Origin of the sequence: Alkalinema pantanalense CENA528, from assembly GCF_050753345.1 — a bacterium.
Lineage (GTDB): Bacteria > Cyanobacteriota > Cyanobacteriia > Leptolyngbyales > Leptolyngbyaceae > Alkalinema > Alkalinema pantanalense.
In genome coordinates, this window is record NZ_JBLZFX010000005.1 from 1 (window position 1) to 56457 (window position 56457).

General features: G+C 48.9%; 55 protein-coding genes and 2 tRNA genes. 22 read left to right on the top strand and 35 right to left on the bottom strand.

Going from position 1 to position 56457, the window contains the following annotated elements:
* Positions 1-155 precede the first annotated feature (155 nt).
* The 7 genes from ACN4EG_RS02720 to ffh form a co-directional block, all read right to left on the bottom strand.
* The gene (locus tag ACN4EG_RS02720) at positions 156-2024 is read right to left on the bottom strand and encodes an AAA family ATPase (protein ID WP_431627626.1); all 1869 of its coding nucleotides are present in this window, start codon (positions 2022-2024) and stop codon (positions 156-158) included.
* A gap of 138 nt (positions 2025-2162) precedes the next feature.
* Positions 2163-3332, bottom strand: a complete 1170-nt coding sequence (locus ACN4EG_RS02725) for a class I SAM-dependent methyltransferase (RefSeq protein WP_431627627.1) — start codon at positions 3330-3332, stop codon at positions 2163-2165.
* A gap of 131 nt (positions 3333-3463) precedes the next feature.
* Positions 3464-4420 (bottom strand): PhoH family protein, encoded by a 957-nt coding sequence (locus ACN4EG_RS02730; RefSeq protein ID WP_431627628.1) that lies wholly within the window; start codon positions 4418-4420, stop codon positions 3464-3466.
* Positions 4421-4662: 242 nt separating this feature from the next.
* Entirely contained in the window at positions 4663-4836 is a 174-nt protein-coding gene (gene rpsU / locus ACN4EG_RS02735) for a 30S ribosomal protein S21 (RefSeq protein WP_190574872.1), read from the bottom strand.
* Between the two features lie 198 nt (positions 4837-5034).
* A complete protein-coding gene (locus tag ACN4EG_RS02740) occupies positions 5035-5388 on the bottom strand; it encodes a KH domain-containing protein (protein ID WP_431627629.1) in 354 nt (117 codons plus the stop codon).
* 43 nt (positions 5389-5431) lie between these two features.
* Positions 5432-5671, bottom strand: coding sequence for a 30S ribosomal protein S16 (gene rpsP / locus ACN4EG_RS02745; protein ID WP_431627630.1), 240 nt, complete (start codon positions 5669-5671; stop codon positions 5432-5434).
* Between the two features lie 289 nt (positions 5672-5960).
* Complete coding sequence (ffh, locus tag ACN4EG_RS02750) at positions 5961-7424, bottom strand: signal recognition particle protein (RefSeq protein ID WP_431627631.1); 1464 nt, start codon at positions 7422-7424, stop codon at positions 5961-5963.
* A gap of 101 nt (positions 7425-7525) precedes the next feature.
* On the opposite strand from ffh, the gene ACN4EG_RS02755 reads away from it, so the two are divergent.
* Both ACN4EG_RS02755 and ACN4EG_RS02760 read left to right on the top strand, forming a co-directional pair.
* Entirely contained in the window at positions 7526-8884 is a 1359-nt protein-coding gene (locus ACN4EG_RS02755) for a DUF2252 domain-containing protein (protein WP_431627632.1), read from the top strand.
* 81 nt (positions 8885-8965) lie between these two features.
* Positions 8966-9565 carry a hypothetical protein gene (locus ACN4EG_RS02760; RefSeq protein ID WP_431627633.1) on the top strand — a complete coding sequence of 200 codons (600 nt, stop codon included), beginning with the start codon at positions 8966-8968 and terminating at the stop codon, positions 9563-9565.
* A 154-nt stretch (positions 9566-9719) separates the two neighbouring features.
* Here ACN4EG_RS02760 and apcB (ACN4EG_RS02765) read toward each other — a convergent pair whose 3' ends face one another.
* Positions 9720-10229 (bottom strand): allophycocyanin subunit beta, encoded by a 510-nt coding sequence (apcB, locus tag ACN4EG_RS02765; protein WP_431627634.1) that lies wholly within the window; start codon positions 10227-10229, stop codon positions 9720-9722.
* Between the two features lie 974 nt (positions 10230-11203).
* Between apcB (ACN4EG_RS02765) and glnA the strand changes: the two genes are divergently transcribed.
* Together glnA and ACN4EG_RS02775 are read left to right on the top strand one after the other, a co-directional pair.
* On the top strand, positions 11204-12622 hold the full coding sequence (gene glnA, locus ACN4EG_RS02770; RefSeq protein WP_431627635.1) for a type I glutamate--ammonia ligase: 1419 nt from the start codon (positions 11204-11206) through the stop codon (positions 12620-12622).
* Between the two features lie 211 nt (positions 12623-12833).
* On the top strand, positions 12834-14441 hold the full coding sequence (locus ACN4EG_RS02775; protein ID WP_431627636.1) for a B12-binding domain-containing radical SAM protein: 1608 nt from the start codon (positions 12834-12836) through the stop codon (positions 14439-14441).
* 79 nt (positions 14442-14520) lie between these two features.
* Here the strand turns inward: ACN4EG_RS02775 and ACN4EG_RS02780 are convergent, their stop codons facing one another.
* Entirely contained in the window at positions 14521-14739 is a 219-nt protein-coding gene (locus tag ACN4EG_RS02780) for a hypothetical protein (protein ID WP_431627637.1), read from the bottom strand.
* Positions 14740-15395: 656 nt separating this feature from the next.
* Between ACN4EG_RS02780 and ACN4EG_RS02785 the strand changes: the two genes are divergently transcribed.
* From ACN4EG_RS02785 to ACN4EG_RS02805, 5 genes are all read left to right on the top strand, one after another.
* The gene (locus ACN4EG_RS02785) at positions 15396-19832 is read left to right on the top strand and encodes an NACHT domain-containing protein (RefSeq protein ID WP_431627638.1); all 4437 of its coding nucleotides are present in this window, start codon (positions 15396-15398) and stop codon (positions 19830-19832) included.
* A 180-nt stretch (positions 19833-20012) separates the two neighbouring features.
* Positions 20013-20264, top strand: a complete 252-nt coding sequence (locus ACN4EG_RS02790) for a hypothetical protein (RefSeq protein WP_431627639.1) — start codon at positions 20013-20015, stop codon at positions 20262-20264.
* Complete coding sequence (locus ACN4EG_RS02795; RefSeq protein ID WP_431627640.1) at positions 20255-20602, top strand: type II toxin-antitoxin system PemK/MazF family toxin; 348 nt, start codon at positions 20255-20257, stop codon at positions 20600-20602. The genes ACN4EG_RS02790 and ACN4EG_RS02795 overlap by 10 nt, the downstream gene beginning before the upstream one ends.
* Before the next feature lie 219 nt (positions 20603-20821).
* Positions 20822-21115 (top strand): DUF433 domain-containing protein, encoded by a 294-nt coding sequence (locus ACN4EG_RS02800; protein ID WP_431627641.1) that lies wholly within the window; start codon positions 20822-20824, stop codon positions 21113-21115.
* Between the two features lie 59 nt (positions 21116-21174).
* Complete coding sequence (locus ACN4EG_RS02805; protein ID WP_431627642.1) at positions 21175-21405, top strand: DUF433 domain-containing protein; 231 nt, start codon at positions 21175-21177, stop codon at positions 21403-21405.
* Positions 21406-21440: 35 nt separating this feature from the next.
* Here ACN4EG_RS02805 and ACN4EG_RS02810 read toward each other — a convergent pair whose 3' ends face one another.
* From ACN4EG_RS02810 to ileS, 3 genes are read right to left on the bottom strand one after another with little or no spacing between them, the layout of a single operon-like run.
* The gene (locus ACN4EG_RS02810; protein ID WP_431627643.1) at positions 21441-21932 is read right to left on the bottom strand and encodes a gluconokinase; all 492 of its coding nucleotides are present in this window, start codon (positions 21930-21932) and stop codon (positions 21441-21443) included.
* A 9-nt stretch (positions 21933-21941) separates the two neighbouring features.
* Positions 21942-22082 carry a hypothetical protein gene (locus ACN4EG_RS02815; protein WP_431627644.1) on the bottom strand — a complete coding sequence of 47 codons (141 nt, stop codon included), beginning with the start codon at positions 22080-22082 and terminating at the stop codon, positions 21942-21944.
* Between the two features lie 57 nt (positions 22083-22139).
* A complete protein-coding gene (gene ileS / locus ACN4EG_RS02820; RefSeq protein ID WP_431627645.1) occupies positions 22140-25034 on the bottom strand; it encodes an isoleucine--tRNA ligase in 2895 nt (964 codons plus the stop codon).
* 630 nt (positions 25035-25664) lie between these two features.
* Between ileS and apcA the strand changes: the two genes are divergently transcribed.
* The 3 genes from apcA to ACN4EG_RS02835 all read left to right on the top strand — a co-directional run bounded on the left by apcA (position 25665) and on the right by ACN4EG_RS02835 (position 27327).
* Positions 25665-26150: an allophycocyanin subunit alpha gene (gene apcA / locus ACN4EG_RS02825; RefSeq protein ID WP_431627646.1), complete on the top strand. Its 486-nt coding sequence runs from the start codon at positions 25665-25667 to the stop codon at positions 26148-26150.
* A gap of 118 nt (positions 26151-26268) precedes the next feature.
* Positions 26269-26757 carry an allophycocyanin subunit beta gene (gene apcB, locus ACN4EG_RS02830; RefSeq protein WP_431627647.1) on the top strand — a complete coding sequence of 163 codons (489 nt, stop codon included), beginning with the start codon at positions 26269-26271 and terminating at the stop codon, positions 26755-26757.
* A 366-nt stretch (positions 26758-27123) separates the two neighbouring features.
* Complete coding sequence (locus tag ACN4EG_RS02835; RefSeq protein WP_190575717.1) at positions 27124-27327, top strand: phycobilisome linker polypeptide; 204 nt, start codon at positions 27124-27126, stop codon at positions 27325-27327.
* Positions 27328-28074: 747 nt separating this feature from the next.
* Here the strand turns inward: ACN4EG_RS02835 and ACN4EG_RS02840 are convergent.
* The 3 genes from ACN4EG_RS02840 to murA form a co-directional block, all read right to left on the bottom strand.
* Positions 28075-28157 (bottom strand) — tRNA-Leu (locus tag ACN4EG_RS02840).
* A 90-nt stretch (positions 28158-28247) separates the two neighbouring features.
* Positions 28248-29129, bottom strand: coding sequence for a M48 family metallopeptidase (locus tag ACN4EG_RS02845; RefSeq protein WP_431627648.1), 882 nt, complete (start codon positions 29127-29129; stop codon positions 28248-28250).
* Positions 29130-29650: 521 nt separating this feature from the next.
* On the bottom strand, positions 29651-31036 hold the full coding sequence (murA, locus tag ACN4EG_RS02850) for a UDP-N-acetylglucosamine 1-carboxyvinyltransferase (protein WP_431627649.1): 1386 nt from the start codon (positions 31034-31036) through the stop codon (positions 29651-29653).
* Positions 31037-31242: 206 nt separating this feature from the next.
* Here murA and ACN4EG_RS02855 point away from each other — a divergent pair.
* Positions 31243-31326 (top strand) — tRNA-Leu (locus ACN4EG_RS02855).
* 364 nt (positions 31327-31690) lie between these two features.
* Complete coding sequence (locus ACN4EG_RS02860; protein WP_431627650.1) at positions 31691-32473, top strand: TrmH family RNA methyltransferase; 783 nt, start codon at positions 31691-31693, stop codon at positions 32471-32473.
* Between the two features lie 38 nt (positions 32474-32511).
* On the opposite strand, the gene ACN4EG_RS02865 is transcribed toward ACN4EG_RS02860, so the two are convergent.
* A complete protein-coding gene (locus ACN4EG_RS02865) occupies positions 32512-32775 on the bottom strand; it encodes a hypothetical protein (RefSeq protein ID WP_431627651.1) in 264 nt (87 codons plus the stop codon).
* A gap of 414 nt (positions 32776-33189) precedes the next feature.
* On the opposite strand from ACN4EG_RS02865, the gene lpdA reads away from it, so the two are divergent.
* The 4 genes from lpdA (at position 33190) to ACN4EG_RS02885 (ending at position 37350) form a co-directional block, all read left to right on the top strand.
* Positions 33190-34659, top strand: a complete 1470-nt coding sequence (gene lpdA / locus ACN4EG_RS02870; protein WP_431627652.1) for a dihydrolipoyl dehydrogenase — start codon at positions 33190-33192, stop codon at positions 34657-34659.
* A gap of 154 nt (positions 34660-34813) precedes the next feature.
* Positions 34814-35698, top strand: a complete 885-nt coding sequence (gene trpC, locus ACN4EG_RS02875; RefSeq protein WP_431627653.1) for an indole-3-glycerol phosphate synthase TrpC — start codon at positions 34814-34816, stop codon at positions 35696-35698.
* 272 nt (positions 35699-35970) lie between these two features.
* The gene (locus ACN4EG_RS02880) at positions 35971-36300 is read left to right on the top strand and encodes a DUF5340 family protein (RefSeq protein ID WP_431627654.1); all 330 of its coding nucleotides are present in this window, start codon (positions 35971-35973) and stop codon (positions 36298-36300) included.
* A 51-nt stretch (positions 36301-36351) separates the two neighbouring features.
* Complete coding sequence (locus tag ACN4EG_RS02885) at positions 36352-37350, top strand: coiled-coil domain-containing protein (RefSeq protein ID WP_431627655.1); 999 nt, start codon at positions 36352-36354, stop codon at positions 37348-37350.
* 118 nt (positions 37351-37468) lie between these two features.
* On the opposite strand, the gene ACN4EG_RS02890 is transcribed toward ACN4EG_RS02885, so the two are convergent.
* A complete protein-coding gene (locus ACN4EG_RS02890) occupies positions 37469-38035 on the bottom strand; it encodes a hypothetical protein (protein WP_431627656.1) in 567 nt (188 codons plus the stop codon).
* Between the two features lie 95 nt (positions 38036-38130).
* Here ACN4EG_RS02890 and ACN4EG_RS02895 point away from each other — a divergent pair, with 95 nt between their 5' ends.
* The 3 genes from ACN4EG_RS02895 to ACN4EG_RS02905 all read left to right on the top strand — a co-directional run bounded on the left by ACN4EG_RS02895 (position 38131) and on the right by ACN4EG_RS02905 (position 40594).
* The gene (locus ACN4EG_RS02895; protein WP_431627657.1) at positions 38131-39339 is read left to right on the top strand and encodes a phosphotransferase enzyme family protein; all 1209 of its coding nucleotides are present in this window, start codon (positions 38131-38133) and stop codon (positions 39337-39339) included.
* Positions 39340-39341: 2 nt separating this feature from the next.
* A complete protein-coding gene (locus ACN4EG_RS02900) occupies positions 39342-39902 on the top strand; it encodes a DOMON-like domain-containing protein (protein ID WP_431627658.1) in 561 nt (186 codons plus the stop codon).
* Positions 39903-40045: 143 nt separating this feature from the next.
* Positions 40046-40594 (top strand): GIY-YIG nuclease family protein, encoded by a 549-nt coding sequence (locus ACN4EG_RS02905; protein WP_431627659.1) that lies wholly within the window; start codon positions 40046-40048, stop codon positions 40592-40594.
* Positions 40595-40919: 325 nt separating this feature from the next.
* On the opposite strand, the gene ACN4EG_RS02910 is transcribed toward ACN4EG_RS02905, so the two are convergent.
* From ACN4EG_RS02910 to ACN4EG_RS02970, 13 genes are all read right to left on the bottom strand, one after another.
* On the bottom strand, positions 40920-41099 hold the full coding sequence (locus ACN4EG_RS02910) for a hypothetical protein (RefSeq protein ID WP_190575695.1): 180 nt from the start codon (positions 41097-41099) through the stop codon (positions 40920-40922).
* Between the two features lie 287 nt (positions 41100-41386).
* Positions 41387-42457 (bottom strand): methyltransferase, encoded by a 1071-nt coding sequence (locus tag ACN4EG_RS02915; RefSeq protein ID WP_431627660.1) that lies wholly within the window; start codon positions 42455-42457, stop codon positions 41387-41389.
* Positions 42458-42980: 523 nt separating this feature from the next.
* Positions 42981-43397, bottom strand: a complete 417-nt coding sequence (locus tag ACN4EG_RS02920) for a hypothetical protein (RefSeq protein WP_431627661.1) — start codon at positions 43395-43397, stop codon at positions 42981-42983.
* A gap of 119 nt (positions 43398-43516) precedes the next feature.
* A complete protein-coding gene (locus tag ACN4EG_RS02925) occupies positions 43517-44281 on the bottom strand; it encodes a rhomboid family intramembrane serine protease (protein WP_431627662.1) in 765 nt (254 codons plus the stop codon).
* A 188-nt stretch (positions 44282-44469) separates the two neighbouring features.
* The gene (locus ACN4EG_RS02930; RefSeq protein WP_431627663.1) at positions 44470-45111 is read right to left on the bottom strand and encodes a hypothetical protein; all 642 of its coding nucleotides are present in this window, start codon (positions 45109-45111) and stop codon (positions 44470-44472) included.
* Positions 45112-45281: 170 nt separating this feature from the next.
* The gene (gene gltX / locus ACN4EG_RS02935; RefSeq protein ID WP_431627664.1) at positions 45282-46718 is read right to left on the bottom strand and encodes a glutamate--tRNA ligase; all 1437 of its coding nucleotides are present in this window, start codon (positions 46716-46718) and stop codon (positions 45282-45284) included.
* A 106-nt stretch (positions 46719-46824) separates the two neighbouring features.
* Positions 46825-47028, bottom strand: a complete 204-nt coding sequence (locus tag ACN4EG_RS02940; RefSeq protein WP_431627665.1) for a hypothetical protein — start codon at positions 47026-47028, stop codon at positions 46825-46827.
* 40 nt (positions 47029-47068) lie between these two features.
* Complete coding sequence (locus ACN4EG_RS02945) at positions 47069-47287, bottom strand: type II toxin-antitoxin system HicB family antitoxin (protein WP_431627667.1); 219 nt, start codon at positions 47285-47287, stop codon at positions 47069-47071.
* Positions 47284-47541, bottom strand: a complete 258-nt coding sequence (locus ACN4EG_RS02950) for a type II toxin-antitoxin system HicA family toxin (protein ID WP_431627668.1) — start codon at positions 47539-47541, stop codon at positions 47284-47286. Before ACN4EG_RS02950 ends, ACN4EG_RS02945 begins: the two co-directional genes overlap by 4 nt.
* Before the next feature lie 181 nt (positions 47542-47722).
* Positions 47723-47959, bottom strand: coding sequence for a UPF0175 family protein (locus ACN4EG_RS02955; protein ID WP_431627669.1), 237 nt, complete (start codon positions 47957-47959; stop codon positions 47723-47725).
* A 282-nt stretch (positions 47960-48241) separates the two neighbouring features.
* A complete protein-coding gene (locus tag ACN4EG_RS02960) occupies positions 48242-49738 on the bottom strand; it encodes an ApeA N-terminal domain 1-containing protein (RefSeq protein WP_431627670.1) in 1497 nt (498 codons plus the stop codon).
* A 797-nt stretch (positions 49739-50535) separates the two neighbouring features.
* A complete protein-coding gene (locus ACN4EG_RS02965; protein ID WP_431627671.1) occupies positions 50536-50703 on the bottom strand; it encodes a hypothetical protein in 168 nt (55 codons plus the stop codon).
* Positions 50700-51113, bottom strand: a complete 414-nt coding sequence (locus ACN4EG_RS02970) for a Uma2 family endonuclease (protein ID WP_431627672.1) — start codon at positions 51111-51113, stop codon at positions 50700-50702. The genes ACN4EG_RS02965 and ACN4EG_RS02970 overlap by 4 nt, the downstream gene beginning before the upstream one ends.
* Between ACN4EG_RS02970 and ACN4EG_RS02975 the strand changes: the two genes are divergently transcribed.
* Positions 51112-51243, top strand: coding sequence for a hypothetical protein (locus ACN4EG_RS02975; protein WP_431627673.1), 132 nt, complete (start codon positions 51112-51114; stop codon positions 51241-51243). The two genes, ACN4EG_RS02970 and ACN4EG_RS02975, sit on opposite strands and share 2 nt — an antisense overlap.
* 33 nt (positions 51244-51276) lie before the next feature.
* On the opposite strand, the gene ACN4EG_RS02980 is transcribed toward ACN4EG_RS02975, so the two are convergent.
* The 5 genes from ACN4EG_RS02980 to ACN4EG_RS03000 all read right to left on the bottom strand — a co-directional run bounded on the left by ACN4EG_RS02980 (position 51277) and on the right by ACN4EG_RS03000 (position 55998).
* Positions 51277-51609, bottom strand: coding sequence for a DUF5615 family PIN-like protein (locus tag ACN4EG_RS02980; RefSeq protein WP_431627674.1), 333 nt, complete (start codon positions 51607-51609; stop codon positions 51277-51279).
* Positions 51606-51836, bottom strand: a complete 231-nt coding sequence (locus tag ACN4EG_RS02985; RefSeq protein ID WP_431627675.1) for a DUF433 domain-containing protein — start codon at positions 51834-51836, stop codon at positions 51606-51608. Before ACN4EG_RS02985 ends, ACN4EG_RS02980 begins: the two co-directional genes overlap by 4 nt.
* A gap of 196 nt (positions 51837-52032) precedes the next feature.
* On the bottom strand, positions 52033-52251 hold the full coding sequence (locus tag ACN4EG_RS02990; RefSeq protein WP_431627676.1) for a hypothetical protein: 219 nt from the start codon (positions 52249-52251) through the stop codon (positions 52033-52035).
* 400 nt (positions 52252-52651) lie between these two features.
* A complete protein-coding gene (locus ACN4EG_RS02995; RefSeq protein WP_431627677.1) occupies positions 52652-54262 on the bottom strand; it encodes a B12-binding domain-containing radical SAM protein in 1611 nt (536 codons plus the stop codon).
* A 683-nt stretch (positions 54263-54945) separates the two neighbouring features.
* Positions 54946-55998: a PstS family phosphate ABC transporter substrate-binding protein gene (locus tag ACN4EG_RS03000; protein ID WP_431627679.1), complete on the bottom strand. Its 1053-nt coding sequence runs from the start codon at positions 55996-55998 to the stop codon at positions 54946-54948.
* Between the last annotated feature and the right edge of the window lie 459 nt (positions 55999-56457).

Sequence of the window (56457 nt, forward strand, 5' to 3'; positions counted from 1 at the left end):
TTCAAATTTTGTTAAGCGCAATCCAGTCCGATTTGGGTAATGACTGAGCTTAGGGATTTGCAAAGAAATAATATCCCCTCTTCATCCCCCCACCCTCCTACCCTTGTACCCTCCTACCCCCTACCCAATTGGGATTTTATTTATACGCTGTTCCCTTAGTATGACTCTCCAGATTTTTGGTTGGCTAGCAGCTGATAGGCCATCTCAAAGTCCTCCGGCGTAATCCGAATGGTGCTGGGTTCGGTCTGACCTTGCGCACGATAGCGACGGATGGATTGCAGAGCTGCTTGGTTACTAAGCAGAGCTAAATCGGCCCCATTCCAGCCTTCGGTTTGCACCGCAAGATTGACTAAATCGACAGCTTCCAAGGGGCGATCGGCGTTGTGAACCTGGAGAATGGCCAAGCGACTCGTTTGATCTGGCAAATCGACCTTAATTTGCAGATCCAATCGTCCGGCTCGAAGTAAAGCCGCATCCAAGGCATCGGGACGATTGGTTGCGCCGATGAGTAGCACCGTTCCCGCATCTTGCAAGCCATCTAGCTCTGTCAATAATTGCCCCACAACTCGATCGCTGACGCCGGAATCGCCGTTAAATTTCCCACGGGCTGGAGCCAGAGTGTCAATTTCATCAATAAAGACTACGCAGGGTGCGGCTTGCCGTGCTTTTGTAAATAAATCGCGCACTTCCTGCTCGGCAGCGCCCACCCAACGGCTGAGCAATTCAGGGCCATTGACCGCAATAAAATTCGCCCGCGCTTGGGAGGCAACGGCTTTGGCTAGCAAAGTTTTACCTGTGCCCGGTGGCCCCCACAGTAGCAGCCCGCGTGGAGCCTTGGCCCCCGTTTGTTGATACAGGTCTGGATAGAGCAGAGCGCCTTCCACCGATTCCTGGAGGGTTTTCTTGATTTCCTCAAGTCCCCCGATTTGCTCCCAGGTAACGTTGGGTGCTTCCACCTCCACCGATCGCAGTACCGAGGGCTTAATCTCTTTCAACGCTTGCAGAAAATCCGTCTGCTCTAGGGTTAATACATCCGGTACAGCAGATTGCAAAGACGGCATTTGGCGACGCAGGGCCAGGTAGGCGGCTTTTTGGCAGACGGCCTTTAAATCAGCTCCCACCATGCCGACGCAGAGATCGGAGATCGCGTCTAAATCCACCGATTCCGCTAAGGGCATCGATCGGGTTTGAATGGCCAAAATTTCCAGCCTGCCTGCCCGATCGGGGACTCGGTACTGAATTTCTCGATCGAAGCGACCGGGACGCCGCAGGGCCGGATCGAGATGATCGGGACGATTGGTTGCGGCGAGGACAATGACCCCCGTGGTTGTGGCAAACCCATCCATCAGGGTCAGCAACTGCGCCACCACCCGCTTTTCCACTTCGCCTTCCACTTTGTTGCGATCGGGGGCGAGGCTGTCAATTTCATCAATAAACACAATGCAGGGCGCTGCTTTGGCCGCTTTTTCAAAGACCGTGCGCAGGCGCGTTTCCGCCTCGCCGTAGAATTTGCCCATTACCTCCGGCCCTGCGATCGCAATGTAATTGACCCCCAATGCCTCCGCCAGCAAACGAGCGGTCAGGGTTTTACCCGTCCCCGGTGGCCCCACTAGCAAAACTCCCTTGGGCGGCTCTAGACCCATTTTGGCAAGCAATTCTGGCCGTTTCAGGGGTAATTCCACCAATTCCCGCAGTTCCCGCAGGGTTTCACCCAGTCCTCCCACATCCTGGAGTGAGGGGGCGGGTTGGGAGGAACTCTCAGCAGGGCGATCGGCAGACGGGGCAGCGGGATTGCTTGGCGGCGGCGTGATGATCACCACTTCTGGATCGGAACTTGGAGTCGGTGCGTCAGTTTGCAAGCGGCTGACACCAATCCCTGCATTGGATGCAGTGCGGCGGGGAATACTGCTGAGACGGCGGGAGGAAATTTGCATATCGGTTTTAATTTCGCCGCTGTCGATTTTGTCTTCGAGTGCCTTTGCCAGTTCTAGCAATTGCTCAAAGCCCTTAAATAAATCGCTCATGCCGATCCCCCGACCCTGCTAGTAGGACTGTTGATTAGAACATTCGGTTCTAGGGTGCCCAGTTCGATTGCGGCAATCGATCGTATGACGCAAGAGTTACCCGATCGAAAAATACCAACAGTCCTACATCACATGATTCTACTCAAGGGTTTGGTGAGGCGAGGATTTTGCCTCATTAGCCAAGGCGCTGTTTGCGAGATTGTTCGTCGTTGCAGTGATAGGCTTCTTGGCGATCCAATACTTACTCATAAAGTGGACTTGTTCAGTAATGTCTACAAATCCGGCATTGCTTAAGCGATCGCTGAGATCATCCTGAATATAGTTCCGGTAGAACGGCTCATGGAAATTCTCTGCGAAATTCTCCATTACAGGAACTAATTCTGGAGAATCACTCATTTGAATGGAATCGCAAATGATAAAATGTCCACCGGGTTTAACTACTCGGAAACATTGTTCAATTACTTTCTGGCGCACTGGTGCAGGCAATTCATGGAAAAGAAATACACAGGTAACGGCATGGAAGTAATTCTCCACGTAGGGCAATTCTTCCGCATTTCCTTGCATTAGTTGCGGCAGTTCCCCTGGCAATTCTGACAGCAATTGGTTGGCCTTGCGAAGATAGGCCGGAGACAGATCGGTGCCGTGGAGGGAAGCCTGGGGTAGCATCCCCCGGATCATACGCAATGTCCGTCCTGTGCCACAGGCCACATCAAGGATATTGACTGCCTTGGGTGCAACTTCGCTGAAAGATTGCAAACTTCTGCGTAACGGTGCAAGAATCCGGCGACGCATGGCATCGGCAGAACCGTTAAACAGGAGTTCGACTTGTAGATCGTAAACATTGGCGGAAAAATCGCTGAAATAACCATCGGTTTGATGATGGAAATTGCGTACGTAGTACTGGGGATAACCGCTGGTATCAACGCTGGGTGAAAAGTCTTGAAACTGCTGTTGGTTGGCGCGATTCCAAATTTGTACCGAATCTAGACACACTATCGGGTAGAAACGCAAAAAATCACCCCAGGGATGATCGAACAGGAGCTCCTTGGGATAAATGCCCTGCTCCGCATCCTGCCAGTCGATCGCCTGCAATTGGTCAACCCGTTGCTTGATCTTGGCAAATAACGCCGGGCTGAGGGGTTTGGCGGCGGAGTCCCGACGGGGGGCAATGATTCCCATCGGCGCGATCGCGCTTAAAACTCGAGAACTGAGCGTTTTGTGGGTTAGTCCAAACACGCTTTTCGTCTGTTGCAGTGCTTGGTAAGCCAGTTTGGTTAGGGGATCAGACAGGGTTGAAGGGTCGGACATGGTTCACTAGCGCGATAGATCGCAATCAACTGTTACCTAGCGTAACGGATCTTTATAATCTATTGCAAAGGGTAGGGGGATTAAGTGCTGAAAATGTTTCCAGGTGCTAACTTTAGCCTCTCATTTAAGTGCTATTGATGCTCATAAATTTCGTAGGCTTCCACAATCCGTTGAACTAGGGGATGGCGAATCACATCGGCTTTAGAGAAATAGCAAAATTCGATGCCTTCCACCGATCGCAGAATTTTCTCCGCAATTTGCAGCCCCGATGCCTGATTCGGCGGGAGGTCGGTTTGAGTTAAATCCCCCGTAACTACCATCTTGGACTTGAAGCCTAAACGGGTCAATAGCATTTTCATTTGCGCAGGGGTTGTATTTTGCGCCTCATCCACAATCACAAAGGCATTGCTCAATGTGCGGCCCCGCATGTAAGCGATCGGCGCAATTTCGATCACCTGCCGTTCCATCAAGTTCGTAATTTTCTCAGGATCGACAAATTCGTAGAGCGCATCGTAGAGGGGACGCAGATAGGGATTGACCTTTTGCTGCAAGTCTCCGGGCAGGAAGCCCAACTTCTCTCCTGCCTCCACCGCAGGTCGCGTCAAAATCAACCGTTCATACTCATTATTCAGCAATGCCTGGATTGCCAAAACCGCCGCTAGATAGGTCTTTCCGGTACCTGCTGGCCCAATGCCAAAGGTCAAACTGTGCTTGCGCACCGCTTCCACATATTGGCGTTGCTTAAAGGTTTTGGCCCGAATCACATCTCCCCGGCGATTGCGGGCTAACCCGTCGGCTTGGATCGCTTGAAAGGTTTCTTCTTGGTGGGTATCCAGAGCATGGATGGCCGTTTTAATATCCACTTCCGAAATCGGTTGTCCTGTCTTCCAGCCGAATTCCAATGCGCTCAAAATTTTCTGAACCCGTGTAATTTGACTGGCCGTCCCAGAAATCATGACTTCCTGACCTCGTAGAACCAGGCTTGCACCCGTCTGCCGTCCAATCAGTTTGAGATTACTCTCTTGATCACCCGCCAGGGCGATCGCACTTTCGATACTGGGCAAAGGAAAAGTCAAGATTTCGGGCATAGGATCAGGGATTGATATGGTGGGAGTAGAGAACGGTGGGAGTGAAGAATGGTGGGGCAACGTTTCTGTGAGCAACGTTTCTGTGAACGCAGCTTGACCCTAGGGCGTAATCAAGCCTGTAGGTTTTAAGAAAAGGATCAAGTAAAAAACACCCGAAGTTGAATCTTCTGGGTGTCTTTTCATCTTATGCAATTTCAATCCAAGCTGGAGTTGGTAAATCACAAAGCACGCTAGAGATGACTCTAGGGACGATGCTTACGGGAGGCTTCCAACTTGCGCTTGCGACGGAGGCTAGGCTTCTCGTAGCGCTCACGGCGCTTAACCTCAGACAAAATGCCAGCTCGTTGAATTTTTTTCTTAAAGCGGCGCAGAGCAGATTCGATGGACTCGTTTTCACCTAAACGAATTTCAGCCATACTGTTTCACCTCCTTAAAGTCTTTCAAAGAAAAACCATGACTAGCTAAGCAAAACGGTTTCAGACCAATTAAAAATTCAAAATGAAAAATTGAAACTTGATCACTTTACGAGCGCATCTGTTGCAATTTTTAACATTAAGATGGAACTGAAATTTGTTTGTCAACCTAACTGACCCGCATCTCAAGGCCGGTCAGTATCATGACTTGTCCCGGTAAGGCTTTGAAGAACGTCGTTGAGGCATCGATCGCTCATTTTCCTGAGGCTGTCCGCCATAGACTTCAAACCGAATCGTTTGGTTCGCGGCTTGGGCAATGCCGTCCAATACCTTTCGAATGGCTTGCACATTGCGCCCCCCTCGACCAAATGCCCGCCCCCGATCGTCTTCATGGAAGGCAACTCGAATCCACACCCTGGCCTTGGCCGCAGACACCTCACAGTCAACCCGAAGTAAATCAGGATGATCCAAAAACGGTCTCAACAGAAACCGAGTGAGTTCTGCATAATCCGGCGTAAGGGATGGGGGTTGAGGAAGCGTAGCAGCCTGTGCCATCAAGATAATCCGGTGACTAGGTAATTCGGTGACAGCGATGGGGTTACTTACTCAAAAGATTCGCTTTAGTCAGGATGCTCCGCACGGTATCCGTGGGTTGTACCCCTTTCTTCAACCAATCGGCAATGGCTTCTTCATTTAGCCGGGTTTCGTTGGCACGGGGATCATGGAAACCCACTTCAGCAATGGGGCGGCCATCCCGTCGGGAGGTGCTGGGGGCAACAACGATACGATAGCTAGCCCCACGCTTCTTACCAAAGCGCTTTAATCGCAGTTTGAGCATGTCTAGAAAAGTTGACTCCTGTGATGGTTCATCGAAAAACAAGCAATCAGCGAAGAATCGAGCAAACCCAATCGATCGCCGGATTCAACATCAACAGCTCGTAGGGAATAGCTCATCGCCAGTCTATGATTCTAGACCATTCCCGAACATTCGTCACGGGGGGAAAGCAGTTCCGATCGGGGCGGGAGGATGAAAGCCCCTAGACAAAGGGATGTTGAATCAAGACCATCGGCTGCTTGCAGAGCTGTTATGGGGTTGTCAGCGTCACAAACGGTGCTGACGGGACAAATTACAACGTCCCAAAGCCTTTTTTCTTCTTGTCCTTTTTGGACTTCTTGGGTTGCTGGTAGCCGCCCTGGTAACCTCGGAAACCAGGTTGGGGCCGATAGGGATTCCCCGTGGGCATTCCCCCCGTCATCCCTGGCATCCCCATACCGGGAAATCCGCCCATCCCAGGCCGGCCCATTTGTTGCATCAAGGCCCGCATTTTCTGGAAGTTAGTCACCAGTTCTGAAACATCTTTTTCCGTATGGCCGGAGCCCTTGGCAATGCGTTTGCGGCGGCTGGGGTTGTTGGCAAGGAGATCGGGATCGCGCCGTTCCGCTAAGGTCATGGAGCCGATCATGGCTTCGGCCTTCTTCAGTTGCTGTTCGCCCTGGCGCAGTTGGTCTTCGTTGACCATTTTGTTCAGCCCAGGGATCAGCTTCATGACGCCCCCAAGGGAACCCATGTTTTTCAACAACCGGGTTTGCTTGAGGAAGTCGCTAAAGTCGAATTTGGCTTCGAGGATTTTTTCCTGGAGTTTTTCCGCTTCGGAGAGATCAATTTCTTCCCGTGCCTTTTCCACCAGGGTCAGGACGTCACCCATACCTAGGATCCGAGATGCCATACGATCGGGGTAGAAGGGTTGGAGGGCTTCCACCTTTTCGCCGACACCAATAAATTTGATCGGTTGGCCGGAAATCCGCCGCACGGATAGGGCTGCCCCCCCGCGCGTATCCCCATCCATTTTGGTCAGGATGGCCCCGGTGACGCCGATCTGATCATGGAAGGATTTGGTCAAACTGGCGGCTTCTTGCCCCGTCATAGCATCGACCACTAGCAGCACTTCATGGGGCTGAACCGTGGCTTTAATTTGGGCCAGTTCGCCCATGAGGGTTTCATCAATCTGTAACCGGCCCGCCGTGTCAATAATCACGGTGTCAATGCCGTCGGCCTTGGCTTTTTCCACCCCTTGGCGGGCAATTTCTACAGGGTTGGCGTCCGTCCCCAGTTCAAAGACTGGCACGCTGATTTGTTTCCCCAAGGCTTTCAACTGGTCGATCGCCGCTGGTCGGTAGATATCGGTGGCGACCAGTAGGCAACTGCGATCTTCCTTGCGCAGATGCAGGGCTAACTTGGCTGTTGCGGTGGTTTTCCCCGTTCCTTGTAGTCCCGCCATGAGGACGATCGTCGGTTTGTTCTCTGCTTCGGCTAGGGGAACATTTGCTTCGCCCATGACCGCCAGCAGCTCGTTATAGACAATTTCAATAAACTGCTGGTCAGGTCGTACTCCCGTGATGACTTCTGCACCCAGGGCTTTTTCTTCCACTTCGGCGACGAAGTCTTTGATGACTTGCAGGTTGACATCCGCTTCTAGCAGTGCCCGTCGCACTTCCCGAAGCGCGTCTTTAATGTTGGACTCGGAAATTTTGTCTTGGCCTCGGAGTTTTCTCCAAGCTTCTTCCAAGCGATCGGAAAGTGCATCAAACATAATGGTGTTTTGGATCTAGGGGTGTCTTGGATCTAGGAGTGTCTTGGATCTAGGAATGGGATCTACAAATACAAATGGGAGCCTGGTGATCGCATAGTTCGGTGGGGTGCGCTGGGACCGGTGGATGGCCCGATCGTCGAGCAAACATCGCGATCGAACACCACGAACCCGGATCGCAAACCGGAATTTCCGAAGGTATAACAACCGATCGGCTAATACTCCAGGGTACACTGGGCACGAAACGTCTTTCAATGGTTCCTATGGTGCGCGAGGTCATTGCCCGAATTCAAGCCTTCAACCAGGGACGGATTCCCGAACTCGTCCAGCGCAAGTATGCCGCGATGGCAAATGATGCCTTTGCCTTTTTACGGGGGACTTGTCATCTGTTTTACGAGGATTTAGCTACCACTACGGAACTGAACCAATCTCCCACGGTTTGGATCTGCGGGGATCTGCATCTTCAGAACTTTGGTAGTTTTAAGGGCGACGATCGTCTGGTTTACTTTGACATCAATGACTTTGATGAGGCCCTCCTGGCACCCTGTACCTGGGATTTGATTCGCTTTCTCACGAGTATTCGTGTGGGGAGTCATCTTTTAGGGCTTGATGAGACATGCATTGATCTCCTATGTCAGGAATTTCTCACAGCCTATACTGCTGCAATTGCCGGAGGGAAAGCCCGTACAATCCACCGTGAAACTGCAACGGGATTAGTGGATGACCTATTACAAAGCTTGAGAAAACGTAAGCGGGCCGATTTTCTCAAGGATCGCATCCAAAAAGGCAAAACCCTGCGGCTCATCCCTGACAAAGTAACGCCAGCTTCCCCTGAAAACTACGATCGGATCCGAGCTTTGCTTCACGCTTGGGCGGTCACCCAACCAAATCCAGAATTTTTTGACGTGCTGGATGTGGCCCATCGCATTGCAGGTAATGGCAGTTTAGGGGTGGAGCGGTACATCATTCTAGTGGCAGGGCAAGGCGAATCTAGCAGCCGCTATCTGTTAGATCTGAAAGCGGCAAGATCATCGAGCTTGCAACCCTATGTGACCCGTCTTCAGCCCCGCTGGGTCAACGAAGCGACCCGAATTGTTGAGATTCAAACCCGTTTTCAGGAATCTCCCCCGGCTCTGCTCACGGCTCTTCACGATGATGCACAATCCTATACCCTGCGAGAATTGCAACCGACTGCGGACAAGGTTGATCTGGCGGCCAGTCAAGGCAAATTTAAAAAATTGTCTAAGGTGACTGGGACGATGGCGGAAGTCACTGCTTGGGGTCAACTGCGCAGTGGGGGTCGCCAGGGCAGCGCGATCGCCGATGATTTGATTCAATTCGCCCAATCGGCGGCTGACTGGCAGCCCCTAGTGTTGAACTATGCTGCGCAGTACGCTAACCAAGTTGAGCAGGATTACGTAGTTTTTCGCGACGGTTATGCCTCTGGATGCTTAGCAAGATAGGCAAATCTACGGTTCTGTCCCCCTACCAGGGTTCGGACAATGGAGACAAGGTAAAGAAACTTAACATTAATTTCATCTGCCATGTCTCTTCAGATGCGCCCCCCCATGGACTCTTCTCCCGTCATCCATTCCAGTCAACCGAAGTGCTACCTGCTCCATAATCGTCAGCAATATCGCAATTGCTACATTACGCTGGCTGATGAAGTGAAACCGATCGCCGCGATCGAGTACCAGGATGCTTACTTTAGCTTCTTTAAAACCGTTGCCGATCGTTCACGGGCCGATCAATTAGCGGCAAAACTCCTGAACAAGGGAAATTCGTTGGTGATGGTAGAAATTCCCCGTGGGGTGTCACTGTGGATCTACGAGCCAGATGCCCAACCTGTGTTGCGGAATCCCAAGCAGGGCTCCCATCGCGTTTCTTCTGCCCCCATCCCCGTCCTAGGTGCCAATGGTAACTACCAGCCCTGTCAAATCCAAGTACCGGACTTGGATAAACCTTTAACAGGAATGGTCTACGACAATCAGTACTACAGCCTTTTGCGGATGGTACGAGATATGGCCCAAGCGCAATCCTTGGCTCAACGGCTGGTTACACGAGGCAACCAAGCCCTAATTACTGAAAGTTCCTATGGCTATTCCGTTTGGGTCTGGGAACCGGATGCTATGGAGATCGATTAGGCTCAACGATCGATTAGGCTCCGTCCCGATGCCCCTTCCTCTTGCCTAGGGCCAAGATATCCCAAGCAAAAAGCTGGATCCAAAACAGATCCAGCTTTTTTGTGGAATTTTTAGGCGATCGCCCCGCAGGGCTTGGCCATTGGATTCTCTTTACCTAGACATTCTTTTCAGCTAAGGAACGCGCCATATGCTCAAACGGCTCGTCAACAATGCTGGCAGGGCTAATCCCAGCCGCAGCAACTTGTTCCCGCACAATGTCTTTCATAATTTGGATGCCGCGCACCGTAGGGCCGACGGGCACATCTAGGGAATTGTAGGTTTCCCGCAGCCCTTCTAGAACCCGTTCATCGAGGACATCGCTATCTCCTGCTACCAGGGCATAGCTGGCATAGCGCAGATAATAGTCCATATCCCGCAGACAAGCCGCATAGCGACGGGTGGTGTAGGCATTTCCGCTGGGGCGAATCAGTTCAGGCACTTCTTCAAATAGTTGAGACGCCGCCTGCTTGACGATCGCCGATGGATTGGAGTTGATGACGGCAGCAGCCTGAACCCGTGCCATACCCGTATCGAAATAAGCCTTGAGGCTGTCGATCGCGGTTCGATCGAAATATCGCCCTGTAACATCGTAGTTTCTAATCAGGCTTGTTACTGCGTCCCGCATGAAACTCTTCTCCCGAATGATCCCGAATACAGATTTATCGATTGCAACCTTTCGTTAAGGTGGTTGACGACCTCCAGCCCAACCCACAGCAAGAAGATGAGCTACTAAATAATCAGCAAGCAATTTAAGAATCAGCAAGCAATTAAGCGTCAGTTTACCACGCGAGGTTGGAGGTAAGGGGAGCCCCCTCCTAATACTGTTTACTAAACGTTACGATCGTCACTTTTCTCTCCTGTAGACCTTAAGGAGAAGGGCAAGTAGCAGGAGTTAGAAGGATTAACGACTCTTCCGACAATTTGTTAAGTCAAGTTAACTTGTTAAGTCAAGTGAACAGCAAAGCAATGGCTTTTCCAGAAACTCTGTGATGAACGTGGTCAGGACAGCAAAATTTGTCAAGCTTCATTCGTCAAACTTTACTCAACCATTCCCGAAGAGGCTGGGCTCTGGGACAAGTCTGTGGGCCAGCCGCAGAACGCGAAGACAGTAGAGGTGCACTCGCTAGGCTCAGTAACGGCGGCAGGCGGATAAGAAGGTGCTATATTCGCCCCACTAATCCCAAAGCAGGTCTTAAATTTGACTAGAATCTCACGTTTTGTATAGATCGCTACAAAATACAAGAAGTCAAGTCCATAGGATGATGCAGGTGATTAAAAGCGTCTATCTTCAGGAAGAGCCTCAACTGCAAATTTTTCTTCCTTTAGAGATTCAGGTTGCAGTAGTTTTAAAGGTAAGGGTTCGCAAAGTTCCTTGGGAGCCTGGGATTTAAACTTCGCAAGGTTTTAGTCACTGTGTCCGACTGGGGCAATCAATTCTACCCAAGTTCCCCAAGCATAGTTATTCACTCGCTGCGATCGTGGAAAGGGTGATAGCTAGCTGGGCCGAATTTGCCTGTGCGTTCCAGAGGTCGATGCATTTCGAGAACGCACATCGATCGCTAAATTGAGCAAGATACGAACGATTTCAAGGAGTATTTCATGGCCACCCCGCAGGAGATCCTGGCGCAACTGGGCGAAGGGAAAATCGAATTAGTCGATCTGAAATTTATCGACACCCCAGGGATTTGGCAGCACCTTACCCTGCACTACGACCAAATTGATGAGAGCAGCTTTACCCTGGGTGTGCCCTTCGATGGTTCTAGTATCCGGGGTTGGAAGTCCATCAACGAATCTGACATGATGATGGTGCCCGATCCCAGCACTGCCTGGGTCGATCCATTTATGGAAGTTCCCACCCTCAGCCTGATCTGCTCGATTAAAGAGCCCCGGACAGGTCAAGCCTATAGCCGTGACCCCCGATCGATCGCGCAAAAGGCTGTAGATTACGTGCAAGCAGCTGGTTTCGGCGATACGATTTTCTTCGGGCCAGAAGCTGAGTTCTTCATCTTTGATGATGTCCGTTACGACCAGAACCAGCACGAAGGTTACTATCACGTCGATAGTTCTGAAGGGATTTGGAACTCTGGCCGTCAGGAACCCGGCGGTAACTTGGCTTACAAGCCTCGGAACAAAGAGGGCTACTTCCCCGTTGCGCCCACCGACACCTCTCAAGACATGCGGTCTGAGATGCTGTTGCTGATGAAGAAACTGGGTGTACCAATCGAAAAACACCACCACGAAGTAGCAACGGGTGGCCAGTGCGAATTGGGCTTCCGGTTCGGTACTCTGATCGAGGCGGCTGACTGGTTGATGACCTACAAGTATGTCATCAAGAACGTGGCTCGCAAGTATGGCAAAACCGTGACCTTCATGCCCAAGCCGGTCTTTGGCGACAACGGTTCCGGGATGCACTGCCACCAGTCCATCTGGAAAGACGGCCAAAACACCTTTGCGGGTGACCAGTATGCAGGGCTGAGCCAAAACGCGCTGTGGTACATCGGTGGGATCCTGAAGCATGCGCCTTCCTTGCTGGCCTTCACCAACCCCACGACCAACTCCTACAAGCGCTTGGTGCCTGGGTTTGAAGCTCCGGTGAACCTGGCTTATTCCCAAGGGAACCGTTCCGCTTCCGTGCGGATTCCGCTCTCGGGTGACAATCCGAAGGCGAAGCGCTTGGAATTCCGTTGCCCCGATGCAACCTCTAACCCCTACCTGGCGTTTGCTGCCATGGTTTGCGCAGGCATTGATGGGATCAAGAACCAAATCGATCCGGGCGAGCCGTTGGATGTGGACATCTACGAATTGTCTCCGGAAGAACTGGCGAAGGTTCCTTCTACCCCTGGTTCCTTGGCGGAAGCGCTGAAGAATCTGGAAACCGACCACGAGTACCTGACGGCTGGTGGCGTGTTTACGGAAGACTTCATTCAATCCTGGATCAGCTATAAGCTCGATCGGGAAGTGATTCCGGTTCAAATCCGGCCTCACCCCTACGAGTTCATGCTCTACTATGATTGCTAATCAGTGATTGCTAATCAGTAGATTGCAATTTAACGATCGCGGTTATTCAGCGATCGGTATTGATTAATGAAGCAAGGGCAGGTGGGTCTAGGATCTACCTGCCCTTGTTGCATAGATATTTGCGCGATTTGTTATGGGTTGTTAGGGTAAAGCGCGTTGTCTTAGACCAGAAGTGCTACGCTGGATAAGCCGTTTTTTCCGCCGTTGTCCTGTGGTGTCTCCTTTCGCCGCTGAGCGTTTATTGTTTACGCCTGCCACTTCCAATGCTGATGCTGTTCCGTTAATTTTTGCGTTTCCCAATGAATACACGATTGGGATTACGAGCTTGGGCTACCAGGTGGTATGGGCGACGCTGGCGGCGCGATCGGACTTAGCGGTGAGTCGGCTATTTACTGATATCCATGAAACGCTCCCCACCCAGCCGGAGATTTTGGGATTTTCGGTGTCCTGGGAATTGGACTATGTCAATATTCTGGCCATGCTGGAGCAGTTGGATATTCCCATTTGGAGCCGCGATCGCAACGATGATCATCCGATCGTTTTTGGGGGTGGCCCGGTTCTGACGGCCAATCCGGAACCCTTTGCGGACTTTTTTGATGTCGTGTTGCTGGGCGATGGTGAGATTCTGTTGGATGCGTTTATTAACGCTTACCAGGAAGTGCGCCATGCCGATCGATCTACGCAATTGAAGCATTTAGCGCAGGTACCGGGGATTTATGTGCCGAGTTTGTACGAAGTGACCTACGACGGTGCGGGTGGTGCAGTTTTAGGGATTGAACCGATCGAGGCGATCGTGCCAGCGCAGGTGCAAAAGCAGACCTATCGGGGCAATACGTTATCGGTATCCAGTGTTGTGACGGAAAAGGCGGCTTGGGAAAATATTTTCATGGTGGAAGTGGTACGCAGTTGTCCAGAAATGTGCCGCTTCTGCCTTGCCAGTTATCTGACGCTTCCATTTCGGCCTGCAAGTTTAGAAGAGTCCTTGATTCCAGCGATTCAAAAGGGATTGGCGGTTACGAATCGCTTAGGATTACTCGGTGCTTCGGTAACGCAACATCCAGAGTTTGATTTGCTGTTGGATTATATTAATCAATCCCAGTACGACGATGTTCGTCTTAGTATTGCTTCGGTTAGAACCAATACGGTTACTGAAAAGTTAGCAGAAACGCTAGTTAAGCATGATACCCGATCGATTACGATCGCGGTGGAAAGTGGGAGCGATCGTATTCGTAATGTGGTGAATAAGAAGCTGACGAATGACGAAATCATCAATGCTGGGATCAATGCAAAAGCGGGCGGATTGAGCAACATTAAGCTCTATGGAATGGTGGGAATTCCCAGTGAAGAGTTGGAAGATGTGGAACAAACGGTGGCCATGCTGAAGGCGTTGAAAAAAGCGGCACCGGGATTGCGGTTAACCTGGGGCTGTAGCACGTTTGTTCCCAAGGCGCATACGCCGTTTCAGTGGTACGGGGTGAATAAGCAGGCGGAAAAGCGTTTACAGTTTTTGCAGAAGCAATTGCGACCCCAGGGCATTGAGTTTCGGCCTGAGAGTTTCAATTGGTCAGTGATTCAAACGTTGTTGTCCCGAGGCGATCGACGGTTGTCGCAGCTATTGGCGCTGGTGCGGCACTATGGGGATACGTTAGGCAGTTATCGGCGGGCCTTTAAGGAGTTAAAAGGGCAATTACCGGATTTAGATTTTTATGTTTATGACCATTGGCCGATCGATCGGGTGTTGCCTTGGAGCCATTTGCAGGGGCCATTACCGATCGGGACGTTGCAGAAGCATTTAGAAATGGCGCGATCGTATTTTTAAGACCCATCCCCCAAAATCAGGTTTTTCGCAATTCCCCAAAAACCGGGTTTTTCTAAAAAACCCGGTTTTTAGATCGGACTTACTCCGCAACGCGATCGCGCTCCATCATGCTGACGTACTGCCAATCTGAACCGGGCACAGGCATGGGTGGACTCCAGCGCACTCTGTCGGAGAATCGCAAAACATGCAGTTGGTTAATTGCTGCTTGTACTTCTTTGCGAGTGCCGAATAAATAAAATCGAAACGGTTTATATTCCGGATCGCTAACACGATCGGAATCACCAAAACCAATAAACATGGGATTTCTCCTACTGGTAGAGATGGGAAGAAACCCCAAAAACTAAGGCCACCCTTTTGCATAGGACAAGTAGGGTGGCCCGATCGAATGTTAAAATCCGTCACAGACCGCCTCGCTGGTCACCTCAGCTTGGGGGTTTAGCTGCCCATGGTTGTTGGTAGCAACCATGGGTAGCGCCTTAATTTTTGGGAACTGAGCTGATGCAACGGGGAATTTAAAGGTGTTGGCATGCAGCTATGAAAAACCAGCCTAGGGGGAAATCCGATCGCTGTCAATCCGTATTTCAAAAAATTATCGATGTATTATTGAGCACCCGCAAACGCATAGGTCATGTTCGTGACTTTGGTGCGATCGGTTTTTGATGATTCAGCGATCTGTCAGAATTCAGCAGGGCGCAAAGGGCTTTTTGTAAATTTGCTAGACTGGCAGGTAATACCCAATCAATTTGTGATTGCACCCCATCACGATCCCCCTACATCTCCTTATCTCCTTCGGAGCGGCTACGCCAAGAAAAAGGGGGACTTTGAGAGCATTTGGCTAAATTCCCCCCTTTTTAAGGGGGGTTAGGGGGGATCGGATCTGTAGCAGTGACAAATTAATTTGGTACAACTGCTTGATAGCCCAATTTTTGTCGCCCAATTCTGGACTGTTGCCCTATGGTTTTCGATCCGCTGACGAAGGCTCTAGATTTGCTGATGGGTAGCCAACTGGTCAAGGATAAGTTGCAACGCAACGAGCATGTTATCCGGTTCCTGAAGCAGCTTGGGCTTTCCCCTGAGCAGCCTCCGGCGGATTTTGAAGGGGTGTATGCCTACGCGCTGGTGGAATATGGGGTAGGCAAACCGAAGCCCTGTTTAGAGATTTTTCGGCAGTCGGAAATTCGCAAAATTTTTAGAACTGCCTTTGGCGATAATAATGCACGACGTTGGTTAAGGTCGGGGGAACAGTTTTTAGACCAAAGTGAGATCGGTCAAGCTGTGCGATCGATCGGCTTAGATCCAAAGCGGGAATTGGCAGCGTTTGCCGCTTGTTTCATTACCGTCACCAAGCAAACGCGCAATCCCAGCGAAGTTTTGCTGTCCCATCAAGTCAGTTCCGTCCAACAGCAAATTCAACAGGTGATCGAACGGCTCGATCGCTTGCCCAGTCTGGAAGGCATCCGCACGGAACTCGCCAGTCTTGCGGGCTCGGAGGCGGGTTTACTGCCTGCATCATTACCCCAAGCCCAGTCCTGTCGGGCCTTTGCCTTGGGTCAGCAGATGCGGGGCTGGTTTGAAACATTGGGCTATCGGTTTGAGTCCTATGAGGTGTGGGAAACGAACTATTTTGAATGGATTATTAATATTCCAGTGCGACGGGGACGCTACGATCGGGTGCTGGTGCGGGGGGTGGATGGAGAAGTGGGCATTCGGGATGTGCGATCGTTGGCGGCAGTGGCAGCGCAGCAGAAAACCGATGAGGGCTGGATTGTTACGGCGCGGCGGATTTCCCAGGCGGCACGCAATGAGCTAGAACAATTGGAAAACCAGCCGGATTGTGCGCCATTGGCGGCTTTTACGTTGGATGAATTGCTCGATCAGGATGCGGATTTTAGTGGTTATTTAGATTGGTTGGCGGCGGAGATTGAGCAACGGGGCATTGAGGCGCGGTATGTGCCCTTGGCCTGTACGAAGGAAGAGGTTGATCCCATCACCCACCAACGGCTCGGTATCAGTCGCTATGGTGCAGCGGAGGGTTGGACGGAGGGCTATCTCGATCGTTGGTTGGATGATCCGGCCAAGGAACATTTGTCGATTTTGGGTGAGTTTGGTACGGGCAAAACCTGGCTGACGTTGCATTATGCGGCGCAGGTGTTGCGGCAATATCGCGAAGCCCAAGCCAAGGGCATGGCACGGCCTCGGCTCCCGATCGTGGTGCCGTTGCGGGATTATGCCAAGGCGGTCAGTGTGGAGTCGTTGTTTTCGGAGTTCTTTTTCCGCAAGCATGAAATTCCGATTCCAGGGTATTCGGCGTTTGAGCAGTTGAATCGGATGGGGAAATTGCTGCTGATCTTTGATGGCTTTGATGAGATGGCAGCACGGGTCGATAAGCAGCAGATGATTAATAATTTCTGGGAACTGGCGAAGGTGGTGGTTCCCGGTGCCAAGGTGATTTTGACCTGTCGGACGGAACATTTTCCAGAGGCCAGGGAAGGCAGGGCGTTATTGAATGCGGAATTGCAAGCCTCAACGCGGGATTTAACGGGAGAGACACCGCAGTTTGAAGTACTGGAGCTAGAAAAGTTTGATGATGACCAAATCCGTCAGGTGTTGCAGTTGCAAGCTACGGAGGCAACGGTCGATCAGGTGATGGGCAATCCACAGTTATTGGATTTAGCAAGGCGTCCGGTGATGACGGAGTTAATTCTAGAAGCATTGCCGGATATTGAAGCTGGGAAGCCAGTGGATATGTCGCGGGTGTATTTGTATGCGGTGCGACGCAAGATGGAGCGGGACATCAAGGCGGAACGCACGTTTACATCAATGGCAGACAAGTTATATTTCCTCTGCGAATTGTCCTGGGAAATGTTGAGCACAGATCGAATGAGCTTGAATTACCGGGAGTTTCCCGATCGAATTCGCAAGTTGTTTGGCGCAGCAGTGCAGGAGGAGAAGGATTTAGACCATTGGCATTACGACATGATGGGTCAGACGATGCTGATTCGGAATGCTGACGGGGATTACACCCCAGCCCATCGATCGTTGTTGGAGTTTTTTGTAGCGTTTAAGTTTGCGGCAGAATTGGGAGCATTGGCACCGGATTTTCTAGAGTTATCACAGATGCGAGGGGATATCGATCAGGCATTAGAACCGCGTGAGTATACTTGGTCTGAGTATTTTGAAACACGATCCAATGTTGCACCATTAGCGGATTTTAAGACAGAGAGTTTGGAGAAGCTGCGATCGGGCTTTGGAAGAAACTTAATTAGCCGAGCTGTTAGCGAATTGATGCTGCCATTACTCGCGTCTGACGCGGAATCCTTACTCTGGAATATAATTACTGCTACAAAGCATAAGACCGAAGAGAATATCGGTTATGTTGGCGGCAATGCGATGACAGTTTTAATTCAACAGAATCCGATCGCGTTGATGTCAAAAAATCTAGCTTATACTGTTTTGCAAGGGGCGGATTTCAGCAGTGCAAATTTGCGTGATGTTGATTTAACGAATGCTGATTTGGCCAAGAGTACTTTTACACAAGCATTCGGCACAGTTTTATGCAGTGCTGTGAATCCCTCTGGCACTTTGTTTGCCACCGGAGAAACTGGTGGCCGGATTCATCTGTGGTCGGTGGATTTAAAGCAAGAAGTGATATTAAATGGACATGGTGATTGGGTTCGCTCATTAGTGTTCACCTCAGATGGATTAACCTTGATTAGTACTAGCAGTGATCAAACAATCAAAATTTGGGATATTGCCACAGCAACTTGTACGAAAACACTAACTGGTCATCATAGTCGAGTTTATGATGTGAGCTTACTATCGGATAACTGTACGTTCGCAACGGTAGGGGCGGATTGTAATGTAAAAATTTGGCATTATGACCAAGCTGATTGTCTTCATACGCTCACTGGACATACTGATATTGTATGGTCAGTCGCTTTTAGCAAAAGTGAGGAATTACTCATTACGACTAGCCGAGATTGTACTATTAAGCTCTGGGTCTGGCGTACAGGGGAATGTATTCAGACAATTAAGTTAGATTGTGATCGTGTTAATTTCGCTAATTTTATTCATGATGACAGGTCAATCATTGTTGGAGTCGATCATATAATTCAGATAATTGACTTGGAAACTCAAAAAACTATTCAAATTCTAGAAGGTCATAGTAAAAAAATCTTATGCTTCTCGCTCTCTCCTAATCAGAAAATGCTGGCTAGTAGTAGTTACGATCAAACAATTCGGATTTGGAATCTACATATGGGTAGGTGCGTCAATGTAATTGATACTCATACCAATATCATTCGATCAGTAACTTTTTATCCTAATGGAAAAGAACTTTTAAGTGGTAGTGACGATCGTAGCCTATGCCTTTGGGATATTTCCTCAGGAAGGTGTTTGAAGGCAAGATTTGGTCAAGTGAATGGAGTAAATGATATTGCACTTAGCCCAGAAGGAACGTTTTTAGTTAATACTAATGATGACGAAACTATTGGTCTATGGAATCTTGATTGTGGAGAATATCTCAAAACTTTTCAAGGTCATACTAAAAGAGTCTGGAGCGTTGCGGTTAGTTCTAATGGAAAATTTATAGCAAGTGCTAGTAGTGATCGAACTATCAAAATCTGGGATCTCGCTACAGGTGAATGCCTACGATCTCTGCACTGTCCTTCTTCAGTATTTGGTGTGGTAATCTCATCTGATGGTAAAAAGCTACTCAGCAGTGGTAGCGATCAATTAATTATTCTCTGGGATTTAGAAACGGGTCAACGTCTTCGAGAAGTACAAGACTCATCTTCAGTGTCTAATGAGTCCTCAGCGATCGCATTAAGTAATCAGTTTATTGCAGCTAGTGATAAAAATGAGATCCATCTTTGGGATTATGAAGTGATTGATCCTTTGCGAACCTTTCGAGGCCATACAGGATCAATTTGGGCGATTGTAATTTCACCCAATGAACAATGGATCGCGACAGGCTCCTTTGATACAACGATAAAACTGTGGGATATCCATTCAGGAGCGTTACGACTTACTTTGGAAGGACATTCTGATCGGATACGTGCGATAGCAGTAAATAGTGCTGGAACAATAATGGCTAGTGCAGGTGATGATACTACAATTCGACTTTGGGATATTGAAACAGGGACTTGTCAAAAAGTGTTTACTGGGCATGAGAGTCGTATTCGAGGACTAGCTTTCCATCCTAATAACCAATGGCTTGTGAGTGGTAGCTTTGATGAAACAATTCGAGTATGGAGTATTGTAACAGGGCAATGTATCAAAAAACTTGTTACAAAACTCTATGCAGGTATGAACATTACTGGAGTTAAAGGCTTAACTCCTGCCACGATCGCTTCCCTCAAGGCCCTTGGAGCAGTGGAGGACGATGAATGAAGATTCAATATGGAAAAAAGAGCGATCGCATTTACATCCTGGTACATCAGGCTTAACGAATGCCCAAAAAGGAGCGCTCAAACTCCTCAGTACGATTGCAGATGAATGATAGAAGAGAGAAAATGAACTTCGAGGAGAAAGACACGATCGATCAAAACACCTAAACAATAGGATAAAAAGATGAACGCCGAAACAACTGAACCCAAAGCAAACCTACAACTTGTTGAATCAATCATTCAATTGATTCGATCGCTCCCGATCGCAGAGCGCCAGGTACTAGAACAACGTCTTGCGAGAGAACTCACAGAATATCCGGAAGTGACAACTCAGGAAATCATGCAAATTGCCCAACAGAGTGGAGCCTTCAACTTTCTCCATGACGAACCTGACCTCTATACCCTCGAAGACGGAGAACCCGTACAATGGCCCTAGACAAAGGTGATATTATCCTAGCTCAATTCCCATTTACCGATCTCAGTCAAACTAAGCTCCGACCCGCGATCGTTCTTCATGCATCAGTAGAGAAAAATGAAATCACAGTCTGTTTTATCTCATCCCAGAAAGTCAACCAACTATCAGATAGCGAATTTGCTTTACTAGATACCGATCGAGATTTTGCACTAACCGGATTGAAAGTTTCTTCCAAAGTTCGTGTCACTCGGATTGTCACAGTGAATGCTCAACTCATCTCTCGCAAACTAGGCTATCTGGGTATAAATTACACTCAGATACTCGACCAAAAACTCAAACAAACTTTGAAAATTCCATAAGTAAAATATGAATAGTCCAAGCTCAAAGGCTTAAACCCTGCTACGTTGGTGCAGCCTCTCTTTCAGAGAATCGCTTCCCTCAAAGCCCTCGGAGCCGTGAAGGACGAAGAATAAAAATTAAACATGGAAAAAAGAGCGATCGCAAACTTATCATTCAGTTAATCAGGCATGCAACGATAATCATATTCAGTAAGAGCACTCATTTATCGGAGAATCAAAATGACCACCACGATCGACATCGGTACCCTCATCACTACAACCCCCGGACTCCACAACGGCAGCCCTCACATCATTGGCAAAGGCATAACCATTCGCCGCATCGTCACTTGGTATAAACGGGGTTTAAACGCTGAAGAAATCGCCGACCGTATTGGTACCCTCACCCTAGCTGAAATCTATGCAGCTCTCGCTTACTACCATGCTAATACAGCCGCAGTTGAAGCCGACCTCGCCTTTGAAAAAGCCGAAGCCGATCGGCTTGAAAAACGGCCAACCGGAAAGCCAATTAACTGATACTCTCAATAATCAAGATCAATCCTGAAAACATTAAATTAATAACCACTCACACCACTATGGATCTCTTACAACGCATTACCCACAACCCAGACATCTGCCACGGCAAACCCTGCATTCGTGGCCTTCGCTATCCAGTCGAAATGATTTTAGAACTCCTGAGTGCAGGCATGACCACCGAAGAAATCCTCGCCGATTACGAAGACCTCGAAGCCGAAGACATTTCTGCTGTCCTCATCTTTGCTGCTCGTCTTAGCCAAGTCAAAAGCATCCACAAGATCGCCTCATGAAATTCATTGTTGATGCCCAACTTCCTACCCGCCTGTTAGTTTTTAAACGTGGTTTGAATGATTTCAACGATCGTGTCCAGTGGTTGAGCAATATCCACCTGAAAAACCCCATCCGGCTCCTCCAGCGCTTCAAATTGACTTTTTAACAAACTTGCCGACATGAAATGCCCTTGGCGTTGACTTAAACGTTGTTGAATTAATTCAAAAGACCCTTTTAAATAAACAAATTTCACCCGATCGGAAACTTGTAGCCACTGCCGATAACTATTCTTTAGGGCAGAACAAGCCAAGACCTTTGGTGTAGGGACTTCTAACCACTGTTGAATCTCCGTTTGTAAACACTGGAGCCACGGCAATCGATCGGCATCCGTCAAAGGAATCCCCTGACTCATCTTAGCCACATTAGCCGCTGGGTGAAATCGATCGGCATCTTCAAACTGCCAGCCCAACGCCTCAGCTAACCTCTCTCCCACGGTCGTTTTACCTGAGCCAGAGACACCCATGATGATAATGACTGCGATCTCCATTGTGATTTCCTAAATGATTTCCTGCATGATTACGTTCTGATTGACATTTTGATTGACGCCGATCATTCCACAACGTCTGGTTTCGCAAAACATCGGGCCTGGTGAAACACGGCCTACAAAATACTGAAAGCGGCAGGAGACAATATCCATGGGATCAATCTCCTTACCGCCTTCAGAATCATTGCTGACAGAACTACCTAGAACCGCTTAGAACTTACCTTCTATCGCATCCATACAGCGATCGCACAGTAACGGGTGTTCCTCAGCCTCTCCTACATGGGTGGAATAGTTCCAGCAGCGATCGCACTTTTGACCCTCCGCATCCGCCACCCCTAGGGAAAGCGATTCGGAACTCAGTGCATACTTCATGCCTGCAATCCGATCGGCACTGTCCACCAATTCCACCTGCGAAGTCAGGAATAAATAGCGCAATTCATCGACCCGATTTCCGGATTGGCTCTCCGATGGATTTAACGTTTGCAAAACTGCTTTCCAAGCGTCATCCGCCACATAAATCAAGAGTTTTGCTTCCAACGATGAGCCAATCTCCTTAGCAGCCCGTGCCTGTTCCAGAACTTTATTAGCTTCCGTTCGCAATTCGCGCAACTTCACCCATTTCTCTGCCAGCGTCGGATTGCTCCAATGGTCTTCTAATTGCACCCAGCCCGATTGGAAGACGGATTTGTAGGGCGTTGCATAGGGCAAAAATTGCCAGATATCTTCCGCCAGGTGGGACAACACTGGCGCGATCGCCTTGGCTAAATTCTCCAGCGCGATCGCCAGCACCGTTTGGCAGCTCCGTCGCCGTGCTGCATTGGCAGAACTGATATAAAGCCGATCCTTGGCAATGTCCAAATAGAAATTGGACAAATCCACCACACAGAAATTCTGCACCGTTTGGAAAAAGCGCGAGAACTGGTAGGTTTCAAAGGCATCGGTTACTTCCGCAAACACTTCCGTAATGCGATGGAGCATGTAGCGATCGAGTTCCGGCAGATCTTCATAGGGAACCGCATTCTTAGCCGGATCGAAGTCATGTAAGTTCCCCAGCAGGAAGCGAGCCGTATTGCGAATTTTGCCCCGCACATCATTCAATTGCTTCAGGATATTTTTCCCGAGGGGCATGTCATTGGTGTAGTCCACGGAGGAAATCCACAGCCGCAAAATATCCGCCCCGTAGGGTGGTTCCTGCTGCTGATTTTTTCCGCCCTTAATCACCACCGCCGGATCAATCCCATTACCCAGGGATTTACTCATCTTGCGACCCTGTTCATCGATCGTAAATCCGTGGGTCAACACGGTCTTGTAAGGTGCATGGCCATTGACCGCTACACTAGTCAGCAAGCTGGATTGGAACCAACCCCGGTGTTGATCGGAACCCTCCAGGTAAATATCCACCGGATAGCGATCGCGCAATTCAGGCCGCGCCTGCACCACCGACGCCCAGGAAGACCCGGAATCAAACCAGACATCCATCGTGTCAAAGCCCTTGCGGTAGGTACGACCGTTGTTACGGTACTGTGCAGGTAGCAATTCCTCCACCGTCATTTCCCACCATGCATCGGAGCCCTTTTCAGCAATAATCCCTTGAATGTGAGAAAGGGTTTCCGCTGTGATTAACGGTTCATTGGTTTCCTCGTCATAGAACACCGGAATCGGTACCCCCCAACTGCGTTGCCGAGAAATACACCAATCCGATCGCTCCGCCACCATTGCAGTAATGCGATTTTCGCCCTGTTCTGGAATCCACTTCACTTCTTTGATGGCCTTGAGTGCCGCCTCGCGGAAGCCTTCCACCGAGGCAAACCACTGTTCCGTCGCCCGGAAAATCACGGGCTTTTTCGTCCGCCAATCGTAGGGATATTTGTGCTGGTAGGGGTCTTCTTTTAAGAGCGAACCCGCTGTTTGTAAGGCTGTCACCACCGCAGGATTCGCATCCTTCAGGACATTGAGTCCTGCAAAAGGCCCCGCTTCCTCGGTCATGTTTCCTGCATCATCCACCGGCGACAGGATCGGCAAGCCGTAGCGCTGTCCCACAAGGTAGTCTTCCTGCCCATGGCCCGGAGCCGTATGTACTAAGCCCGTCCCGGATTCTGTTGTAATGTAGTCACCCCCGATAATGATTTCACTCACGCGATCGAACAAGGGATGCTGGTACGTGCAATGCTCCAACAACTTACCCATGGTGGAAGCTTTGACCGTTAGTGTTGTGCCTAGCTTTTCCGCCAGTGTTTCTACGAGATCCTTTGCGACGATCAGGTACTTAAACCGAGTTGGATTGTTTTTCCCCACTTCTACCACGGCATAGACTAAATCCGAATTCACGGCAACAGCCAAATTTCCTGGCAAAGTCCAAGGTGTCGTCGTCCAAATGGCGACACCCAATTCTCCCAAAAAGGGATCAAACGGGGTCTGCAAAGCAGGGGCAAGGTTCAGGACTTCAAAGGCTGCGTACAAGCTGTTGGAGGTGTGGCCCTCGGGATATTCCAGTTCCGCTTCTGCCAGGGCCGTGCGGGAACTCGGACTCCAATACACGGGCTTCAAGCCTCGGTAAATATAGCCCTTGAGAAACATTTCTCCAAAGACGCCGATCTGGGCTGCTTCGTATTGCGGATTCAGGGTGATGTAGGGATGATCCCAATCGGCCCAAACGCCGTAGCGCTTAAAGCCTTCCCGCTGGTTGTTCACGGTTTCTAGGGCAAATTCCGCTGCTTTCTTGCGCAGGGCGATCGGGGTTAAGCCTTGGCGTTCTTCCGACTTCAGTGTTTGCAACACTTTCAGCTCGATCGGTAGTCCGTGGCAATCCCACCCAGGGACAAAGCGCACTTTACGGCCATTCAAAAGCTGATACTTGTTGATGATGTCCTTGAGAATCTTATTCAGCGCATGGCCAAGGTGTAAGTCTCCATTGGCGTAGGGCGGCCCATCATGCAGCACAAAGAGCTCACCGGGATTTTCCTGGGCTAGGGTTTCGTAAATCCTCTCATCGTTCCAAAGTTTTTGAATCTCTGGCTCCCGTTTGACAGCATTCGCTCGCATGTCAAACTTTGTTTGAGGCAGATTAACGGTCTCTTTGTAGCTTCCAGGTTCGGTTAGAGCCATGATTCCAAGAAATGTAAGAGTGGCGTGAGCGGGGTGTATGGGTACCGGAGGGGCAGATAGGGGGCAGAGATGCCGAATCCCCTCCCAAACTCCAGCGATCGCAGATACAAAAGTCTTGATACTCCCACAGTTTAGACATTATTGACAACTGGGGGGGGTCGCCGCAAGGGATTGAGAGACTTGGGCTGGAAGCTATATCTGGGAGGCCAAGGTTTCTCTGTGGCATTGTCTCGGTGAGACTAGTGCTTCTCAAGTCCTTCTCAGTACCGTTACCACTGGAATCCATCGGAAATAAAGTTAGAACTTGGATCCTGGGTCAGATGTCAATAATAGTTAACAAATCCCGACAAACCTCTTGACAGAAACCGCCACATAGTAGATGCGGCAAGAGTTTTACAAATCTGAGTAGCAATATTACAAAATGTTTCAGACTCAAGGGAGTGAACCTCGTCATGCCGCAAAATTGGTTCTGGAAGGTCGCTAGTCCAGAAACTGATAGAGCCAAAGGTTGCCAGATGGGCGCTTCAGGCATGATGTCAGATCCTGTACTCGCCCAGCCTTGGGAGCCATTTGGGGAACTCCTTTTTTAGACAAAATTTTTGGTTACAGATCTTTTGGAGGAATCCATCCATGAGTATTGTCACGAAGTCTATCGTGAATGCAGATGCTGAGGCTCGTTACCTCAGCCCTGGTGAGCTGGATCGCATCAAGAGCTTCGTTGCTTCTGGCGCAAGCCGCCTGCGGATCGCTGAAGCCCTTGGTGGTGCTCGTGAGCGCATCGTGAAGCAAGCAGGTGATGCACTGTTTCAAAAGCGTCCTGATGTTGTTTCTCCTGGTGGAAACGCATACGGCGAAGAAATGACTGCTACCTGCCTTCGTGACCTTGATTACTATCTGCGCCTCGTGACCTACGGTGTAGTTTCCGGCGACGTTACCCCGATCGAAGAAATCGGTATCGTGGGTGCGAAGGAAATGTACAAGTCTCTGGGTACTCCAATTGATGCATTGGTGGAAGGTGTTCGTGGCCTGAAGACCGCTGCTAGCTCCTTGCTTTCCGGTGAAGATGCTGCTGAAGCTGGCGCATATTTCGACTACGTGATCGGTGCGCTGCAATAGAAACTGGTGAGAAGTCAAGGCCGAGAGTGTAGAATCATCTATCCCTCGATACCTTTTAAGACTTAACACTCTTGAATTCAGCTCGACACATAACGACCACCTTAAGGAATCAAAGATCATGGCACAAGACGCAATTACCGCTGTTATTAATTCTTCCGACGTCCAAGGGAAGTATTTAGATGGTGCTTCATTGGATAAGCTGAAAGCTTACTTTGCAACTGGTGAACTGCGTGTACGTGCAGCAGGAACCATCTCGGCTAACGCTGCTGCAATTGTAAAGGAAGCAGTTGCTAAGTCTCTGCTGTATTCTGACACCACCCGTCCCGGTGGCAACATGTACACCACCCGCCGCTACGCAGCTTGCATCCGCGACTTGGATTACTACCTGCGCTATGCAACCTACGCAATGCTGGCTGGTGACCCCTCCATCTTGGATGAGCGTGTTCTGAACGGCTTGAAAGAAACCTACAGCTCCCTGGGTGTACCCGTCGGTTCCACCGTGGGTGCTATCCAAGCAATCAAGGAAGTAGCTGCTTCCCTAATTGGTGCTGATGCTGGAAAAGAACTTGGTGTATACCTCGACTACATCAGCTCTGGCTTGAGCTAGTTCCGTTAATAAACGGTACAAGGTTGATAGGTAAATCAGTTGTGGGCTTAGAAGTTTGCTTTGCTCAGATCTGGTAACCCTATAGCTTTCCTAGGAGCCAGGAGTCAGGTTTAGCTCGTCGAAGGCTGGTTATATTCTGGTTTTAGCGATCTAAGTCTGGGTCTTGGCTTCTTAGCATCTAGGAAAGTAATGTCTTGAATTTTGCAATCTCCTTTGGAGAAGTTGCGCGATCGCTTCCTGGGCTATTTACCGTGAGCGCTTGCGTTTTGAGAAATTGCATAAATTTGCCCTATTGACAGTGAAGAGTCTAGGGCACAACATTTTAGATCTAGGCTTGCTTAGGTTGGCATTAGGAGAGATAAATCCATGAGAATGTTCAAGGTTACCGCTTGCGTTCCTAGCCAGACGCGCATTCGCACCCAGCGGGAATTGCAAAATACCTTCTTCACCAAGTTGGTTCCCTACGAGAACTGGTTTAAGGAGCAGCAACGCATCCAAAAAATGGGCGGCAAAATTGTGAAAGTTGAACTTTCCACCGGAAAGCCCGGAACCAATACTGGACTAGCGTAATAATGCTCTATGCCACAACTACATTTGTAACTCATTTGTGAGGGGTGGCTCTGAGTATCAAGACTGTTGGAGGCTCTCATTGCCTCCTTTTTTATTTGATTATTTTTGTTGGATTATTTTGTTGGGTTATTTCTATTGCGTTGAATTTTTTATTGGACTGTTTTTATTGCATTGAGTTTTCAGGTTGAGTGTGTGCTCATCAATTGGGCTATGTGCTACTGCATGATGGCAGAAGAATAAACTGAGATGCTTGTATTGCAAGGGTTTTGCTCTCTTGTCATTTGCAGATTCCTAAAACTAGAAATTTCTGCTACGCAAGGGCTTCAGAATTTGCTTCAGAGGGAGTGACAAAAGAGGAATCAATAAACTCAACTTGCCAATAAAACTCAACTTGCCAATAAAAAAGAGAGGCCGTTGACCTCTCCTTCGTGACCCTTTAGCTTCTTGCGGAGCATTTGGGTTTGTTTCTTGATTTGTCGCTGCCTAGCAGAACTCCGTTTACCTTTATCATTGCGTCCCTCTCGTCGAGGGGATTCCCATCGCTTGAGCCTCATAGTTCACCTACCTATTGCTATAACAATATACTACCAACATACTACAGGAATTGTCCAGTCTGTTCGTGCACATACACCGATCGCTTTCCACGATTAACTTGGCTCGATCGCCAAATACAACAGAAGAAAGACTGACTCCAGAAGCTTGTGAACGATGCCACCTGAAGTGTGATTTGAAGATTTTTATAAAGTATGGGCGAGGAGAGACTCGAACTCTCATGCCTTTGCGGGCGGCAGATTTTGAGTCTGCTGCGTCTACCATTTCGCCACTCGCCCGAGTTGCGTTCCCTTACTATAGCCTAAGCTTTTGACAGAAGCAACTATTGACTACAAAATTGACTGGCTTAGAGATGATTAGCTGAGAATTTACCAATTCCGCCAGCCGCCCTTGACCTCATTCGTTGTGCCTGGGGACTGCTGTAACAAGGTTTGATATTCCACGCTATTGCCCCAGCGATCGACTTCCCGAGCCCGTAGGACTGGCAGCGGATGGGTGAGTTGGCTAGTTTGCAGTTCCTGTAGCATCTGACCCAATGGGGTTTGACTGGCCTTGTCGTAATCCCTGGCTTGGGCAATAAATGCCTCCAAATTGAGTTGGTTTACTAAAGAAGGCGAGCCCCCGGTTAATTTCATTAGAACAGACATCATCACAGTCGGATCTTGGGTCGCTAAGAGAGCGGCCCGATCGCAGGTAAATTCAGCACAGCGAACCCAATGCAAGATTTGGGCTTGCATACTTTGGGCAATAACAGTTCCCCAGGAGGGCAGCTGACTTGCAGCCAAAATCAGTAGATTGGCTAAGGTTAAATACACTCCATGCTCGCATTTCAGGTGACCCAATTCGTGGGCCAACACTGCCTGCACTTCCTGGGGGGTTAATAGTTCCAGTAGGGCTGTGTGCACCACAATGAAAGGTTGCTTGCCCCGCATGGCCATGGTGTAGGCATTGGGTACCGGATGCTGACGCACGTAAAATTGAGGGGGCTCTAAATCCAGAATCTGGCAAGCTTCCAGTAAAAGCTGATGGAACTCTGGCAACTGAACAGCACTGACCTGAATGCTGGAGGCTAGATTTTCCATGTAAAAAAATTGTTCTGCGACGTCGCCTAACAACGTTCGTACCAGAACATCCATTCCCAGCAGCTGTTTTAGCTGATTTGTTGCTTCTAGATCGAGTGGATGACGAAATTGCTGGGCTTTGAGACCACGTAACGTTTTTTTGTTAGATAACTTCTGGTGAGACAACATCAAAATTCCTCTATGACCGCGATCCAGTTAAAACCAGCGCGATCGTGAATGCTGTAAACCTAGCCTAGATCATTACTGGGACTCTGGGTTCTAGAGGGACGATGTAGGGATAGCAATATTAGGGATAGCAATCTGCGAAAAAGGCTATTAATCCTGACTGAACGGCACAATTCCCCACAGTCTTGTCTGATCTTCTGGTTCGTCCCATTTTTATCTTGGCTATTCCATTTCGGTGTCAAACGAGTGGGGTTAGACAAGTGGGGTTAGAACAAGTGGGCTTATCGCTTAGGGCAGCTTAGATCAAACTTGGCGGTGAGGAAATGGCCCTAGAGAGCACAATAAAGGGAGTAGATGAACAGAACTTTGGGACATTTAGTCAATGCCAATCGGAAGGTTAAGAGAACCCACAAATCAGGCGGAAGAGCCTAGATCCTACCAATGACTCCTCTGCCCAGTGGGTTGCTGATCAGGTGAGCGATCGAAGCTTCAAACGACCACTCCTAGCAAGATCTTGGCGTTAATTACGCCTGGGGATCTGTTTCTTGATCACCGTTTTTCAGGTCCTCTGGCACGTAAGCACGAACCAGGTTGGCACCCAGTTTCTGGAACTTTTCTTCAAGGCGATCGTACCCCCGATCCAAGTGATGCAACCCGTGAATAGTCGTTTTGCCTTCTGCGGCCAGCCCTGCAATCACCAAGGCGGCAGAAGCACGCAAATCTGTTGCCATGACGGGTGCGCCCGAGAGCATCGGTACACCTCGGACGATCGCGATATTGCCTTTAACGCGGATATCTGCCCCCATGCGGTTCAATTCCGCCACATGTTGCAAACGATTCTCAAACAGAGTCTCTGTAATCACGCTGTTTCCCTCTGCCAAAGTCAGCAGCGACATAAACGGCGCTTGTACATCCGTTGGGAAGCCTGGGTGGGGTAAGGTCTCAATATCCGTACCGCGATAGGTTGCTGTGGGATGTACCCGCACATGGGTGGGTGTCTCCATGGTGTACCCAATGCCAATTTCCCGCAACTTTGCTAGGACGGGGGTGAGATGATCTGGCACGATCGGCCCCACTAGAATCTCTGACCGAGTGATGGCACCCGCCAAAATAAAAGTCGAGGCTTCAATGCGATCGGGGATCACGGAGTAGTCGGCCCCGTGCATTTTTTCCACTCCTTCGACCACAATGCGTTTTGTGCCCGCTCCAACAATTTTGGCCCCCATGGCATTGCAGAAGTTGGCCAAATCGACAATTTCTGGCTCTTGGGCTGCGTTTTCAATAATGGTTTCCCCGTCGGCCAGGGTCGCTGCCATCATGATGTTTTCGGTGGCCCCCACACTGGGAAAATCGAGATAGACGCGAGCGCCCTTCAGACGCCGTCCATTCTTGACGTAGGCATGAACCACCCCATGCTCAATGTGCACCTCGGCTCCTAGGGCTTGGAGGCCGCGTACATGCAGATCTACAGGCCGATCACCGATTGAGCAACCTCCGGGTAACGGAATCCGCGCAGTGCCCATGCGAGTTAACAAAGACCCCATGATGAAAAAGCTCGCCCTCATTTTACTGACGAGTTCATAGGGGGCTTCTGCGTTCGTCAGATTCGATGCATCAAATTCAACCGCATCCTGATCTCGGCTGACTTTGACTCCGAGAGATGCCAAAATGTCACTCATTCGGGTGACATCCAGCAAAGAGGGAACATTGCGCAGCCGGCAAGATTCTGAACAAAGTAAGGTTCCTGCCATGAGAACTAGGGCAGAATTTTTTGCACCGCTAATTGTTACATGACCGCTGAGTGACTGACCACCAACCACTTCAAGCACCGCTTGGCTTGTTTTGGAATTGATGGGAGATTGGGATAGACGAGATGCCACAGTAATGGGACTACCCTCCTGGGTTAACATTTCGAAAAACTTGTAAAGTTGGTTCCGATTCTACCTGAAAGTTTTTTTATGTCTAGCCTATATAGCTACAGTGCATTTCTGATGAGGATAAAGCAGTTCGGATACAACTCAAAAGTATTTCCGCGATGGGCTTGACAAATCAGGGATTTTTCGTGAGAATAAAGAACATTGTGAGTGACAGAAATCACTTCTCTATACCTTAATAAGCGGAACTGGCGGAATTGGTAGACGCGCTAGATTCAGGTTCTAGTGTTCGCAAGGACTTCCGGGTTCAAGTCCCGGGTTCCGCATTAAAGTCAAGTTTACCCAACAGCTACTCAAATCTATCGAGTAGCTTTTTTAATAGAAATTTTTTGAATGGATAGAGATTTAAGTTTTTAATGGTACTTAGACCGTCAACTTGAATTGGCTAATCACTAATCACTAATTGACTAATCCCTGATCGATCCTAGCGAGTTTAATGTTGGTTGATTCGGTAGCCTAAAACAGGATGGATAGATCTTCATCAAGCCTCAGTCTTTTGTTGTCAAGATTGTGAGTCTGTCTGTTTGAGGCGTTGCCTGGATCTATTGGGCCTATAGGTCATTGGGGCTATAGGTTATGTCTTGAGCTTATTTTTATGTCTTGCCAGTTTTGTCAGGAGCTTCGATCGCTATGCTCACTAGCCTACAAAATCCTTTGGTTAAGCAGTTGCGTAAGTTGCAGCGAGCCAAGGAGCGGGTGGGCCAGGGCGTCTTCCTGTTGGAAGGAACTCATTTACTTCAAGAAGCTAAAGCGACCAATCAACCGTTAAATGTGGTGTGTTGTACGGAGGACTGGCAAAACCGCTATCCCGATCTCTTTGCCTGGGTGATGGGGACTGCCCAGCGCCTAGAACAGGTGAGTCCTGAGGTGTTGAGGGCGATCGCGACAACGGTGGAACCGGATGGAGTGGTAGCAACCGTGCCCCGGCTTCATACCCAGGCAATCGAAATTCACAGTTTAGGATTGGTTCTGGAATCTATCCAGGATCCAGGGAATCTTGGCACAATGATTCGGACAGCCGCCGCTGCGGGAACGGAGGGGTTGCTGGTTGGCGGCAGCAGTGTGGACTTAGGGAATCCCAAGGTCTTACGCGCCTCAGCGGGACAATGGTTTCGGCTACCCATGCAGGTAGCGCCTCAGCTACCGGAGCTCCTACAAGCCCACCGAGATCGAGGATTTCAACTGGTAGCTACTCTGCCCACAGCACAAAAGAGTTACTGGGATGTGGATTTTAGGCAGCCGACCTTGGTGTTAATGGGGAATGAAGGTGCGGGTCTTTCAGCGGACTTGGCTGACTTCGCAACCCTCCCTGTGCGGATTCCCCTTGCGCCGGGAGTTGAATCTCTCAATGTGGCGATCGCTGCGGCCCTTATCCTCTATGAAGCTCAACGCCAGCGACAGGCACTTCCATAAGGATCCAATAGGGCATCGGTAGAGCGACTATTCTCCGATTACGAGGCTTCCGGTCGTGGGATAGAGGAAATGGAACTTTCAGAATGGGGCCAATCGTCCTGGTACTGCATAAATTGCTCGATATCGGCGACTGCATCATCCAGTTCTTCGGGAGTAATGGCAGTGTCTACGGGCGGGCAGATTGGTTGAGACAGAACTTGAGGGCCGGGTTCTTCACTGCAAAGGGTTTGCTCAAGCTGATTTAATGAGTTCATAAATGCTTGAGCAGCAGCACGGCGCAGATGTTTTTGATGTTGACCCATGATGCTTGGCTCCAAAATCGAGAACAGCGTCCCTCAACGACCAACGACTTCAGCGGTTTGACTTCAGCAGTTTGTTGATGGAATGAGTGGCGAATGCCTGTATGGTTGCTGGGCTGAGTTTCCTATGAGTTTCCTAGTCATGGCTAACGCACCATCACTACAAAACCTAGGATGCCCAAATTTTGCTGAGGGTTTCACAACCTCAGATCGACCTCGCGTCAATCTGAGTCTATATGCTGATACGCTAGTGAGGGAGCTCAGTCGGGACGATCGAAGCATTTTGTGATGACATTCAGAGAAAACCCTGAGTGCTAAAACGGATTCGATCGTTGTTGAGAATCAGTTTATCGGCCTGTGGCATTTTGCCAAGGGTAAAAACTGGCAAAAATTTCAAGGAATGCCAGGATCTAGTTCATGGGGCAGGTAATTTTGGAGGGAAGTGTGGCTCAGACGTTTGATTATGATTTGGTCATTGTAGGTGCGGGCGTAGGAGGTCATGGTGCGGCGCTCCATGCGGTGGCCTGTGGCTTAAAGACTGCGATCGTGGAAGCGGCTGAGATGGGCGGAACCTGTGTCAATCGAGGTTGCATCCCTTCCAAAGCGCTGCTGGCTGCCTCTGGAAAGGTTCGGGAATTGCGGGATGCGGCTCACTTGGGGGCGATGGGTATTCAAGTCGGCGGAGTCGGCTTCGATCGCCAAGCGATCGCCGATCACGCTAATGCGGTGGTGACTAAACAGCGGGATGGGTTGACCAACAGCCTCAAGCGACTCGGGGTGGATGTCATTCAGGGTTGGGCTAAGGTGGCCGATAGCCAAAAACTTAGCATTGCGACCGCTGAAGGCGAAAAAATCGTGACTGCGAAGGATATCATCCTAGCACCTGGATCCGTGCCTTTTGTGCCGCCGGGAGCTGAGGTGGATGGTAAAACGGTCTTTACCAGCGACCATGCGGTGTCCCTAGAAAGTCTGCCGCCTTGGATCGCGATCGTGGGTAGTGGCTACATCGGCTTGGAGTTTGCGGATGTTTATTCCGCCCTTGGCTGTGAAATTACTCTGATTGAAGGCTTGGATCAATTGATGCCTACCTTTGATCCCGATATTGCCAAGGTGGCGCAACGGACGCTGGTACAGGCCCGGGACATCGAAACTCGTACAGGAGTTTTTGCGAAGAGTGTAACGCCGGGTTCGCCCGTGACGATCGAACTGATGGATGCCAAAACCAAAGAAGTGGTGGAAGTCCTGGAAGTTGATGCCTGCTTGATCGCTACGGGCCGAGTTCCTGCCACTAAGGACATGGGACTGGAAAATCTGGGCATTGAGTTACAGCGGCCTGGTTTTATTCCAGTAGACGATTACCTAGCCGTAGTCAAGGATGGGCAAGCAATTCCCCACCTATGGGCGATCGGAGATGCAACGGGCAAAATGATGCTCGCTCACACCGCTTCGGCCCAGGGGATGGCAGTCGTGGAAACCATTTGCGGTCGGCCCCGCACTGTCAATTACAACGCCATTCCTGCCGCAGCCTTTACCCACCCCGAAGTTAGTTTTGTCGGCATGACGGAACCTGCGGCGAAACAAAAGGGAGAAACGGAAGGCTTTGAAGTCCAGTCCGTGCGGGCTTATTTCAAGGGTAATGCCAAGGCGATCGCAGAGGGAGAAACCGAGGGCTTAGCCAAGGTGATTTTCCGACCAGACAGTGGGGAAATTCTCGGCGTCCATATTTTTGGCCTCCATGCTGCGGATCTGATTCAAGAAGCGGCCAATGCCATGGCCCAGGGCACAACCGTTCGAGACTTAGCCTTCTCGGTTCATACCCATCCCACCCTTTGCGAAGTGTTGGATGATGCCTTTAAACGGGCTGCGGGTGCCGGGGGCGGTCACTAGGGATTGACGGTTAAACTCAAGCTTGATGGTTTTAACCCCTAGGCTCTGAAGTTGACTCTGGTCTAAAGTTGACTCTGAAATTGAGTCTGAAGTTTGGTGAGTCATCTGTTGCCCTAGGGGCTTTACCCAATGCCATTCTTAAAATTGTAGAAATATGGAAATTCGTCGTCGTCCTCCTAACCCATCGATTGCGGTGTTGGATCTGCAATATCGGATTGATGCTCCAGATTCGGTACCTCGCCATATTTTGGAAGAAATTGTTTGGCATAAAGAAACGGAAGTTGAACAACTGCGCGACAAGCTTTCGCTTTTGGAACTTCAGCGAAAAGTGGCCCAACTGGAAACTGTACCGAAGGATTTTTTAGGAGCGTTGCGCCAAGGTCAGACGCAGCCTGCGGTGATTGCTGAAGTCAAAAAAGCTTCGCCCAGCAAAGGGGTGATTCGGGAAGATTTCGATCCAGTGGCGATCGCTCAATCCTATGCAATGGGTGGCGCTTCCTGTCTGTCGGTTCTGACCGATCGCAAGTTTTTCCAGGGTGGATTTGAAAATCTGACGCTGATTCGTGATGTTGTTGAGCTGCCGTTGTTATGTAAAGATTTTGTCATCTATCCCTACCAAATCTATTGGTCTAGATTGCATGGAGCTGATGCGGTACTCCTGATTGCAGCGATTTTGAGTGATAAAGATTTGGCCTATTTCCTGAAAATTGTCAAAAAACTTGGGATGACGGCCTTGGTGGAAGTGCATACCCTTGAGGAACTCGATCGGGTGCTAGCGATCGAAGGCGTAGAATTAGTGGGGATTAATAACCGTGATCTCCGTGATTTCTCTGTTAGCCTCCAGACAACCTGTGAGTTGTTAGAGTTACGGCAATCGGAAATTCACGATCGGCAAATTGTCATGGTCAGTGAGTCAGGAATTCATACAGCCCAGGATTTGCAAACGGTGGCCCAGGTAGGTGCTCAGGCGGTGCTGATTGGCGAATCTTTGATGAAGCAGTCTGATCCCGGCTCCGCGCTTCAACAACTATTTAGCTAGAATACGCGCAAACGGATAGCATTAGGGATCGTAGAGAGGCCCGTTCGAGCAGTGATTGCGCAGCACGATTATTTGGATCGATGTCTATAGTGGGACGATCGGGCCGCTCACTTCAGGATTAATTACGAAGTTAGTTACTAAGATAGTTTCTTCCTATGGCAACTTTGTTTAGACTGGGCATAGGATATCGTCAGCTTTATTATTCGAGCTAGGTTTCTCCCGACTTATTTTGTTATTACGATTTAGTTAGTAAGCTTTCCGCTAAGGATCCCATGGAGCCAATTTCCCTGCCATCCCATGTCCATTACGAGTTGTTGCTGCAATTACTTGAGCGACAGACTCTCTTTGAAGTGGGGCAAACCTGTGGATTAGGGCAACGCTCCCACCAACGGGAGCAGGTGCAACAGTTGATTAGTACCCTCCGTAAAGCACTGACTCAACAGAAACAGTTGGAAGATGAGTTGCAACGTTTGAATATCCCGATCGAGTACCGCTGGTCATTGAATGGCTCCATGGGAGCGAAAGCTGCTGTGGAAGAAAAGTCTATAAGAGAAAAGTCTATGGGGGAACAACCAGTTGCGCCGGACATGACGACAGGATAATTGTTCACTTCGGGATACCAGTTCTAGAAAACAAACAGTCTGGATAATGACATGGCCTCAGACGATCGAGACTCCGATGAACTAGAAGAGCTGCTAGACGTCATTCAACATCAGAGTGAACGGATTTCTCAGCTAGAACAGGTTCTCGATCAAACGATCGTCATCGTTAATGAATTGCGATCTCAGTTGGTTCATCAAGATTGGTTAGAGGCACAATTGGCCGCTACGGAAGAAATTGCCAACGTTCAGCAGCAAGCCATTCACCACTTAAAGCTGAAAATGACTGCGGGACAGGCACCGCTGGAAACGAGTCTTGATCCATCGTTGTCAGTTCTCCAACTAAGTGAAGGTGAGCCAGAACAGATTGGGCGGATGGATCAACTGGCGATCCTAGGGGAAGGATCGGAGCAGTCCCAAGCAGTAAGTAATACATCTAACGAGACTCTAGGCCAAACCCCAGCCACCCGGTTGGAAGTGCGGTTTACTCAAGCGCAGCAGCAAATTCAGATTCTTTATCAACGTTTACGGGGGGATTCCCACGATCGCTTGCACCCTTTCCAGGACACTTCAGAAATCTCTGGAATATCCCGTGATTTACCATTAGAGAACCAAATCGGGCAACTACAACAGCGATTACAGGAATTGGAAAGTGAAAGCTCTAAGCAAATGCAAGTGCAAGCATTTCTACAACAGGCTTGTCAAGAACTGGAGCGAGAACGAGAGGAGCATCAGTTTAGAATTCTCGAATTAGAGCATCAAACTGCAGAAATGCAAGAGCAAATTCTAAGACAAGCACAACAGGCTAGTGAATATGAAACTGCTATTCAGCACTGGAAGGATCGCTTTTATCACATTCAGAATCAAACTTTGAGTCTTAAAGAATTGCTAGAACAAATGTCGGAACCTCTGCCAGAACAGATTATTACGTTATTAAGTACAATTCCGCAGCCCACCACTTCTGAACAAATCCAAAGCCTACGTCGTGCCGTACCCCGTCGCAGTGATTTGCCAGAATTTCTCCAACGGAGACGGGGCTATCGCAAACGATAAAATATGCAAATTGTTTATGAAAAAATAATTGCGCTGTTGGAGCTCAATGTTTACAACTAACTGTGAAATGATCTTGATGTATTGAAGTGATGCAGCAAGTGTTTTTCAGTGGTGCCACTCAAGCTTGCGAAAACCTATATTTCACTACTCCATAAATCAGAACCATCGTCAATAATCCCAAGGCCATGGCTAACGGTTGGATACCTGCCACCCAACAACCCACTAGTCCTAGTCCCAATGCATCTGCAATGAGTACTGGGAGACGATCGCGGATGCCCCAGGGGACGATCGGTGCAGATTCCTGTGGCTGAAGCTGGATTCCTGCCAATAGATTAAAGCCCACTTGACTCAGCAACACAATTGCGGCTCCCCACCCTAGCCAACCGATCGCGCTATAAAAGCCCAGTAATTCGATAACAATTGTCGCGATCGTGACGCCATAAAATCGGCTTAATCGGGCATCCTGGGTCAATTTTTTCGCAAGTGTTAAATCTTTGACCAGCGCCACATTTTCTAGATCTACGATCGCCATACGGCACTGATCCCCACAGAGTAATAGCAGCGCGATTATTACACCTCGGGTGGCCCAGTTAACTGCTGCGATCGTCTGCCAGCCCAAGCCCACTATGGCAGGCAAAAACAAGACGTTGACGAGGACTGCAATCGTTGAAATCTTGCGCTCCATGGCTTGCCTCGAACCCAAAGCCCTATAATCATGCCATATTGTTTTGCATTCGCCGTTGTTTTTGATTGTCCCTTTGTATTCCCTCTAGCTTCCCTATGGCACCCTCTTCCCCTCCTGAACCCTTGACCCCAAACACCACACAAGTCCCAAACACCACACAAGTCCCAAACACCACACAAGTCATAGGTGCAGAGCGAGAGGCAAACCCCTTATTCCCCATTGCTGATCAATTTGCCCACTCCGGTCAAGCGATCGAAATCCGACCCTTTGGGAACGGCAATATTAACGATACGTTTTTAGTTACGGTTGATTTCCCGATCGACCATCGATTTATTCTGCAACGCATCAATACCCAAGTTTTTCGTCAGCCGGAACTCGTGATGCAAAACATGCGAGTCGTCACTGATCATATCCACGATCGGTTACAGCAGGAAAGCCTCGATCGCCGTTGGGAAACCCCGCGAGTTCTTCAAACGAGGAACAATCATGATCATTGGGAAGATGGGGACGGTTCCTTTTGGCGAGCGATTAGTTTTATCGATCAGTCCCAAGCCTTGGACTCGATTCAAAGTGTGGAACATGCGAAGGAAGTAGGGTATGCCCTAGGCAATTTCCATCGGTTGATTAGTAATCTCAATCCTGATCAACTTGCAGATACGTTGGAAGGATTTCATATTACTCCCCGTTATTTACAACACTATTACCATGTTCTAAACAGTATTCCAACCGCCGATGCGCTATTAGTGAGCGATGACACTCAATATTGCATTAACTGGATTGCTGACCATATCGAATTTATATCTGTTCTAGAAGATGCAAAGAAACAGGGTAAATTGCCCCTACGCCTCATGCACGGGGATCCCAAAGTTAACAATGTTATGATTGACATTGCAACACAAAAATCAATTAGTTTAGTGGATTTAGATACTGTCAAACCAGGATTGATTCATTACGATATTGGCGATTGTCTACGATCGGGCTGTAATCCCCTAGGAGAAGAAACCCAGGACTGGCAAGGGGTACGGTTTGACCTAGATCTCTGTCGCGGGATTTTGCAGGGCTATCTCTCTGCGGCTCGGTCATTTTTGACGGAGCAGGATTATGACTATTTATTTGATGCCATTCGTTTAATTCCCTTGGAACTGGGTTTGCGCTTTTTCACCGATCACCTCGAAGGGAACGTTTACTTTAAAACGAAGTATCCCGGTCATAATCTCATGCGGGCATTGGTGCAATTCCAACTGATGAATAGCATTGAACAACAGGAATTTGCCATTCGTCAAATGATTGGGGAGATGCGCTAACGATGCAGACATTCACGCTTCAGCCCTTTACCCATCCCGAGACTCTGCCAGCTTCCCCGAACTTGCAATTGACGGGCACGATCGATCGTCAAGCAAATTCCCTCTCTGTGCAGTACCGATTGCAAGAATTACACAATGCCCAGGATTTGTGCAGTCGTCTGACGATCGCTCCACCCGCCGAGGTTCCGGAACGCCGCGATAACCTATGGGAAACCACCTGTTTTGAATTTTTTCTGGGACGGCAAAACTCTCCGCAGTATTGGGAATTTAATCTTTCTCCAGCAGGACATTGGAACGTTTATCGCTTTACCGACTATCGCCAGGGCATGGAACCGGAGATACAAATTACATCGCTGCCTTTTCAAGTGAAGCAACACAATCACCAACTAGATCTCGTGATTGAACTCAACCTTGCATCGATTCTTGCTAGTACGCAATTGTTCAATGTAGGAATCACAACGGTCATCCAAGATCGCGTTGGCAACATTACCTATTGGGCCTTAACGCATCCCGGTGACCAAGCTGACTTCCACCGTCGTGACAGTTTTATCTTGACGGTTTAATTCCAGGTTGTGATGAGCTTGAGTGGCTTTTCTAGCTTCTGCGATTGTTCCCTTTGCTTAAAATCAGCAGGAAAGTTTAATAAATTGCGTCCTAGATCACTGCGTACTATGGAGAAATAGTTGTTCTCGCAAACCGTTTCGCCATGGCTGATGTACCCAAATTAGCAGAGTTAGAATTCATTCCCTATATTGACACCGAGGGCCAACTCCCCGATTCCCTCCAAGGCAAGGTCGGGGTATATGCCATTTTCGATCGGGATCACAGCTTGCAATACATTGGTTATTCTCGGGATGTGTTTCTCAGCCTCAAACAACATTTAGTGCGTCAGGTCGATCGCTGCTATGGGTTAAAGGTTTACTGCGTTGAAAAACCCAGTCGATCGCTGCTGGAAACGGTACGCACGGATTGGATTGCTGAGTGGATGCAGGAAAAGGGTGCTACCCCCCCCGGTAACGACGCAGACCTAGCGGCTTGGACAGAACCGATCTCCGTCAGCCATCAGATGACTGCGGAAGAACAGGAAAAGTACAACCATCCCGGCAACAGTGAGGTCGATCGGGGGAAAGTTCTCAAAACCGTTGCCCGACGTATTGAAGCGAATATATTGAAAACCTTACACGATCGGGGGATCCAAGTTGAACTGCGATTTAACCCTAAGCTGAAGGAAGAAGGGCTATTAGATTTAAAGTGATGTGAGTTCAATGAAGTTGTGGTGCGGCGCGATCGTTGGGGCTGTTTCGCAGCGAGGATCGGGGGAGAAGTTCCCCGACACCCCAGGGAATTTCTCCGTCCCAGCACCGGGAATTTAGGAGGGCCAATTTTGCTGGTGACCTGACGTTAAAGTGAATCGCAAAAGGCAAAGTGAATCGCAAAAGGCAAAGTGAATCGCGAAAGGCGTTCTCTTCAACCATAGCAAAAGGGATCCACGATCGCGGATCCCTTTTGCTATCAATAGATTTAATTTAGCCAGTGGGACTCGCGGATAGAATCCTGACCACCCGCGACGCAATCTACGATTACTCAGCAGTTGCTTCTTCAGCCCCACCTTTTCCAGCTTCCTGTTCTTGCTCATCCAGGCGGTTATCATCAAAGCGGCGACGACCATGACGACCGGTATTAGTCCGCTTACGGAACTTACGAGCGTAGGCTAGGTTACGGAGTGCTTTTTCTTTCTTTTGATTGCGGCGCTTTGCCATGTTGGTTCCTCTATCACAATATCGGTGGCGACATTAAGCCTGACGCAAGCTGGAGTCTCAACTCTTGGATACCTGATATTGTCCAGGAGTTAACAGCCGACGAATTCACACAAATAGTAATCCTATCACAGGACTCCGGCCATTAACCGCTCTGACCGATCGAATTTTTCCCTCACGCCTCAACACCACAATCCACGATCGGGATTTCAGGGGCAGTTAGGGATCACGGTGATCCCCAGAGTCAGCTCGCCTAAATTCCCCTGACTGAGCAAGCATCTAAGCAGCATCTAAGCTGGTACGCCTTCCACCACGCTCACCATGCTTGGTGTTGGAACAATTCGAGTCAGTCTTAGCCCTGCGGCTGCAAAGAGTTGTTCGTACTCCTCAGCGGTGCGTTCCTTACCACCGGGACACATCACCAGCATATTGACATCTAATAATTTCCCCATAAAAGGCTTATTCCCCGGCGGGATCACCTGCTCCACCACCAGCACTTTGCCGTTGTCTGCCAGGGCTGTGCGGCATTGCTTGAGAATTTCGATCGATCGGGCATCATCCCAGTCATGAATGATGTGCTTCAAGATATAGGCATTGGCTCCGGTGGGTAACGGTTCAAAAAAGCTCCCGGCAATCAATTGGCAGCGATCGGCGACAGGCGTTTGAGCGACCACGGACTGCGCCCCTGCAATGACGGCGGGTAGATCGAACAAAATACCCTGCATGGTGGGATAGGCTTGCAGAATCGAGGTCAGTAAACTGCCATGGCCCCCCGCCACATCGACCAAAGTGCCAATGCCCGAAAAATCATAGTGACTCAGAACACCGCTAATTTCCTGGGCCGAAAAACTGCTCATTGCCCGATCGAAAATCTGTGCGGGTTGTGGATTTTGGGCATAGTAATCGAAGATCTGCATCCCAAAGAGATTCTCAAAGGCACTTTCCCCCGTCATAACGCTGTGGACGATATTGCCCCAACTGTTGTAGTGCTCTCGATCGCCCATCATCAAAGCCATCCCCGCGACCGATCCGGGTGCATCACTGCGCAGATAGAATCCCAAGGGTGTCAAAGTGAAGGTCTGACTTTCCCCTTCCAGGATCACGCCCACACTGGCCAGCGCCCGCAGCAATCGATACAGCGAAGGGGCATGGGCATGGGTTGCAGTGGCTAGCTCACTGACCGATCGGGGATCGTCTTTTAGATGATCGGCCAAATTGAGTTTTGCAGCAGCGTAGAGACATTGTGACACCCAATACCCTGTGATCATCTGACTGAGGAGCATCTGAGGAGGCTGTGCATTCCCATCAGACGGATGGGGGAGCGGCATCGTAGAAGGCAGTGGCTGTACTACAGTTTGCATGGTTGTAGTGATAAAAGTTAGTTACTTGCTGAAGAAAAAATCGTGCTTGCGCTAGACATCAAGCCCTTGCGCTAGACATCAAGCCCTTGCGCTAGGCATCAGTGGTGGTATGAGTGATCAGCAATACGTGAGTGCACCAGGATTGGATTCCTACCATCGAAGGGAACGATCGCCCCCGTCATCTGAAGTTGCACGTAAATTGAGACAGGTGTGACGTATGCAGACTGTGGAAAGCCCTGACCTGAGGAGTCGTCACGCCGCTCACTTCGATTCCCTTTAGCCTATAAAACAATCACTACAAAAAATAATAGGGACTAAATCTGCATAAAAAATGCTGAATAGTCAAACTACTCAGCACTGGATTCAAGATTATTAACAATTCGACTTAGTGGTTGACGAACCCTTGGGGGGTAGCGGTCAATCCAAACAATTCAGTCTTAAAACAGCTTTCGTTCTTGATAGTTGTGATAACAGCGATCGCGCGATCGCAGAGAAGTCGATCGAGTGTAAGCGTTGGTCTCGCCTAAGCCTTCATCGACTTTGCCATGTCACGGAAGGCACCCAAGCTGGGGCCGGGACGACGACGGCTGCCAGTCGCCATCGGAGTCAAATATTTCGTTGCAAAGGCAACTTCTTTCACTTCTGTCACGGTGGGTTCAGGCAAGTTGAGCGTTGCCGCAGGGGTTGCGGCGGGGGCTGCGTCTGCCTTAGCCTTGTTCAGTGCTTCTAGCTTAGCGGCCCGTGCGCTACCTGCGTTTGCAGGGGCTGCTTCCGTAGCAGCGGCTTCTGCGGGGGCTGCTGCTGCGGTAGATTCGCTGGGAGCAGATTCCCCGGCATCCATATAGAAGCCTTCGGCTCCCTTTTTGCCACCAAACAGCCCACCAATAAAGCCGAAGATTCCACCAATTAAACTTTTGAAGAAATTAATCAGACCGCCCATGTATGACTCCTGAAGGTTTGATTCAGAGATTTTCTCTTACAAAACAGCAAGCTTTGGGTCTATTATCCAGTGCGGTGTCCCCCTCGAGCAAGGGGATCCCAGATTCTAGTGCCTAGGGGTTAGTAAATGGGTTCGTCTTCTTCTTTTTGAAACAGTCCCAGTAATGGCCCTAGAATTGCACCGAAGACAAAGCCGCCTGCATGGGCCCAGTAGGCAATCCCACCGCTTTGCATCCCGATGTTGGACTGTGCCAGACTGCCTACGCCATAGATCGCTTGCTGGATAAACCAGATGCCCAGGTAAAGGAAGGCGGGAACGTTAAAAATCAACGGGAAAATCCCGATCGGGATCACGGTGCGGACGTTGGCGGTGGGAAAGCGGAGGATGTAAGCGCCCAGGACTCCGGCGATCGCGCCGCTGGCTCCGAGGGAGGGAATGGTGGAGGTGGAGGAGAAAAACCACTGGGTCAAGCCAGCCAAAACGCCGCAGGTGAGGTAAAACACCAAGAATTTGCTGTGGCCCAATTTATCTTCGATGTTGTTGCCAAAAATCCAGAGGAACAGCATATTTCCCAAAATGTGCGCGAAGCCACCATGCAGAAACTGGGAAGTGATCAGGGTAATCCATTCGGGTGGTTCGCTGAGGACGCCTTGTAAGTGGGGAATGGGTTCACCGACGAAGCTTGCGGTCAGTTGCAGGGGAACCACGGCCCAATCCCGTAGAAAATAATCGAGGGCACTGCCCAGAAGTCGGCCACTGGGGGTCACGATCGCTTGATTTTGCAATACTAGTTCATACAGAAAGACCACGACATTGATTGCGATGATCGCGTAGGTAACGTAGGCCGTTCTGCGGGTTGGATTTTCATCACCGATCGGAAACACAATCTTTCATCCCCAATGCACAGGATAACTGGAGGATAACGCATTTCCTTTGGCGACAAGACTCTCAAAGGGGATACATTTTGTTGGCGAAATAGAAGAAAGGGGCACGATCGTGAGATCACACCCCTTCCCGAGGAAACACAGCTGCTGACAACCCGACGACGGTTGAGTTTTCTAGCAAGCTAGAGTTAGTTGTTGACCAGCTTAAAAGAATTGAAGAAGCCGCTGACACTCTTGGCTGTTGCTTTTTCTTGAGCCGTGAGTGTTAAGAGTTGATAGAACCGATTCTCGACGAGGAACATGCGAATTTTCCCAGTGATATTGCCATTCATACGGAAGGTGGCTTCACGACCTGGATAACCCTTCAACGCGAAGGATTGCTGGGAGACTAACTCGCCCTGAATCTTACCCAAAACAGCATTCATTGCACCATCCAACGCTTGTTGGCTGAGTTTACTTTCCTTACTGGCTGCAAAGGGCATATCTGCATACGTGACCATATACATCCCTTGTTTGGGGCCAAGATCGGTCGCATAACCAATTAGCTCAACCGTGTCTCCAGTTTGAATTTTTAAAGGCTGGGAGATTTGTTTTGGATTTCCGGGCATCAAGATGGAAAATCCACCACCCGTAGGTGAAAAGGTTTTCCAGATGGACTGTTTAGACTGTGCATTAGACTGCGCAAATGTGGGTTGAGCCGTCGTTGTGCCGACGATCGCGCTGCCAACGCCTGTGAAAAGCGCGATCGACAAAGCAGGAGCCAACCAATTGAGTTTTTTCAGCATGGAACCGATCGAGAATTCAAGTGAATGATGGACTGCCTCTTGCATAACATTTCTGAGTGGGGAGATGCCAAGAGGATATTCACTAAAATTACTGAAACTTGATTGAATTTCTGGTTTCTAGACGAATTCTGACAAAAAAAGCCCATTGGGGATGATTCGCATCCACGCAATGGGCTTTTCGAGGCATTGGTAAAATGCTTAACCGATCGAGATCCTTAACCGATCGCGGTGCTAAGTCGAGCGCGATCCCAACCCTTCTGGTTCAGGAGCAGCCAGGATTGCATTAGGTCTGGGCCTTGAAGGGATCCGGTTAAGCCTGCCCGCAGGGATTTCATGACCAATCCTTTTTTGACGCCTTGGCCTTTGACGACGGATTGGATGAGGGCGTTGGCGCTGTCTTGGGTGAGGGGTTCTGCGGGGAGGCCATCAAGGATGCCTTGCAGGGCTGCAGTGACGCCGTCTTGCTTCAGGTGGGCGATCGCGTCTTCTGTGGGCTCAACGGCTTCTACAAACAGGTAGCGGGTCATGTCCATAGCTTCGGACAGTTTGCTGAGGCTGGGGCCAATCACGGCGGTGAGTTGCTCTAACCAAGCCCGATCGGCGACGGGGTCGAAGGCAAAGTCCGCTTCCTGCCAGTAGGGAATCAGTAAGTCAGTCAACTCTGCGGCGGGCATTTTGTGCAGGTATTGACCGTTAATCCAGTTGAGTTTGTCCCAGTCGAATTTGGCTCCGGCTTTGTTGACCCGATCGAAGCTGAATTCTTTGGCGGCTTGGTCGAGGGTGAAAATTTCGTCCATGCCTTCCACGGGCGACCAGCCCAGGAGGGTCATGTAGTTGGCGATCGCTTCGGCGGTGTAGCCCATTTTTTTGAAGTCGAAAATGGAGGTGACGCCATCCCGTTTGGAGAGTTTTGCGCCCTGTTGGTTCAGGATCAGGGGGGTGTGGCCAAATTCGGGAACGGTTGCACCGAGGGCTTCGTAGAGCAGGATCTGTTTGGGGGTGTTGCCGATGTGATCTTCGCCGCGAATGACTTGGGTAATGCCCATGTCAATGTCATCGACAACGACGACGAAGTTGTACAGGGGTGCGCCGATCGTGCTAGCACTGGCGGCGCGAGCAATCACCATGTCTCCGCCGAGGTCGCGGCCTTTCCAGGTGACTTGGCCCCGTACGAGGTCGTTCCAAGTGATTTCCCGATCGTCGTCGATTTTGAAGCGGATGACGGCGGTGCGGCCTTCGGCTTCGTAGGCGGCGATTTGCTCTGGGGCGAGGCTGCGGTGGCGGTTGTTGTAGCGGGGGGCTTCGTTGCGGGCTTTTTGGGCTTCCCGCATGGCGTCGAGTTCTTCGGGGGTGTCGTAGGCGCGGTAGGCTAGCCCTTTTTCGAGGAGTTCTTGGATTTTTTGGGCGTACAGTTCGGTGCGCTGGGTTTGATAAACGGGGCCTTCATCCCAGTTCAAGCCGAGCCATTGCAAGCCTTCTAGGATGTTTTGGGTGTATTCGGGCTTCGATCGTTCTAGATCGGTGTCTTCGATCCGCAGAATGAATTGGCCGCCTTGGTGCCGTGCGTAGAGCCAGTTAAAGACGGCGGTTCTAGCGGTACCGATGTGGAGGTTTCCGGTGGGACTTGGTGCAATGCGAACTCGAACGCTCATAGAAGACCGTTTGTAAAACCCAATTTTTGTGCATTCCCCATTCTAAAGGGATCGGTTGCGTTTGGGTGTAGTGGGGGATGAAAGAGACTACTTTACTAGGGTAACGTCATGTTTGGAGTAACTGGGCATATACATCATCCTCAGTGTTATCCCAAACTGCATTAAGTGAGGTTTGGCTTGCTTGCAGCCAAAATTCCGTTTCATCGTCAGGTAAAACGGTCACCAGCACTCTGGCCCCTTCCGGTAGTTCTGCTGACTTCAATAGCTCAATCTTGCCTTGCCGAACCGTTGCCCAAAGCGTTTTTGGCATAGCTGTTGCATGAGATTATGGCTTGATTTTACGCTGTCAATTAAGCAACCTGAAGCGTCCTGGGTTCCGGAATGGGTTCGCCTTCTGCCTGCCAAGCCTCTAAGTACATTTCAATAACTTCTTCACCGTTATGAATGGCTTCTTTACGAGTTTTTCCGTGAGTGCAAGGCATCACAACAAGATCAGCAAATTCTGGGATTGTGACCAAGAAAAGCTGATCTTCGTCGGACCACTGAACAATCATGCTGTATCGATTCATGACTCCTTGTCCTCCCTTAACGCTTCCAGTGCAGCAAGCAATTTTTCCAGTTGTTTTTCTAAATAGAGTGGTACATCATCTCCATCCTTACCTGGTATTGTCAGTGTTTGTCTAAGCAGGGGATGCCGCCAACGTTCATGGCTACCTTTGCCGCGCTTGGGCAAGTAAACAAATCCGTCGCGTGCAATCTGAGCTTTCAACTCTCGAATCTTTCTGGGCATGAATATTATGTGGTGCTGATGCTGTTCTACCAAGGTCTTGAGGTCGCATAACGTTTGCACTCACCGAACTTAGACAGCCTTAACTTAAACCTGATTTGATTATACTTGAAAGTTTCGGCGTATTGTGCATGTTATTGTGATTACCTTTTTCATAGCGCAATCTCACCGATGATGATCAGATTGCTAATCGGTGAGGTGTTGCTGACAATAATCATTACCAGCCGTCCTCGCGCAGGTTTTTGAGGTCTTGTTCTAGATCTTCAACATCGCAATGGACACAGATTCCACGACTGGCAATGAGTTGCTGAAATTCAATTTGATGCAAGCCTGCGAGTTGACTGGCCGTACCGAGGGTAATGCGTTCTTGTTGAAACAGTGAGATTGCCAATTCGGTGCGGAGATCTGCCTCACTGATTTCTAGTGCGTCGGGAAGGTCGATCGTGATTTGCATTGGTTAGGCTCCTCGATCGGGGGTTTCGCTAAGTTTATCGAGCTTTTCCAGTAACTGTATACCTATTACAAATTTCGATTGCCTATATTACCTATACGTGTTTCTGGTGAAGCATTCCTGGCCAACTTTAAAAGTAGCAGCAAGTATGCTTTATTCTGAATCAGTTACAAGCGATAACTAAACTGCCTAACTTGACCGTTAGTTTGCTGCCGACAGCTCTTGATTCTCCCAGGGATCTTCAATTTGTCTGCTCCAACAACGACTTATGCAGCATACTCCTTCTTACTCGAGTAGCTTCTTCAAGGCACTAAGCATCTGTGAGTAATTGAAGCAATATCGTGCAAATGGATGAGACATTGTAGAGCCTCGTTTGATCCAGGTTGTAATGTCCCAACCTGATTCTACAAGGTCAGAGGCTGCAAAGATAAACTCCAGAGTATTGGTAAAAAACTGAACCTGAGCAGAGTGCATGCTGTAATCGATCTTTGTATTTGATCCGTGAACATAGTAATTCCGGCAGTCAATAGCTTGATCTACAACTAATTCAAGATCTGGAAATCGCTCGCTGGCAACATCCGTGATTAACTTGGCACGGCTCCGAACCTTGCGTTTCAATGAGGCTTTACCTATTCGTCCTAATGCACCCAAAATGCTATCTCGCTCTGGACTGGGAGGTAGGGCTCGAAACGCTTTGCGTGCATTGTCTCGGGCTTCAGCAAGGTCGGGCAATAAGGTGACTGATTCCGGGTATGCGCATGCAGGAAGTATATCAAACATATTAGCTGCACCAATAATGCGGTCGATATTGTAACTGTTCTGATAGGCGAATGCTGTAGAAAATCGGGCTCTAGCATCTCTCCACTCGTTATGTCGTTCCATCCATCGCTTCAGAACATTGCCGAATTCATCCGAGTTAATAGCTGCTTGTAAAGGCAGGTCAAATGGATGTGGCTCACGTGAGATGCCATCATGTTCATACTGTGGTGGCATGCACCAATAAACTTTAAGAGGCTTAAGATGATCTTGGGTGCTCACAGGCAAAAAGACTAAGTCAGAAATATTCTGTGGTCTACCTGCAATGATTTCCAGGAACTTTAAAACATCCAGTACGCTTGTGATTGCTTCATCGATAGACTTGCAAGAGTAGAATGCAATATTAATTTTGATTGAATTAGCAACGTATATACCTTTTGGACTTGGTGATTGATATGATGGGCAATGCGTCGCCGAGATTTTGCCAAGGGCTGTATCAATACTAAATATCTCATACTTACCTGTAAAGTAAAAAATCTGCGGGTATTCTCCAATCTCGATTTTTCCACCTCGTTGCTTTGCTCTAGTCTCAACGATGTCTTCTATGTACGGCTTCGCATCAATGACTAAGCCAAAGGCATCAAAATCATGGAATAATGCTGCTGCATCATTGACAGTGAAGCTTAGTTCACGGATTATCTGACAAGAGGAACTAATATGTTGATCACCGAAGATAGCGAAATGAGGAAAAATAGTGGAGAAGTTATAGAGCTCATTATCTCGTGTTGCAGAGCTACTTGACATCGTGACACAGTTGATTAGTGACACTTTCGATCGATCAAAGAAAATCCCAAAAATATCTACATTCGTATACCAATCGAGATTCATGTGCCAATCGAAGGATGAGCTTGAATATACGACGAGGGTCGTTGCTGCTCCCTTCAAACACAGTTCGCCCTGGAGTTCTATTTCGTTCGTGAATGAGAAGATCCCTGCCTTCTTAAACCCTTCATACTCTTGTGTCACTAATGCCCTTGCTCCAAATTCAAACAATTACCTAATACTTGAGACTGGCTTTGTTGCATAATATAGTCCGACTTTCGCCTGAAAGTCTTGCTACAGAAGTGTTTCTCAATAAGAGCACCCAATTAATGATCCTTGCTGCGCAAGGGTTTGAGGTATTCATGCAACAAAGTCCTTGAGACTTACTAAAAAAAGACAATTCATCTTTGGCAATCTATTCAGACTATTCAGACATATGGGTTCCTAAATAAAAGCTATCGCGTTTACTAAAACAATGTAGGTCAATAGCATCCATTTGTAGATCAATAGCAGGCATTGATTATCAATATTAGATACAGCATTCCTTCTTGGTAGATGGAACTTAATCTGCCTAGCACTCCAGCTCGGAATCTTAAGTGGAGTCACTTTAGTATAACGTTCCCTCTAACAATAGTCCGGACAGTTTTAAATCGACAACGGTAGAATGCGGGTTTTAGCCCTCTCAGTGAGGTCGAATGCCAACGGTGGAATGCAGGTTTCAGCTTCCGTTCCAAAAAGTGTCCGGAGTATTGCTCTAAAGACATTTTTTCTATTTATAAATTTTAAAAAATAGAAAACCAACTGTAGTATTGAGGTACCCACGGTCACAAAACAACTAACGAAACCTTCAGGTTATCAACGCTTCAGTCATTAACGCTGACGTTCGCAACTGAGGATGTTAATGTATTAACCATTGGAATGCAAGTCATCATCGTTTGCCTTCTCGGAATCACCTACAGTAGACCACTGTTGACAGGATAGCCCCGATCGCTCCTCCGGATTCAAACCCCATCAATGTCAATATTTTCGTAGAGGGTCATGATTTCGACTTGTGCTTCTACGGTATTCAATGACAGTGTAACCGTTGGATCACTGTACTCAGAAAGGAGCCATTGATTAGCGGCTGTCTTGACGTAGTGTTCTACGTGGATACTGTACTGATCGATCAAGAGATATTCCCGGAAGCTATCGATCGATAGGCAGAGAATTTTTCACCGTGATCATAGTCTTGTGTGGATTTGGCTAGGACTTCAGCTAAAAAACAGGGATTTATCACAGTATCATTTCGCCCGGTTTGCAGTTGCAGCGGTTTTTCCACAACCATGACGTCAGGATAGGTGTAGAGGTTGCGATCGGGAATCCACAAGCGTTGGTCAGCACCAAAAATCCGGTAAGGTTTGCCTCGCAATGCAGATTTGAGCAGGGATGCTAGGTTAATTGCGATTTCATTGTGGTCTGGGGTTCCCCCGGTTATGGGAATAATGGCTCCATTGCGGTACTCACTGCGGGTTTCTGAAGCAAGCTCAAGGGCAAGATACTCATCGGGGGTGTAGATTTTGGATTCGAGAGCCTGAGTCATGGTTGATTCCCTTTTTCTGGGCTACATCGATCGATGTATCTCCTGCAATCCCAAAATTCGATTGTGTTTATGGGCCGTCCTCGTGTGGGTAAACTTACAGCGATCGCAGCTATGCCTGTTCAAGCTGTAAAAATCCTACAAAAAATTCACAGCCACCGGAGCATTATGATAAAGCGAGCAACGATAAGTTCTCATCTTCATAAAATGATTTGATTGCATTAAAATCTTGACGTAATAAACTTTCAACTTGCAAAGTCGAACAGTTCCCTAAACGAAGCCAAATAACTTTGGGTGGACTCCCAAATAATAAGCTCAGATCGTGCATGTCTGCGTCTTTTGAGACAATCATCAAATCATTGTCTTTTGCATAATCCCAAACGATAGGATCGACAGTTGCTTGCATGCCTATATCTCGAACGTGAAGTGAGTTTGGGAAAAGATCACTCAAACGGCTCGGTAGCTTGGGCGACAAGTTTTCATCAAACAGTAACTTCATGCAGATAAGGGCGCGATCATAACTCGACGCTCACGATCGGCCGCATAAGCAATACAAGCCTTTAAATCTTCTCGTGTCAAATCTGGAAAATCATCGAGAATTTCTGCTTCGGTCATTTCGGAAGCCAGGTACTCAAGTACCTCATAAACTGTAATTCTTAAACCACGTACGCAGGGCTTCCCACCCCGTTTATTCGGTTCAATTGTGATAAAGTTTCGGTAGTTCATAGTTGTAGTAAGTCGTAAATATCTATACTGCACCCAAAACTGAAGATCTTGGGCAGACTGCTTTCAGTATAGCGTCTCTCCTAAACTAATATCTCCGCTCATAAAATGTTAAAAGTGGGAAAGCAACTGAAACATTGAGGAACCCACAGGCTACAGAACAACCTACGCAACCTATGGGACACTCAGGTTTCAACCGTTAACGCTGACGTTCGCGACTGAGGATGCTGATGTATTGCCCGTCGGAATGCACGATCGGCATCGGTTCACTCCAATGAAGCCTATCTGCGATGCGATGGGCATGCAGTTGATTAATCGTATCCTGTACGAACTCTGGATGACCGATTAAGTGGATCTGCAAGCGTTGTTTTCCATGTTGAACTGAACGATCATTCCGATCGCTAGAATCTTTCGCCATAATTGAGCTTCTCCTGTTGTGCATCGGAAGAAAGCCCAAAAATTTAGAGCCACCCCGTTTGACATCACAAACAAGAGTGGCTCGATCGAATGTTAAAATTCTCAACAAGCCGCCTTGCTGGTTACGCAGCGAGGGGGAATAGCTACTTGGGGTTGTGGCTGCAATCCCAGGTAGTGGCCTAAATTTTCGGGAACCTAACGACCCCACGCCTCATAACAAACCGTCTCGCGAAAGAAGGATGTCCATGGCGATCGCTATGAAAAACCAGCCTACGGACAACTAGCTGCGCTGTCAATCCGTAGGCTAAAAAATCGATCGGTATCATCTAGCACCCGTATCTCTGACTCTAATCCCGCTAAGCTGCCAGAAATCTCCTTCCAGGCACCCCAACAGCTTCCCGTCAGACAACCGCCTTTTCCAATACGGCATTCTCCGCATAACCAGTTGTCTGCGGCGTGGTTCGCTCGCTCGTCATTGGGTCAAACCCCAACTGCGCCGTAATCCGTTCCCGCGCCAACTCCCGATATTCCCAAAAATGTTCCCCCGCCGCACAAGCCCCCAAATAGGTCGTTACTAGCTGCGGTTGCTGCCAGCAAATCTGCCACAATTGCCGCCAAAATTGTCCCCGAATTTCCCGCCGTTGCCACCCTTGTAACCAGAAAAGATTGACCATTAAGCGCAACCGTCGATCGAGGGGCAAAAGCGCCGTGTGCCTCAACACCGGATTGGGATTAATTCGTAAACAATGCTCTAAACAACGCTTGAGATAGGTGGGCGGATCATACATCCTCCAAAGCGCCTCCAAATATTCCTGGGCAATCTCCGCGATCGGGCGCGTCGGCACAAAATTCATCAAGCAATTTTGATCCCCCGTTTCTTCGCCACCTGTCCCTTCCCGCAGACGATTTTCCCGTTTCAAGCGCTGCCACAATTCCGTATTCGGCGGTGCCTGCAAAATGCCTAACATCGGTTGAGGAATCGTTGTTTCCTCCACAAATTGCGTAATGCGTTGCCCTGCCCCCGCCGTTTCCCCATCAAAGCCAATAATGAACCCAGCATAGATGAACAACCCAGCATCATTAATCGTTTGACAGGCTTGCACCAACGGGCTTCGCATATTTTGAAACTTGCGCGTCACCTTCAAGCTTTCTTCATCGGGCGTTTCAATGCCTAGGAAAACGCCATAAAAACCCGCCTGACGCATTAAAGCTAATAGCTCAGCATCCTCTGCCAGGTTCAAAGAAGCCTCTGTCCAGAAACTGAATGGATAACGGTGTTTTTCCATCCAAGGAATCAGTTCCCGTAACAACCGTTTCACGTTGCGTTGATTGCCAATGAAGTTATCATCAACAATGAATACAGATCCCCGCCAGCCTAAATCGTACAGTCGTTGCAGTTCCGCGATCGTCTGTTGGGGTTCCTTCGTTCTCGACTTACGACCATACAGCGCCGTAATATCGCAAAATTCGCATTGGAACGGACAGCCACGGGAAAATTGAATCGCCATCATTAAGTAGGCATCCCGTTTCAGTAAATCAAACCGAGGCAAAGGACTGGTCGTAACGTCTGGCTTTTCCGACGCTCGAAAAATCCCTTCCTCTGCTCCCGATTCTAAGGCAGCCAAAAACTGAGGAATGGTAATTTCGCCCTCGTCTAAAATTAAATAATGGGCACCCGCTGCCTGGGCTGGTTCTGGTACCGATGTGGGATAGGGGCCACCCACGGCCACTTTTTTGCCCAGGGCCACAGCTTTACGAATCTGCGCAACAAAATCATCCTTCTGCGCCCACATCGCCGAAATAATCACCAAATCACACCAAGCCCAGTCCTGCTCCGTATCTTCGCTAACGTTACGATCGTAAAATCGAATTTCCCAATCCTGGGGTAACAACGCAGCAATTGTGATAATACCAAGGGGCGGAATCTTTGCTTTCAATCCTGCTAGCTTCAGAAATGCATCATAGGACCAAAAGGTTTGAGGAAACTTAGGATACAGTAATAACGCTTTCATAGAGCACATGAATGAGTTTTGAATGATGCTTCAAACAACGTAAAATGCAATGCAGCTATGATCGTCTATTTAAATTTAGAAATAAACGATGACTAAACTAGATTTAGCGAAAAAAACGCTGAAAATCGATCCAATTAAAAATCGATCCAATTAATTCAAACAAATCAAAAAAGCTAACTGTCACCCTCACATCACTTAAAGAGGGTTCCTATTCAAATGCCAAGGGCTCAAAAACCATACAAGTCAGGCAAGAACCAACCAAATCCCAGCCCCAGACAACCGTAAAAATCCAGCCTTAGCAAACCCCAAACTCACATACAAGCAGCAAGTGCAAGCAGCCCGTGGAATGTGGATGAGATAGCAGACCTATTGATAACAGGCGATTGGTAGCAGACCACAGACTGCAAACAGGAGACCACTGGATGTAATGCGTGTATCCGGAGTGAGCCTATCTGAAGTGTGTATACCCATAATGAGCAATGAGCGTACCTACAATGAGCGTATCTAGACGGAACAGATCTAGACGGAACGTATCTTTACGGTTATGTCGTCATACGTTTAGTTCTAATACGTTTCCACGATCGTCGCGATTAAACGCAACAAAAGATCAAACTAATTTATTCAACGCAAAATCATTATTCGCGAAATAATGATTTCCCATGGCTACCTTTCAATCATTGCCCTTAGCGAATTCGAACAAAGCCTGCTTGCTCCAATAACTCTTGGCCCTGTCCACTTAGCAATAGATTGGCATAGGCTTGCCCTGCTTGCTGCGATCGTTGCCCATCCTGCTTAAACACCACATATAAATTCCGCGTTAATGGATAATCCCCATTCTGGAACGCTGGATGGTTTAATTGATTCCGCTGCCTAGGACATTGGCTGCTATCAATCAGAGGGTCTCGATAGGGGAGCACAAATTGTCCTGCTGTGCGACCGATCGGTAACGGTTTGATGGTGCATTGGGGTACCACCTCCGGCGCAGACGCAAAATAAATGCTGCCCGGTGTTGCACCTAACCGTTGTAGCGCTTGGGTCGTCGTTTCCACAAACTGTACCCCTGAACCAAAATTTCCCCCGCCTAATACCGATTCAATAAAGAGATCCACGGTCCCCCCTGACCCTGGCTTCCGCGAAAATGGCACGATCGGAATATTAGGCCCCCCCAACTGCTGCCAATTGGTGCGTTGCCCGGTGTAAATCCCCCGCAACTGCTCCAGCGTCAGCCCTGGAATATTCAGGCTGGGATTGACCGCCACCGCCAACCCGTCGATCGCAACTGGAATTTCGGTCAAATTCAGTCCCAATTGTTGCGCTTGTTGTTGTTCCTTAGCAGTCAAAGGCCGAGATGTTTGGGCAAACTCGATTTGGCGATTCAACAACATCTTGATGCCGCTGCTAGTGCTGGCCGCTTCTCCCACCGGATTGACGTAACTGAGCCGAAATTCAGATCGGGCTGTCTGAACTGCGGAATCCACCGAAAGACGAATCGGTGCCCAGGACGTGCTGCCTCCGTAGCGGAACTGTCCCGATGGCACGTCCTTCACCGCACTCAAAGGCTGATTATTACTCCCACTATTGCTCCCTGTGTTGGGGTTGGAATTGCTGCCATTTTGAAAAACCTGTCCAATGTTCTGACCGGATTTTTGCGTGAACCACCAGATTCCCCCCCCCACAACGCCCACTGTAACCAAGAGTGCGCCAAGTAATGCAGGGACATCATTTTTCTGGGACATAGGTCAACCTATCTGACAAATTTGCAACAACTTTGGCCCAAGAGACCTATAAGCCAACTTTCTTAGACCAGTTTAGACAAAGGATCGGCAAGATTTAGATAAGGTTTAGATAAGGCCGAGCGAGAAACAGTTTTATTGTATCGGGAGAATCTTAATTTGCTCCAACTCCTAGAAATTCTGCTATTACAATCTATCTGCCATTGCATACTCTCACGCCGTAGTGGATAGATTCTAGACAACCCAACATGCCAGATAAGATAGACAGACAGGTGGATAAAAATATGGATCAATATATAGATGCATAAATGAATGTAAAGATAGATAGTGAAATAATGAGTTTTACAAAAAAGTAAAAATGATTACGATCGTGCTTAAAGAATTACAGTAAAGCACGCTTGTCAGCCTTCTGAACTGTCATACTAAAAATGTCCCACTATCGCTACGGCTATCGCTACACAG

Excerpts from the sequence above, each read along its gene's own strand:
- ACN4EG_RS02720 (WP_431627626.1), bottom strand. The coding sequence starts at position 2,024 with ATGAGCGATTTATTTAAGGGCTTTGAGCAATTGCTAGAACTGGCAAAG.
- ACN4EG_RS02725 (WP_431627627.1), bottom strand. The coding sequence starts at position 3,332 with ATGTCCGACCCTTCAACCCTGTCTGATCCCCTAACCAAACTGGCTTAC.
- ACN4EG_RS02730 (WP_431627628.1), bottom strand. The coding sequence starts at position 4,420 with ATGCCCGAAATCTTGACTTTTCCTTTGCCCAGTATCGAAAGTGCGATC.
- rpsU (WP_190574872.1), bottom strand. The coding sequence starts at position 4,836 with ATGGCTGAAATTCGTTTAGGTGAAAACGAGTCCATCGAATCTGCTCTG.
- ACN4EG_RS02740 (WP_431627629.1), bottom strand. The coding sequence starts at position 5,388 with ATGGCACAGGCTGCTACGCTTCCTCAACCCCCATCCCTTACGCCGGAT.
- rpsP (WP_431627630.1), bottom strand. The coding sequence starts at position 5,671 with ATGCTCAAACTGCGATTAAAGCGCTTTGGTAAGAAGCGTGGGGCTAGC.
- ffh (WP_431627631.1), bottom strand. The coding sequence starts at position 7,424 with ATGTTTGATGCACTTTCCGATCGCTTGGAAGAAGCTTGGAGAAAACTC.
- ACN4EG_RS02760 (WP_431627633.1), top strand. The coding sequence starts at position 8,966 with ATGTCTCTTCAGATGCGCCCCCCCATGGACTCTTCTCCCGTCATCCAT.
- apcB (WP_431627634.1), bottom strand. The coding sequence starts at position 10,229 with ATGCGGGACGCAGTAACAAGCCTGATTAGAAACTACGATGTTACAGGG.
- glnA (WP_431627635.1), top strand. The coding sequence starts at position 11,204 with ATGGCCACCCCGCAGGAGATCCTGGCGCAACTGGGCGAAGGGAAAATC.
- ACN4EG_RS02780 (WP_431627637.1), bottom strand. The coding sequence starts at position 14,739 with ATGTTTATTGGTTTTGGTGATTCCGATCGTGTTAGCGATCCGGAATAT.
- ACN4EG_RS02785 (WP_431627638.1), top strand. The coding sequence starts at position 15,396 with ATGGTTTTCGATCCGCTGACGAAGGCTCTAGATTTGCTGATGGGTAGC.
- ACN4EG_RS02790 (WP_431627639.1), top strand. The coding sequence starts at position 20,013 with ATGAACGCCGAAACAACTGAACCCAAAGCAAACCTACAACTTGTTGAA.
- ACN4EG_RS02795 (WP_431627640.1), top strand. The coding sequence starts at position 20,255 with ATGGCCCTAGACAAAGGTGATATTATCCTAGCTCAATTCCCATTTACC.
- ACN4EG_RS02800 (WP_431627641.1), top strand. The coding sequence starts at position 20,822 with ATGACCACCACGATCGACATCGGTACCCTCATCACTACAACCCCCGGA.
- ACN4EG_RS02805 (WP_431627642.1), top strand. The coding sequence starts at position 21,175 with ATGGATCTCTTACAACGCATTACCCACAACCCAGACATCTGCCACGGC.
- ACN4EG_RS02810 (WP_431627643.1), bottom strand. The coding sequence starts at position 21,932 with ATGGAGATCGCAGTCATTATCATCATGGGTGTCTCTGGCTCAGGTAAA.
- ACN4EG_RS02815 (WP_431627644.1), bottom strand. The coding sequence starts at position 22,082 with ATGGATATTGTCTCCTGCCGCTTTCAGTATTTTGTAGGCCGTGTTTCA.
- ileS (WP_431627645.1), bottom strand. The coding sequence starts at position 25,034 with ATGGCTCTAACCGAACCTGGAAGCTACAAAGAGACCGTTAATCTGCCT.
- apcA (WP_431627646.1), top strand. The coding sequence starts at position 25,665 with ATGAGTATTGTCACGAAGTCTATCGTGAATGCAGATGCTGAGGCTCGT.
- apcB (WP_431627647.1), top strand. The coding sequence starts at position 26,269 with ATGGCACAAGACGCAATTACCGCTGTTATTAATTCTTCCGACGTCCAA.
- ACN4EG_RS02835 (WP_190575717.1), top strand. The coding sequence starts at position 27,124 with ATGAGAATGTTCAAGGTTACCGCTTGCGTTCCTAGCCAGACGCGCATT.
- ACN4EG_RS02845 (WP_431627648.1), bottom strand. The coding sequence starts at position 29,129 with ATGTTGTCTCACCAGAAGTTATCTAACAAAAAAACGTTACGTGGTCTC.
- murA (WP_431627649.1), bottom strand. The coding sequence starts at position 31,036 with ATGTTAACCCAGGAGGGTAGTCCCATTACTGTGGCATCTCGTCTATCC.
- ACN4EG_RS02860 (WP_431627650.1), top strand. The coding sequence starts at position 31,691 with ATGCTCACTAGCCTACAAAATCCTTTGGTTAAGCAGTTGCGTAAGTTG.
- ACN4EG_RS02865 (WP_431627651.1), bottom strand. The coding sequence starts at position 32,775 with ATGGGTCAACATCAAAAACATCTGCGCCGTGCTGCTGCTCAAGCATTT.
- lpdA (WP_431627652.1), top strand. The coding sequence starts at position 33,190 with ATGGGGCAGGTAATTTTGGAGGGAAGTGTGGCTCAGACGTTTGATTAT.
- trpC (WP_431627653.1), top strand. The coding sequence starts at position 34,814 with ATGGAAATTCGTCGTCGTCCTCCTAACCCATCGATTGCGGTGTTGGAT.
- ACN4EG_RS02880 (WP_431627654.1), top strand. The coding sequence starts at position 35,971 with ATGGAGCCAATTTCCCTGCCATCCCATGTCCATTACGAGTTGTTGCTG.
- ACN4EG_RS02885 (WP_431627655.1), top strand. The coding sequence starts at position 36,352 with ATGGCCTCAGACGATCGAGACTCCGATGAACTAGAAGAGCTGCTAGAC.
- ACN4EG_RS02890 (WP_431627656.1), bottom strand. The coding sequence starts at position 38,035 with ATGGAGCGCAAGATTTCAACGATTGCAGTCCTCGTCAACGTCTTGTTT.
- ACN4EG_RS02895 (WP_431627657.1), top strand. The coding sequence starts at position 38,131 with ATGGCACCCTCTTCCCCTCCTGAACCCTTGACCCCAAACACCACACAA.
- ACN4EG_RS02900 (WP_431627658.1), top strand. The coding sequence starts at position 39,342 with ATGCAGACATTCACGCTTCAGCCCTTTACCCATCCCGAGACTCTGCCA.
- ACN4EG_RS02905 (WP_431627659.1), top strand. The coding sequence starts at position 40,046 with ATGGCTGATGTACCCAAATTAGCAGAGTTAGAATTCATTCCCTATATT.
- ACN4EG_RS02910 (WP_190575695.1), bottom strand. The coding sequence starts at position 41,099 with ATGGCAAAGCGCCGCAATCAAAAGAAAGAAAAAGCACTCCGTAACCTA.
- ACN4EG_RS02915 (WP_431627660.1), bottom strand. The coding sequence starts at position 42,457 with ATGCAAACTGTAGTACAGCCACTGCCTTCTACGATGCCGCTCCCCCAT.
- ACN4EG_RS02920 (WP_431627661.1), bottom strand. The coding sequence starts at position 43,397 with ATGGGCGGTCTGATTAATTTCTTCAAAAGTTTAATTGGTGGAATCTTC.
- ACN4EG_RS02930 (WP_431627663.1), bottom strand. The coding sequence starts at position 45,111 with ATGCAAGAGGCAGTCCATCATTCACTTGAATTCTCGATCGGTTCCATG.
- gltX (WP_431627664.1), bottom strand. The coding sequence starts at position 46,718 with ATGAGCGTTCGAGTTCGCATTGCACCAAGTCCCACCGGAAACCTCCAC.
- ACN4EG_RS02940 (WP_431627665.1), bottom strand. The coding sequence starts at position 47,028 with ATGCCAAAAACGCTTTGGGCAACGGTTCGGCAAGGCAAGATTGAGCTA.
- ACN4EG_RS02945 (WP_431627667.1), bottom strand. The coding sequence starts at position 47,287 with ATGAATCGATACAGCATGATTGTTCAGTGGTCCGACGAAGATCAGCTT.
- ACN4EG_RS02955 (WP_431627669.1), bottom strand. The coding sequence starts at position 47,959 with ATGCAAATCACGATCGACCTTCCCGACGCACTAGAAATCAGTGAGGCA.
- ACN4EG_RS02975 (WP_431627673.1), top strand. The coding sequence starts at position 51,112 with ATGGTTGATTCCCTTTTTCTGGGCTACATCGATCGATGTATCTCCTGC.
- ACN4EG_RS02970 (WP_431627672.1), bottom strand. The coding sequence starts at position 51,113 with ATGACTCAGGCTCTCGAATCCAAAATCTACACCCCCGATGAGTATCTT.
- ACN4EG_RS02980 (WP_431627674.1), bottom strand. The coding sequence starts at position 51,609 with ATGAAGTTACTGTTTGATGAAAACTTGTCGCCCAAGCTACCGAGCCGT.
- ACN4EG_RS02985 (WP_431627675.1), bottom strand. The coding sequence starts at position 51,836 with ATGAACTACCGAAACTTTATCACAATTGAACCGAATAAACGGGGTGGG.
- ACN4EG_RS02990 (WP_431627676.1), bottom strand. The coding sequence starts at position 52,251 with ATGGCGAAAGATTCTAGCGATCGGAATGATCGTTCAGTTCAACATGGA.
- ACN4EG_RS02995 (WP_431627677.1), bottom strand. The coding sequence starts at position 54,262 with ATGAAAGCGTTATTACTGTATCCTAAGTTTCCTCAAACCTTTTGGTCC.
- ACN4EG_RS03000 (WP_431627679.1), bottom strand. The coding sequence starts at position 55,998 with ATGTCCCAGAAAAATGATGTCCCTGCATTACTTGGCGCACTCTTGGTT.